Source organism: Enterococcus rivorum (assembly GCF_001742285.1).
GTDB classification, from domain to species: domain Bacteria; phylum Bacillota; class Bacilli; order Lactobacillales; family Enterococcaceae; genus Enterococcus_L; species Enterococcus_L rivorum.
The window spans coordinates 57,672-115,342 of record NZ_MIEK01000078.1 but is presented as its reverse complement, the minus strand read 5'-3'; the positions used below and the strand labels follow the sequence as shown (position 1 = coordinate 115,342).

56 protein-coding genes and 1 pseudogene (2 of these 57 cut by a window edge) are annotated in these 57,671 nt (G+C 34.3%); 17 read left to right on the top strand and 40 right to left on the bottom strand.

Features of this window, described 5'->3' with window-relative positions; all coding sequences use genetic code 11:
• The 5 genes from BCR26_RS17260 to BCR26_RS17240 all read left to right on the top strand — a co-directional run.
• Positions 1 to 371: the end of an ABC transporter permease gene (locus BCR26_RS17260; RefSeq protein ID WP_069700196.1), read on the top strand. The gene continues 376 nt to the left of window position 1, outside the view; only the last 371 of its 747 coding nucleotides appear in the window; the start codon falls outside the window, past its left edge; it ends in the stop codon at positions 369 to 371.
• Complete coding sequence (locus BCR26_RS17255) at positions 365 to 1,333, top strand: ABC transporter permease (RefSeq protein WP_069700195.1); 969 nt, start codon at positions 365 to 367, stop codon at positions 1,331 to 1,333. Before BCR26_RS17260 ends, BCR26_RS17255 begins: the two co-directional genes overlap by 7 nt.
• Positions 1,334 to 1,509: 176 nt before the next feature.
• Positions 1,510 to 2,751: a winged helix-turn-helix domain-containing protein gene (locus BCR26_RS17250; RefSeq protein WP_069700194.1), complete on the top strand. Its 1,242-nt coding sequence runs from the start codon at positions 1,510 to 1,512 to the stop codon at positions 2,749 to 2,751.
• A gap of 30 nt (positions 2,752 to 2,781) precedes the next feature.
• Positions 2,782 to 4,083, top strand: coding sequence for a helix-turn-helix transcriptional regulator (locus BCR26_RS19185; protein WP_069700193.1), 1,302 nt, complete (start codon positions 2,782 to 2,784; stop codon positions 4,081 to 4,083).
• Positions 4,084 to 4,156: 73 nt separating this feature from the next.
• Entirely contained in the window at positions 4,157 to 5,038 is an 882-nt protein-coding gene (locus BCR26_RS17240) for a hypothetical protein (protein ID WP_069700192.1), read from the top strand.
• A gap of 85 nt (positions 5,039 to 5,123) precedes the next feature.
• On the opposite strand, the gene BCR26_RS17235 is transcribed toward BCR26_RS17240, so the two are convergent.
• The 13 genes from BCR26_RS17235 to BCR26_RS17175 form a co-directional block, all read right to left on the bottom strand.
• A complete protein-coding gene (locus BCR26_RS17235) occupies positions 5,124 to 5,897 on the bottom strand; it encodes a carbonic anhydrase (RefSeq protein ID WP_069700191.1) in 774 nt (257 codons plus the stop codon).
• Between the two features lie 91 nt (positions 5,898 to 5,988).
• Positions 5,989 to 6,702 (bottom strand): hypothetical protein, encoded by a 714-nt coding sequence (locus BCR26_RS17230; protein WP_069700190.1) that lies wholly within the window; start codon positions 6,700 to 6,702, stop codon positions 5,989 to 5,991.
• 147 nt (positions 6,703 to 6,849) lie between these two features.
• A complete protein-coding gene (locus BCR26_RS17225; protein WP_069700189.1) occupies positions 6,850 to 8,232 on the bottom strand; it encodes a M24 family metallopeptidase in 1,383 nt (460 codons plus the stop codon).
• Between the two features lie 13 nt (positions 8,233 to 8,245).
• Entirely contained in the window at positions 8,246 to 9,004 is a 759-nt protein-coding gene (locus BCR26_RS17220) for a DeoR/GlpR family DNA-binding transcription regulator (protein WP_069700188.1), read from the bottom strand.
• A gap of 290 nt (positions 9,005 to 9,294) precedes the next feature.
• Positions 9,295 to 9,888, bottom strand: coding sequence for a signal peptidase I (gene lepB, locus BCR26_RS17215; protein ID WP_069700187.1), 594 nt, complete (start codon positions 9,886 to 9,888; stop codon positions 9,295 to 9,297).
• 242 nt (positions 9,889 to 10,130) lie between these two features.
• Positions 10,131 to 13,265 (bottom strand): MucBP domain-containing protein, encoded by a 3,135-nt coding sequence (locus tag BCR26_RS17210; RefSeq protein WP_069700186.1) that lies wholly within the window; start codon positions 13,263 to 13,265, stop codon positions 10,131 to 10,133.
• A 99-nt stretch (positions 13,266 to 13,364) separates the two neighbouring features.
• The gene (locus tag BCR26_RS17205) at positions 13,365 to 13,853 is read right to left on the bottom strand and encodes a hypothetical protein (protein WP_211272318.1); all 489 of its coding nucleotides are present in this window, start codon (positions 13,851 to 13,853) and stop codon (positions 13,365 to 13,367) included.
• A gap of 202 nt (positions 13,854 to 14,055) precedes the next feature.
• On the bottom strand, positions 14,056 to 15,144 hold the full coding sequence (locus tag BCR26_RS17200; protein ID WP_069700184.1) for a WxLIP family cell surface protein: 1,089 nt from the start codon (positions 15,142 to 15,144) through the stop codon (positions 14,056 to 14,058).
• A gap of 82 nt (positions 15,145 to 15,226) precedes the next feature.
• The gene (locus tag BCR26_RS17195; protein WP_069700183.1) at positions 15,227 to 16,006 is read right to left on the bottom strand and encodes a WxL domain-containing protein; all 780 of its coding nucleotides are present in this window, start codon (positions 16,004 to 16,006) and stop codon (positions 15,227 to 15,229) included.
• 32 nt (positions 16,007 to 16,038) lie between these two features.
• Positions 16,039 to 16,833 carry a WxL domain-containing protein gene (locus tag BCR26_RS17190; protein WP_245677021.1) on the bottom strand — a complete coding sequence of 265 codons (795 nt, stop codon included), beginning with the start codon at positions 16,831 to 16,833 and terminating at the stop codon, positions 16,039 to 16,041.
• 1 nt (position 16,834) lies between these two features.
• A complete protein-coding gene (locus BCR26_RS17185) occupies positions 16,835 to 17,179 on the bottom strand; it encodes an EF2685/EF0750 family sortase-dependent surface protein (RefSeq protein ID WP_069700182.1) in 345 nt (114 codons plus the stop codon).
• A gap of 82 nt (positions 17,180 to 17,261) precedes the next feature.
• Positions 17,262 to 17,951: a winged helix-turn-helix domain-containing protein gene (locus BCR26_RS17180; RefSeq protein WP_069700181.1), complete on the bottom strand. Its 690-nt coding sequence runs from the start codon at positions 17,949 to 17,951 to the stop codon at positions 17,262 to 17,264.
• Between the two features lie 97 nt (positions 17,952 to 18,048).
• Positions 18,049 to 19,551: a helix-turn-helix domain-containing protein gene (locus BCR26_RS17175; protein ID WP_069700180.1), complete on the bottom strand. Its 1,503-nt coding sequence runs from the start codon at positions 19,549 to 19,551 to the stop codon at positions 18,049 to 18,051.
• Positions 19,552 to 20,145: 594 nt separating this feature from the next.
• On the opposite strand from BCR26_RS17175, the gene BCR26_RS17170 reads away from it, so the two are divergent.
• Positions 20,146 to 21,603 carry a helix-turn-helix domain-containing protein gene (locus tag BCR26_RS17170; RefSeq protein ID WP_139124989.1) on the top strand — a complete coding sequence of 486 codons (1,458 nt, stop codon included), beginning with the start codon at positions 20,146 to 20,148 and terminating at the stop codon, positions 21,601 to 21,603.
• Positions 21,604 to 21,679: 76 nt separating this feature from the next.
• On the opposite strand, the gene BCR26_RS17165 is transcribed toward BCR26_RS17170, so the two are convergent.
• From BCR26_RS17165 to BCR26_RS19160, 9 genes are all read right to left on the bottom strand, one after another.
• Complete coding sequence (locus tag BCR26_RS17165) at positions 21,680 to 23,587, bottom strand: alkyl/aryl-sulfatase (protein WP_069700178.1); 1,908 nt, start codon at positions 23,585 to 23,587, stop codon at positions 21,680 to 21,682.
• Between the two features lie 216 nt (positions 23,588 to 23,803).
• Positions 23,804 to 25,120 carry a serine hydrolase domain-containing protein gene (locus tag BCR26_RS17160; protein ID WP_069700177.1) on the bottom strand — a complete coding sequence of 439 codons (1,317 nt, stop codon included), beginning with the start codon at positions 25,118 to 25,120 and terminating at the stop codon, positions 23,804 to 23,806.
• A 167-nt stretch (positions 25,121 to 25,287) separates the two neighbouring features.
• The gene (locus BCR26_RS17155) at positions 25,288 to 26,082 is read right to left on the bottom strand and encodes a TraX family protein (protein WP_069700176.1); all 795 of its coding nucleotides are present in this window, start codon (positions 26,080 to 26,082) and stop codon (positions 25,288 to 25,290) included.
• 246 nt (positions 26,083 to 26,328) lie between these two features.
• Positions 26,329 to 27,615, bottom strand: coding sequence for an NCS2 family permease (locus BCR26_RS17150; RefSeq protein WP_069700175.1), 1,287 nt, complete (start codon positions 27,613 to 27,615; stop codon positions 26,329 to 26,331).
• 14 nt (positions 27,616 to 27,629) lie between these two features.
• Positions 27,630 to 28,583: an ABC transporter permease gene (locus tag BCR26_RS17145; protein ID WP_069700174.1), complete on the bottom strand. Its 954-nt coding sequence runs from the start codon at positions 28,581 to 28,583 to the stop codon at positions 27,630 to 27,632.
• A 3-nt stretch (positions 28,584 to 28,586) separates the two neighbouring features.
• Positions 28,587 to 29,657 (bottom strand): ABC transporter permease, encoded by a 1,071-nt coding sequence (locus tag BCR26_RS17140; RefSeq protein WP_069700173.1) that lies wholly within the window; start codon positions 29,655 to 29,657, stop codon positions 28,587 to 28,589.
• Positions 29,658 to 31,178, bottom strand: a complete 1,521-nt coding sequence (locus BCR26_RS17135; protein ID WP_069700172.1) for an ABC transporter ATP-binding protein — start codon at positions 31,176 to 31,178, stop codon at positions 29,658 to 29,660. It abuts the gene before it with no gap.
• Positions 31,179 to 31,298: 120 nt separating this feature from the next.
• Positions 31,299 to 32,318 carry a BMP family lipoprotein gene (locus BCR26_RS17130; RefSeq protein WP_069700171.1) on the bottom strand — a complete coding sequence of 340 codons (1,020 nt, stop codon included), beginning with the start codon at positions 32,316 to 32,318 and terminating at the stop codon, positions 31,299 to 31,301.
• A gap of 31 nt (positions 32,319 to 32,349) precedes the next feature.
• Positions 32,350 to 32,481: a hypothetical protein gene (locus BCR26_RS19160; protein WP_281186569.1), complete on the bottom strand. Its 132-nt coding sequence runs from the start codon at positions 32,479 to 32,481 to the stop codon at positions 32,350 to 32,352.
• Positions 32,482 to 32,607: 126 nt separating this feature from the next.
• Between BCR26_RS19160 and BCR26_RS17120 the strand changes: the two genes are divergently transcribed.
• Positions 32,608 to 33,318 carry a Crp/Fnr family transcriptional regulator gene (locus BCR26_RS17120; RefSeq protein ID WP_069700169.1) on the top strand — a complete coding sequence of 237 codons (711 nt, stop codon included), beginning with the start codon at positions 32,608 to 32,610 and terminating at the stop codon, positions 33,316 to 33,318.
• 171 nt (positions 33,319 to 33,489) lie between these two features.
• On the top strand, positions 33,490 to 34,194 hold the full coding sequence (deoD, locus tag BCR26_RS17115; protein WP_069700168.1) for a purine-nucleoside phosphorylase: 705 nt from the start codon (positions 33,490 to 33,492) through the stop codon (positions 34,192 to 34,194).
• A gap of 192 nt (positions 34,195 to 34,386) precedes the next feature.
• Here deoD and BCR26_RS18190 read toward each other — a convergent pair whose 3' ends face one another.
• The 8 genes from BCR26_RS18190 to BCR26_RS17070 form a co-directional block, all read right to left on the bottom strand.
• Positions 34,387 to 35,364 carry a coiled-coil domain-containing protein gene (locus BCR26_RS18190; RefSeq protein ID WP_084387190.1) on the bottom strand — a complete coding sequence of 326 codons (978 nt, stop codon included), beginning with the start codon at positions 35,362 to 35,364 and terminating at the stop codon, positions 34,387 to 34,389.
• A 696-nt stretch (positions 35,365 to 36,060) separates the two neighbouring features.
• On the bottom strand, positions 36,061 to 37,251 hold the full coding sequence (locus BCR26_RS17100) for a DUF998 domain-containing protein (RefSeq protein WP_069700166.1): 1,191 nt from the start codon (positions 37,249 to 37,251) through the stop codon (positions 36,061 to 36,063).
• A 305-nt stretch (positions 37,252 to 37,556) separates the two neighbouring features.
• Positions 37,557 to 38,399: a PTS system mannose/fructose/sorbose family transporter subunit IID gene (locus tag BCR26_RS17095; protein WP_069700165.1), complete on the bottom strand. Its 843-nt coding sequence runs from the start codon at positions 38,397 to 38,399 to the stop codon at positions 37,557 to 37,559.
• Positions 38,383 to 39,153, bottom strand: coding sequence for a PTS mannose/fructose/sorbose/N-acetylgalactosamine transporter subunit IIC (locus BCR26_RS17090; RefSeq protein ID WP_069700164.1), 771 nt, complete (start codon positions 39,151 to 39,153; stop codon positions 38,383 to 38,385). The genes BCR26_RS17095 and BCR26_RS17090 overlap by 17 nt, the downstream gene beginning before the upstream one ends.
• Before the next feature lie 33 nt (positions 39,154 to 39,186).
• On the bottom strand, positions 39,187 to 39,660 hold the full coding sequence (locus BCR26_RS17085; RefSeq protein ID WP_069700163.1) for a PTS sugar transporter subunit IIB: 474 nt from the start codon (positions 39,658 to 39,660) through the stop codon (positions 39,187 to 39,189).
• Positions 39,653 to 40,405, bottom strand: coding sequence for a BtpA/SgcQ family protein (locus BCR26_RS17080; RefSeq protein ID WP_069700162.1), 753 nt, complete (start codon positions 40,403 to 40,405; stop codon positions 39,653 to 39,655). Before BCR26_RS17080 ends, BCR26_RS17085 begins: the two co-directional genes overlap by 8 nt.
• 12 nt (positions 40,406 to 40,417) lie before the next feature.
• On the bottom strand, positions 40,418 to 40,828 hold the full coding sequence (locus BCR26_RS17075; RefSeq protein WP_069700161.1) for a PTS sugar transporter subunit IIA: 411 nt from the start codon (positions 40,826 to 40,828) through the stop codon (positions 40,418 to 40,420).
• A gap of 16 nt (positions 40,829 to 40,844) precedes the next feature.
• Positions 40,845 to 41,576: a GntR family transcriptional regulator gene (locus BCR26_RS17070; protein ID WP_069700160.1), complete on the bottom strand. Its 732-nt coding sequence runs from the start codon at positions 41,574 to 41,576 to the stop codon at positions 40,845 to 40,847.
• A gap of 352 nt (positions 41,577 to 41,928) precedes the next feature.
• On the opposite strand from BCR26_RS17070, the gene BCR26_RS17065 reads away from it, so the two are divergent.
• The 4 genes from BCR26_RS17065 to BCR26_RS17050 all read left to right on the top strand — a co-directional run bounded on the left by BCR26_RS17065 (position 41,929) and on the right by BCR26_RS17050 (position 46,850).
• On the top strand, positions 41,929 to 42,756 hold the full coding sequence (locus BCR26_RS17065) for a PRD domain-containing protein (RefSeq protein ID WP_069700159.1): 828 nt from the start codon (positions 41,929 to 41,931) through the stop codon (positions 42,754 to 42,756).
• An 11-nt stretch (positions 42,757 to 42,767) separates the two neighbouring features.
• A complete protein-coding gene (locus BCR26_RS17060) occupies positions 42,768 to 44,183 on the top strand; it encodes a PTS transporter subunit EIIC (RefSeq protein ID WP_069700158.1) in 1,416 nt (471 codons plus the stop codon).
• A complete protein-coding gene (locus BCR26_RS17055) occupies positions 44,184 to 44,930 on the top strand; it encodes a ChbG/HpnK family deacetylase (protein WP_069700157.1) in 747 nt (248 codons plus the stop codon).
• Between the two features lie 501 nt (positions 44,931 to 45,431).
• Positions 45,432 to 46,850 (top strand): cryptochrome/photolyase family protein, encoded by a 1,419-nt coding sequence (locus BCR26_RS17050; RefSeq protein ID WP_069700156.1) that lies wholly within the window; start codon positions 45,432 to 45,434, stop codon positions 46,848 to 46,850.
• A 178-nt stretch (positions 46,851 to 47,028) separates the two neighbouring features.
• Here BCR26_RS17050 and BCR26_RS17045 read toward each other — a convergent pair whose 3' ends face one another.
• The 3 genes from BCR26_RS17045 to BCR26_RS17035 all read right to left on the bottom strand — a co-directional run bounded on the left by BCR26_RS17045 (position 47,029) and on the right by BCR26_RS17035 (position 48,571).
• Positions 47,029 to 47,520, bottom strand: coding sequence for an AraC family transcriptional regulator (locus BCR26_RS17045; protein ID WP_069700155.1), 492 nt, complete (start codon positions 47,518 to 47,520; stop codon positions 47,029 to 47,031).
• Positions 47,521 to 47,561: 41 nt separating this feature from the next.
• Positions 47,562 to 47,954 (bottom strand): helix-turn-helix transcriptional regulator, encoded by a 393-nt coding sequence (locus BCR26_RS17040; RefSeq protein WP_069700154.1) that lies wholly within the window; start codon positions 47,952 to 47,954, stop codon positions 47,562 to 47,564.
• Between the two features lie 314 nt (positions 47,955 to 48,268).
• Positions 48,269 to 48,571, bottom strand: coding sequence for a hypothetical protein (locus tag BCR26_RS17035; protein WP_069700153.1), 303 nt, complete (start codon positions 48,569 to 48,571; stop codon positions 48,269 to 48,271).
• Positions 48,572 to 48,871: 300 nt separating this feature from the next.
• On the opposite strand from BCR26_RS17035, the gene BCR26_RS17030 reads away from it, so the two are divergent.
• From BCR26_RS17030 to BCR26_RS17010, 5 genes are all read left to right on the top strand, one after another.
• On the top strand, positions 48,872 to 49,474 hold the full coding sequence (locus BCR26_RS17030) for a TetR/AcrR family transcriptional regulator (RefSeq protein WP_069700152.1): 603 nt from the start codon (positions 48,872 to 48,874) through the stop codon (positions 49,472 to 49,474).
• Positions 49,475 to 49,483: 9 nt separating this feature from the next.
• On the top strand, positions 49,484 to 49,870 hold the full coding sequence (locus BCR26_RS17025; RefSeq protein ID WP_069700151.1) for an HsmA family protein: 387 nt from the start codon (positions 49,484 to 49,486) through the stop codon (positions 49,868 to 49,870).
• Positions 49,871 to 49,961: 91 nt separating this feature from the next.
• Positions 49,962 to 50,363 (top strand): DUF2871 domain-containing protein, encoded by a 402-nt coding sequence (locus BCR26_RS17020; protein ID WP_069700150.1) that lies wholly within the window; start codon positions 49,962 to 49,964, stop codon positions 50,361 to 50,363.
• A 355-nt stretch (positions 50,364 to 50,718) separates the two neighbouring features.
• Positions 50,719 to 51,726 carry a DMT family transporter gene (locus BCR26_RS17015; protein WP_069700149.1) on the top strand — a complete coding sequence of 336 codons (1,008 nt, stop codon included), beginning with the start codon at positions 50,719 to 50,721 and terminating at the stop codon, positions 51,724 to 51,726.
• Positions 51,727 to 51,729: 3 nt separating this feature from the next.
• On the top strand, positions 51,730 to 52,017 hold the full coding sequence (locus tag BCR26_RS17010) for a hypothetical protein (RefSeq protein WP_209591802.1): 288 nt from the start codon (positions 51,730 to 51,732) through the stop codon (positions 52,015 to 52,017).
• 79 nt (positions 52,018 to 52,096) lie between these two features.
• Here BCR26_RS17010 and BCR26_RS17005 read toward each other — a convergent pair whose 3' ends face one another.
• The 7 genes and pseudogenes from BCR26_RS17005 to BCR26_RS16975 form a co-directional block, all read right to left on the bottom strand.
• A complete protein-coding gene (locus BCR26_RS17005) occupies positions 52,097 to 52,834 on the bottom strand; it encodes a response regulator transcription factor (protein ID WP_069700147.1) in 738 nt (245 codons plus the stop codon).
• Between the two features lie 6 nt (positions 52,835 to 52,840).
• A complete protein-coding gene (locus BCR26_RS17000) occupies positions 52,841 to 54,031 on the bottom strand; it encodes a histidine kinase (protein ID WP_069700146.1) in 1,191 nt (396 codons plus the stop codon).
• A gap of 174 nt (positions 54,032 to 54,205) precedes the next feature.
• A complete protein-coding gene (gene eutM, locus BCR26_RS16995; RefSeq protein ID WP_069700145.1) occupies positions 54,206 to 54,487 on the bottom strand; it encodes an ethanolamine utilization microcompartment protein EutM in 282 nt (93 codons plus the stop codon).
• 26 nt (positions 54,488 to 54,513) lie between these two features.
• On the bottom strand, positions 54,514 to 55,149 hold the full coding sequence (locus tag BCR26_RS16990) for a phosphate propanoyltransferase (protein WP_069700144.1): 636 nt from the start codon (positions 55,147 to 55,149) through the stop codon (positions 54,514 to 54,516).
• A 2-nt stretch (positions 55,150 to 55,151) separates the two neighbouring features.
• Complete coding sequence (locus BCR26_RS16985) at positions 55,152 to 56,597, bottom strand: acetaldehyde dehydrogenase (acetylating) (RefSeq protein ID WP_069700143.1); 1,446 nt, start codon at positions 56,595 to 56,597, stop codon at positions 55,152 to 55,154.
• Between the two features lie 281 nt (positions 56,598 to 56,878).
• Positions 56,879 to 57,142: pseudogene (locus BCR26_RS19055) on the bottom strand (BMC domain-containing protein); the annotation flags it as partial.
• Between the two features lie 78 nt (positions 57,143 to 57,220).
• Positions 57,221 to 57,671 carry the 3' portion of a cupin domain-containing protein gene (locus BCR26_RS16975; protein WP_069700141.1) on the bottom strand. Its footprint extends 155 nt past the window's final position, so 451 of the gene's 606 nt are visible here — the last part of the coding sequence; its start codon lies beyond the right edge, outside the window; it ends in the stop codon at positions 57,221 to 57,223.

The window sequence follows — 57,671 nt, the reverse complement described above, 5'->3', positions numbered from 1 at the left end:
ACTTCGGTACAAACAACTTATTACTAGTCTGGTTATTGTTTTTAGCAGTGGATTTTCTTTTTAGTTGTATTGGAGTTTTCATGTGCTGTCTCTTCAAAAGTGAAGGTGTTGCTAATCAAATACTTAGCATCGTTACCACCCTCTTCGCTATTTTATCGGGATTCTTTTTTCCCATTGCAAATTTAGGTACTACCATGGTAACAATCAGTAAACTATCACCTGTGACAACCGTAGTAGACACTATTTTTTCTATCATTTATGATCAAAACTCTCAAGGAGTCTTACCAGCCTTAGTGATAATGATTGTTTTATCAGCAATCACTATCTTGTTATGTCAAATCTTTTTTAAAGGAGAGGATTATTTATGTTAGTCATTATCAAAAATGATTGGTATCGAACTTGGAATAACAAAGGGCGTTTAGTCATGATGTTTCTCCTCATGATTGCTGCTATGGTCATTGCTTTGTATATGGGAAATCATGCCAAGGAAAGGATTAACATTGGGGTTGTCGGAGAACAAAATCAAGCACTTCAAGCTTCTGAAATAGTCCAGATAACCTATTTAACTCAATTACCGCCAACTTCTGAATTGGTAAAAGGCACCTATGATGCGATTATTCAGAAAAAGGATACTGGCTTTGAGGTTAAGACCATCAAAAATGATGATTATCGAAAAAAAGTAGCGCAGTTACTAGCTCATCCTAGTCAAAAAGAAACTATTTCAGGAAAAAAGCGTGGAACAGGCAGTCTGATTATTGGTTTTTTGCTGATGTTTATTTTAATGACCAGTCTGACAAATTCCTTCACTTTCAATGAGGATAAGGAAAAAAGAATGATTGAACGGGTGTTGACCACACCTATTAACCTTTTAAAACTCTTATTAGCCCATAGTTTATTCTCATTTCTGCTACTTTTTATCCCGACATTACTGATTGTTTACTCAGCTAAACTGATTTTTCAACTCTCGATTGGATTCAACTTGCTTGAATATTTCTTGCTATTAGGTCTCATCTGCCTATTCGCAACTGCCGTTTCTTTATTTTTCGCAGCCCTCTTTGATGATAGCGATCGCTCAAACATGATGGGCTCAGTCGTGGTGGTTATTTCAACGATCTTATCAGGAAGCTTCTTTTCATTTGCAAATGGCAATAGGTGGTTGAATACGTTGATTCAATTGTTACCACAGAAAAGATATTTAGATATCGTTACCTATTTAGAGCAAGGGGAGCTCGTTTCAAAGATGCTACCTAATATTCTCTATGTTTTTGTTTTTACACTACTCTTTTTCCTCTTCGCCTTATTGAAAACACAGAAAGATTATATTAGAAGTTAAAAAATCCTGTTATACTAAAGAGGTTGAAACAACAGTTGTTTTGGATTAAGAGCTTTCCAGTAAATGTTCAAAGAGCCAGACTTACGATTATTCAGATTTTAAGGGGCTCTGAAATAACTCAAATAGATAGATCACAATCTCATTCAAAATAAGAAACAGACAAAGGATGATTCACAATGAAAAAGCAAACTCTAAGCAGTCGAACAAAAGCGCCAGAACTTAGACATGATTTGGTTCAACGACCTGTTTTGTTGAATAAACTTAGCATGATTACAGCAAAAAAATTACTGGTTGTGGAAGCAGGGGCTGGTCGCGGCAAAACAACCGCTATAAATTCTCTTTTGTCAGATTATCCAGCGGAAACCGTCAAATGGATACGCTTAGCCCAAGACTGCAATCATCTTTTCGTTTTTTGGGGTTATTTAGTTGAAGCATTGGAGTCGCAATTAGGAAAATTTAAAAATGACTTCTTAGCCTTTTTCCAAGCAGGTGCTATTAATCAGTCTATTGAAGAAATTGTTACCTTTTTATGCAATTGCTTGTTTGAAAGCGAAGACATTTTTATCATTCTAGATGATTTTCACCTCCTAACAAATCCAGAAGTGCTAAAATCCTTTGAACTTTTCTTAGCTGAGTCACCAAACGCTATTCATATGGTTCTGTTGACTAGGTACGAACCCAATATTTATTTAGGCATGTTAGAAATGAACAATCAACTTCAGTATATTAATCAAACGGATTTTCTGCTAACAGATGTAGAAGCATTACAGTTTATAAAAAATACCACTGGCGCTAATTTATCAGATACAGAAAAGCAAGAACTCCTTTCCTTTGCTAATGGTTGGATTGGGGGGCTGCAATTATTGGTCGCAGCTAACTTGAGGACAGGACTCACTGAATTGGAAGATTTGAAAAAAAACGATCGAATTTTTTCAGACTATCTATCTAAAGAAATTTTTCAACAGTTATCGGAGACAGAACAAGAATTTTTAATAAAAACTGCGTATTTTAATAACGTCAACAAAGCGCTTTGCGAAGAATTATTTCCTGCTGTTGTCTTTCCTAAAATGATGCAAACTTTATTGAATAAGAATCTGTTAATTGACTGCATTGATACAACTCAGCAAGTCTATCAATACCACCCTATTTTCAAAGAATTTTTATTTAAAAAATTTCAACTACTCTCTCCAAAAGAAAGAAACAAGCTATGTCTCCTTGGTATAAATAGTTTTATTCAGCAAGGAGATACCGAGGAAGCTCTAAGACTCCTTTTAGAATTAAAAGAATATGAGCAACTTATGCAACTCATCGTTAGTGAGCCACATTCCGTTCGTTTTCTTTATTACCTTGGAGAAGTGCCTGTCGTGATAGCTAGTAAAAACATTGACTTTGCTTATCAAAAGATTTTTTATCACTAATCCAATTTGGAGCATACGCAGTGTACCCAGTTGATTGATTTGTTAGAAAAAGAATATCCTCATGCAAAGGAAATAAAAGCGGTCGAAGGGCTCAAAATTTTATTGGGTATTGATCCATCTTCAATGAAACAAACGACTATTACTCGTGCTGAAATTGATCGACTAAAATTGAATCAGACATCAAAAGCATTTATTTTACTAAAAAACGCAACTGTCCACTATTTTCAAGACCAATTTGGAGAAGCAATCCAATCAATCAATCTTAGTAACCAACTTAATGAAGAAGATCAAAATCCTTTTTTAACTTACTTTAATTTCACCTTATTGGCTCAACTATATGAAGAAATGGGTGAACTAAGTAAAGCCCTAGCGCTTTTAAGAAAAATAAAAGATTGGATTCGATTATTCCAGTTTAGTCCGTCAATGCAAAAAAACTATTTCATCAATTTCTATATTACTATTACCGGTATCTATTTGAAGCAGTTTAAAATGGAAAAAGCCGCTAACACACTAAAAAAAGCCAGTAACCAAGAAAGTGAACATTTGCAAGCGGCTTACCTTTACAATCAAGCAGAATTTTTATACTTAAGTAATCAACCAGAGAGTGCCTTTAAGATAGTTCAACAATTTGAACACGAGATGTCTAACTATGCGAACTCTTTAGTAAAATCCGGCTTAATTAAATATTGCTTGAAAAACAACCAGTTAAGTAAACAATACCAAGATTCATTTATTAATAGTTATCACGAGAACCCCTCTTTTCAAAACATGAATAATCAACTATTTTACAGCTTGATCTTGCTTAAACAACAAGACTATCGTGCAGCCCTTACTATGGTAGATCATCTACTAATCAATAGCCGAAGAAATAAATTGTTGCTTAAAACAGTTGAAGGAACTTTGTTAAAAATAACAATCCTACTTGAAATGAACTCCTCAGATGAGCGATTGATAAAAAATTTGTATGGTGAAAGCTTATATTACGCCTGCGAGAATACTATTAAAGCACCTTTTTATCTATATAAAGAAACATTAGTAACATTGCATCATTCATATGGAACCCATTTAATAGAGAAACTAGACCCAAAAGAGCAACAGTTTCATAAAGAAGTTCTGTTGATTTGTTGTGATGATAGCGGAACAATGCTAACAGCCAGAGAAAAAGAAGTCTTGATGGAAATTGCAAATGGTGCCACTAATAAAGAAATGGCGCAATCCTTATTTATCTCTGAAGCCACCGTTAAAACCCACATTTTAAATATCTACCGAAAACTGGAGGTTAACTCAAGAATAACCGTAGTTGAAAAAGCCAGGGAACTCAATTTATTATAATAAAAGGAGCACTCATGATAAAATAGAGAAAATTGCAACATTTATTTTAAGTTGACTCAAAGGAGCCGAACAAATGTCAAATGACCAAAAACTCAGCCATAATCGTAAAATCATGTACTGGGGCACGCTTGGATTTTTACTCATAGCATTGCTTCTTGCCTTTTTTCAAACAACGATTCTTAAGTGGCTTTTTAGTACACAACTTCCACTTTCTTTGCAAAATGCTCTTTTACTTTTTTCTAATGCCAACTGGTTAGAACTATTGATACAAAAGATAACGAATGGGACGATTCTAGTTGGTGTCGTGCTGATTTTAGAAATCCTTCTTTTTATAGGTTTCATTGTTTTTTTCCTAATTTATCTTTGGAGAATGCGAAAAAATGGACGCTGGGCGCTAAGTGACATTTTGCTATTTATTGGCTATTCCATGTTACTTGTTGGTAGTATCGTTTGCGGTGGCTTTGTGGTTTCAACCACAGTCGAAACTATGACTACCCTTCAAAGCAATTTCCAAAAAGTGAGCCCTACTGAACTACAACTTTTAGTAAATAATCTGACACACTTTTTAGAAAAATTTACTTTCTCGTTATCAACTATTTTTAAAGACATTTCTACTTTGATTCAAGGCGCACAAAAAATTATTGGTGATGTAAAACAAGTGGCAGCGACACCCTCCATTTTGCAAAACTGGTTAGATATTCTAAATCAATGGCGTTTGTATTTTATCGTTGCTTTTACTGGCAGTTTTCTAGTTCTCATTACAGGGATGTTACTTCGACTTCGCACTAGCTATCCACAATTGTTGCGTAAAAAGAAAAAACAACCATTAGAAGACAGCAGCACTACTGAAGAACGTTTAGTGAGAATATTAGAGCAACAACAAGAATTGCTAGAAAAGATAGAACGTCGTGAAACAGCTGAACCGACGGAACAAGATAGTACTGAAAAATCTTAGTTACTTATTTTAGAGAAAAACCACCTAAGATAAACAAAAAAACGTTTATCTTAGGTGGTTTTTCCAATCTGTTCAATCGCTTTTTTTACTCTCCATGTTCCAATACAACACGGTCATTTAACGGTTGAATCTCACGATTATTGTGAGCATATAATTTTTTAAAAGATGCTATTTGTTCTTTTGAAACTTCAATTGGATTTTTCATCACATACCATTCTACGTTTTCTATTAAAGGTGGCGTAGTTAACGAACCTAGATAATGATAATAGCTTTTATTGGCTGGAATCATTTCATCTAAGTCAGTGATTGGATCATTTTTCTCATCTGTTACGTCATCCAAAACTTCTTGAAAGCCTTTATTTTCTTTTCCTTCTTTGAAGAAGACACCAATTACCGCAATTCTTCCACTTTGAGCTTTATTCACAAAATGTGCTTCCATTGGAAAATGTTTTCCGTCAATTGTATGCTCACTTTCTGCATGAAAATGAAATTGTGCTAAGTTAAAATGTCTACCATTAATAACTGCACTTCCACCATCTGTTACTTCAATGCTATGACCGTTATTTTCGACACTTGTGATATCTGTCCCATATTCAAGTTGAATCGTTCCCGTATCTTCGGTCATTTTTTCTGTTTTATTTGTTGGAATATCAATGGGAGACTGCATTTTCCCAGCAGTGAATTCCCAATCTTTTTGATCACTATAATCGAGATGACCTTCATCCACTTTTTTCTCAGTGCTTTGTTCTGTTTGTTGTTTATCTTTTGTACCATCTGTTGCTTGCTTTTCTGTAGAGCAAGCTGTTGACATTAGTAATACACCACTTATTGCGATGCTTAACCATATTTTCTTTTTCATCTCTCAACCTCATTCTCGTTATTTTTACATTGCATACTATACTCTTTTTTTAGTTAAAAAACAATTGTTTTTGATTGGAATGAGTTGTTTTTTACTCGATTACAAAATAGAATAGAACCGTTTGAGGACTCTCTTTCAAAAATTTATTACTAAACAAATCCTTTTCGTTATTATAGATTTTTTGTCCAGTTGACCATGCTTGCATGACATATTTTTTCCCTTTAGTTACTTTGCCATCCTCAAAGGCATTTTCAGTAAACAATAAGCCATTCTCTGTGTTCAAATTGACTTCTTCAAAAGAGTAATTGCCTGTATATCTTGCCTTATTACTATTTATAGTCACTAACAAATCTTGAAAGTCGCCTAGCTCCTCAGTGGAAGTCAAACCACTATAAATAGTTCCTGCAAGAGGACCCTCATCCATCTGATCGACATTTAACACCAGATCATGTTTTTTTTGGACTTCTTTTTCATAATAATCCACATAAATACTGATTGTTTTACCACTTGTATTATAGTCATACTTAGCACTTGCAATAAACAATGGTGCCAAAGAATCATCCGACTGCTTAACTACTTTGATATAATCATCTGGTATACCTGCGACTTTTGCTTCATCAGTAAAGGGTTCTAAATTCATATACATCATATAACCGATAATTCCTATAACTATTCCCAAAAGCACTAAAGCTGCTGAGCGTACCCGCTTTTTATTTTTATTTCTCGGATGCTTTTGAATTTCTTTCGTTTCAACTTCTTCTTCATGATTACTCATTCCTTCACTCCCATTCGTCACTTTTTTCATTTTAACTTCCTTTTACCAATAGACATAAAGCTTGAAACAATTATACCAATTCGCTAACGATTAAACATACAAAAAAACGTATCCAGCCACGCTATTTTTAGCAATTGTCTGATACGTTTCTTATTTTCAAATTAGTTTTCTCGAAATTTATTCAACACTTAACGCTTTGTCTTTCGCCAAGAAAAATGGTCTTAAATATCCTACTGTATTAGACAACGGCAAGATTTGTGGATGAATATCAATAGTCAATTTTTCTTTTAGATACGCTCTTCTAGCTAATATTCGTTCCCAAAGTTCTGGATACTTTGCTTGAATTTCTTGTTGCAGTTCTAAGTCTGCTATTGCCACACATTCCTCTGCACTCGTTCCGTTATAGCCACTAACTGAAGGAATAATATCAATTTGAAAAATCATCCCGCTTTGAATTAATTCCTCAGAACCGTCGTATACAGGAGAAGACATCCACTCTTCGTCAGAAACTAAATGACCAGGATTTAAATGCCAGCCATATTTTTCTTTTGGAAAAACCGCTTCAATTTGCTGATAGAGAGCATCGCCAGTGACTCCAATCTTTTCTTCTGTAAGCCAAGTAACAACTGCATTAAAGTAAGGTTTTACTATTCGTTCCAAATAATCTTTTTGTTCCACTGGAAGCTGATTCTCATTTTCTACCACGAATCCAGAACGACTGGATAATCCTCCTTTATAACTAGTTGTTAGAGAAAGATTCTCTCCTAACTGCACTTGCTTGTGCGTTGGATAGAGATTTGCATAGCCAAAACGGGCTCCTGCTGTCGCTATCGTTACAACATTATTTGTTTGGCCTTCTGAATTTAAGCAGGCGCCTAATTCACTTTCTTTTATCCCAACCGTAACTTTGTTCATTGCATTCAACATACTTGTTGAAGCTAAATTCGCACCATATTCGTAATGAGCAATCTCGTTAGCGTTATTTCTTGTTCTCACGCCATAAGAACCATGAATAAACAAATCACACGCATTTTCAACGATGGCTTCTTTACTAACAACTGCTTTGATTGCCTCCATGATGAAGTAAGGTATATCAAAAAGCTGCTTCGCTTGTGCATTTTTCGTAAACATTTTCCACGCAACGATTCCTAATTTGGCACTTTTGTCTAAACCAATCTCCATAAAAATATCTTCTAATGGTGCCCCACCTTCCATCGGCTGATTAGGCAAAGAAAACAATGGAGAATGATGCAATTTTACAGGAACTCTTGCATAGTTGGCCATCTTCAAATTTTCATTTCCCAACACTAAATGGGTCTCACCTTTTTTATTGATGATTAGCAAACCTTCTTCAAATCGGGGAATAAATCCTGTTAAGTATTCAAAATTGGAGCCATGCTCTTTGTCTGCATAAACGACTAAACAATCATAATCAAAGCTTTTCATTACGTGAAGTAATTTTTGTTTTCTTTCTTCCATCGTTTGATCGGTTAAAAAAGTTGGGCTGACATCTGGATACGTTTTTGGTTCAATAATTTCTTTCAGTACTATATTTTTCATGGGAAATTCTCCTTTAGATTAGTATTAATTCAACATTGTTTTTTGCTAATGCTCTAGAAAATTCTTCGTCGGGCATTTCGTCTGTGATTAAGCTATCAATTTCATTTAAATGGCAAACTTTGAAAAAACCGGTAGTATTGATTTTACTGTGATCGGCTAATGCAATGATTTGCTTGCTTTGACGAATCATCTGTCTTTTTACAAGCCCTTCTTCTTCAGTATGAATAAATAATCCATCTTGATTAATTGCAAAAATACCTATTAAAACGTAATCTACATTGTAGTCACTAATTTTATTAACCGTTTCCGTTCCTGAAATAAATAGCTGTTTTTTATGAAGCTTACCTGGCAAAAGATTAATCTCACAATTCTCTAATTGAGCTAATAAAACCGCATGCGACAAAGAATTGGTAATCGCTAAAATCCCTTTATTGTTTAAATGAGGGATTACCGCTTCGACTGTTGTTGATGCATCAAATAAAATAGAGGAATCATTTCTAATCAACTGAACTGCTCGTTTGGCTAATTTTTCTTTAATTTCCTGAAACTGACTAGAGCGTTCTTCGTAATCGAAAATCAGCGCTTCTTTAGTTCTTGTCAACATCACACCACCATGAATTCGCTTAACCTGATTTTGCTTCTCAAGTTTAATTAAATCCCGTCGAATGGTGTCTTTGGAAACCTTAAGTAATTCAGCTAGTTCTTCAATAGAGGCACTTTTTTTCTCGTTCAAATATTCCTTCATTCGATTGATTCGTTCTTCAATTAGCATATTAGCACTCCTTATTGAAGATAGTTTACTATTTTTTGCAATCTTTTGCAAACTTTTGCATTCACCCGCAAATGAAATCTAAATAGTCCTTCACTTTAGCTTAGATTTATCAGTAGTTAGAATTTACAATATCTTTAACAAAAATAATCCCAACTATTCTGCTGGGATTTCAAAACTTATTAAGAAGAACAAATAGATAATGCCCATCTATTTTTCCAAGTACATACGGTCTGGTAGTTATTTAGAACATAAATCTAAATTACTGATTTCATTATAACTATAAAATAAAGCTATACTCGTTCTAATTGATTTAGTCCTACTATTTTTAACATGACAACTCCAATAATTTCTTTTTTGTCAACAAAACCATAATAACGACTATCAGAAGAATATGGGCGATTATCTCCCAAGACTAAATACTTCCCTTCCGGTACCACTGTAGGACTTCCATCTAGTTGACTCAAACTAAAATTTTCTGTAAATAACTGTATTTCTTCTTGGTTTTCTTGATCCATTTTTGTCTCTAAAAATCGTTCTACTTGTTCACGATCATTAATAAAAAGTTTATTATTTCTAAATTCTATTTTTTCTCCTGGAAAACCAATAACCCTACGAATGGAATAGCTATTTATTTTCCCTGGTACGTTAAAATAGACAAGTTTAAATCGTTTTATCTTATCATATTTATACACAATGACACGTTCATTATTTTCAAGCGTTCCACTCATACCGTACCCTTTAACTTGCGGAAATGAAAAGGTGAAAAATGAAATAGCTAAGAACACCAAGACTGTAAACGCAAAGCTAATAATTATTTCTTCCGCTATACCAGCACTTCTTTTTCGCTTCCTTTTTTTAGTATATTTATTGGTAAAATAATTCAAGTTTATCTGCACTCCTGATTAAAAAAATTTCATTTTACAACCACATTCATAACAACTTTTCTCCTCTGCCTTGATTAATATTTTAACTCGCATAAAGCAAAAGGAGAGTAGTACAAAACTAATCTGTTCTGTCCCCCCTCCTAAACACTTCTTAAATAGCTACTTTTTATAAATACAGTTAGCCAAACATTCTAATCTAGTAGTAAAATAAAATCCTTAATAGTAGAAATTGTAGTTTTACTTTATTTAGCATCACTAATCTTCCAAAGAATAGTTGCTTCATATTCCCCAAGTTTACGGACACTTCCTGCTGGAATATCTAATTGTAAACCAGTTTCTCCTTTATCCCACTGATCAGTTACAACATATTTCCCTTTTTCATCATGAGTATGAGTCAATATCGGCATTGCTGCATTTTCACTAAGAACGACTGTTTCTGAATCACTTTTTTTGTATCTTATCGCTTCAGGTAAAACCTTGTTAGGATCTAATTTACTTTGTAAAGGACTCTCCAAAGTTGCTGTTAATGTCCATGGTTTTCTGTTTTTAGTGGACCTATTATCCCAAATTACTAAAGGAACATCATAATGAATTTTTTCAACTTTAATTGGTAATATCCCCACATTTGTAGGTCCAAAATCAAACACTTGTGGTGCGGATTCTATAAAGAAGGTTCCTTCAAATTTATATTGAATAGTTTGAGGTTCCTTAGTAATTACAACAGCAGTTGCATTATCTGAAGACACTTTGTATCTCTCATTGATTAGTTTATTGACTTGTTCCGTTATTTTACTCTCTTTAGTTAAATCAATCTTAGTTCCAACTTGTCCAAAAAGTGTGATTGGATCAGCTAGCTCTTCACCCATGTCATTTAAAAATTTAACCGTTACTTCTGAAAAGCCTTTATTCACATTAATCTTTTTGAATTGTGAAGACATTCCTAGATTATCAACTGCAAATAGAGTAAATGAATTAGAACCAGTTACTAAATCATTGTAATCAATTGTATCATTAAATTCAACTTTTTCTGAAAATGGTATATCTTTATATTCAGCGACAACTTTCTCTATACCAGTTCTATCATTTTTTAAAATCACATCAAAGTCATGACTATCTGGATCGAAAACGTTTCCTGAGAAATTGAGATCCTCTTCTTTCCAATCAGAGGTTAATGTAATTGTGCTTGTAGGCTTAGTCAACTGAAGGGTTGGTACTCTTAACGTTCCATATTTCATTAACGTACTAAAGCTTTTCGTTGCACCGGGAGCAACGTTTTCCCCAATACTTTTCATAGTAAGCGCAGCGATTTGTTTTGCAAATAAAACTTCTTGTCCAACTATCAATTTTTCTTTTTTAGGCGTTTGAATGCCACTTTCCCATCCCTTACCTGTAATATGAACTTCAGAATAAATGCTTAATTCATTGTTCTTTCCACTTACGTCAGCTAATCCTCCTGCTGCCCAGTTATCAAATCCAATTGGAGATATTGCAAAAGTATTATTTTCTTTAGATAGTTTATAATTTAGTAAGATTCCTCTAAATCTATTTGTAGGAATAACTCTAGCTTCCGGTGATCCCCCAGGTTTAAGAGACTCCGTCTTTATTGCGACAGATTGCTGCATACCAATTTTTTTAGTAACAGCATTATTATTCTTAACAGTATACTCTAAAAACGTACTTCCATCATCATTTAACTCTTGACTCAATGTTATTTTATATTTATGACTTGCGTTTGGTTCATATAAAAAATCAACAATCAATTTTCTTTTTTCTATATCCTTCGTATAAACTACATTTTTCGCTCTACTAAAGATGTTTCTTATAGTTGTTGTATTAATTCCTGGTCGATCATATTGTACAGCCGGATTATCATCAACTATCAATGCTGCTCCAAAAGCTCGACCATAATCATTCATCCATGACTGGTCATTACTCATATAATTCGGTATAACATTCGGCTCATCAAATACCCCAGAGCTAGTCCAACCAATAGAATTTTTATTTCCCAAATCATCCGTAAGACTAATCGTATCTGTACTTGAACTTGATACGATAGCTTTCGAGGTAGCCGTTAAATAATTTATCGTTACATTCTCTTCTAATATATCTCCATTTTTATTTATAGCAGAAATCTTTAATATATTGTCGCCGTAAGACAGTTCATCCTTTGGAATGACAGTAGAAAATTCTACTTTTGGAGTTGTTGAACGTGAATAGATAGCTCTTTTTGTTTGTTCTATGACTCTTTCATTTCCGTTGGTTATATTTTTGATTGTAACAGAATAACTTTCATCATTACTGCCAATAATTTCTCCTGAAATCAACGCTTCCTTGTTGTCTTTTTCTAAAATTTTGGTCAAGGGAACATTCAGTTTTAATGTTGTTTTATTAACTAAGGAGTGGATGACTTGTTGGAAACTCACACTTTCTTCTGGTTTTACAATCTTCCCTGCAGTTTTTAACCCTAGTCCACCATTTTTAAAAGTTGTACTTTCCTCTGATTTAACAGGGAGATTTTTAGGCGTTTGAATCCCCGTTTCCCATCCGTTACCTTCTATTGTAGGTGGCTCATACAAATTAATTGTAGAATCTTTTATCATTTCAAGTTCACCTAATGCCCAATTATTAAAACTTTTTGTCTCAATCCAAAAATCATTTCCTTTTTTGTAATCCAATAGTATTGAATCCAAGGAATCTTGAGCCACAACAGACACTTCTTTACCAAAACTACTAATCTGGCTTAATCCAATCGTTTTTTCTTTTTGTGTACTATTTTGAATAGAATAATCTACCGTCACACTTTTATCTTCATTCAATGTTTGGTAAATTGAAATTGGATAGCCTTTATAAAGAAAAGATACTACTAATTTATTCTCATTAACTTTTTTTCCATAAACAATATTTTCAGCATTAAGAAAAATATTGTTTTTATCCGAAGACTGTTCTATAAATTCTCCATTAATAATTAATTGACTATTGAAATAGGGAGAATCGGAAAGAATTGCTTGGTTATTTACTTTGTAACTTGGAAACCCTGCTCCAACGTAAGTTCCTTTTGTACTTAAACTCTGCCAACTGATACTATGCTTTGTTCCTGAAACAGAATCAGTTAAGCTTATTTCATCTGATTCATTTCCAATTGCAAAATCTTGCATCAATAATTTTTCTTTTGAAAAGTTATTTAACAGCTCAAACTTTTCTTTACTGATTAGAGATGAATTGTTAGAATCTGAATCGTTTAAATAACTGGAATCATTTGTGTTCGATACATTTTCAGCCTTTATTTTAGTATTTGACTTCCCCGATATAAGAAATAAAGCGACGAGTATACTTAATAAAATAATAGGATATATATAATATTTAGATTTTTTGATCATAATTATTCTCCTTTCATACTTAGATAAGAAAACTAGCGACTCCCTTTCCTTTTACTGAAGGTACTAAAAATCATTTTTGTAAGCTGGACTTTATCAATTTTATTTACTTTTTTCAAATGAACTTTCATTCAATTTAAAATAGTCAAATACTTTTTTCTGGTTATTTCTCGTCTTTTTAATATCTTCTTTGTAGTTAGTATATAGTTCTTCACTTTCTAATACTGCACTAGAATGGTTCGATAAATTCAAGCCTAATTCTTTCATGTTTACATAAAATCTATTCAGTAGTATTTGTCCTTGCTTAGACAAAGCACCATCTGCTGTAGTTGTACCAAAACTGGAAAGTTTAGCAGATAGCTCATAAATATTTTTTTGAACTCTAGAAGTGTCTTCTTCATTTACATCAGCGTCAAGTTGTTCTTCGATTTTATTAATTAGATAATACCCTTGCGCAACGGCTTCAGAATCTCTAGCACCCAAATTGGTGGCTTGATAGTAGCGTAGATAAAAAGCCGTTCCAGTACTTACCGAACAACACAGTAAACAAATGAATACTTGTCGCAATTTCTTTTTTTTCTGCCAATTCAATTTTTTTATCGTTCGAAAAACTTTTTTTCTTTTCTTCTTGTTTTTTATTCTCTTCTTCTTTAGTAATTTAGCTTGCTTTCCAATTGCACAAAAAACATATAAATACAATAGTGAGAACAGGAAGGCTAATATGCCTAAAGATAACAACAGAACAAAAGACCAATCAAGGATCTTCAATACCTTATTCTCCTATTCTTATAAATTATCGTTCCTTCTTTTTTTTCCTGTTTTTCTTTTTTCTCAGTTTTTCTTTTTTCTTTTTATTTACTGAATGAACAATGAGGAAAACTACGCCAAAAATAACTAGCAATCCACCTACAAACATTCCAATTAATTTCCAATCGATTTTTCTATCTTGTACCAAACTCAAATCTTCTGAGTTAAATTTATCGGCTTCTTCTTTGGTTATTTTGAATGGTTCTTCCCAAGACCATTTTTCTCCTGCTGCTGTCGTTACAAGGATTTTTGCTTCATAATCTCCAGGAACCATCTTTTCACCATTCATAGAAATAGGAAAATTTATCATGGAATTAGGTGCCATACGCATATTAGACTTCTTCGTATTATATAAAACTTCTGCTGATCCTTTTTTCATTAATTGAACGTCAACAGTCATGTCTTCTGTATAAACTGGCATAATATTTGAAAAATTGACAAAGACAGCATTTCTATAGTTTTGTAGTTCAGGATGTACTTTGTTTAATTTCATATCTGGTTTAATTGCTGTAGTATCTTTTTCACTCAATAGCATTCCTACAAGATAAGCAAATTTATTAACAACCATGCCCGTTTCAGTTTCTTTTTTAACACCCTCTGCATTCAGTTGTTCTAATTGAATCCCACCAGAAATATATCCCTCAATTGTAGCTTCCGGCATTGAAATGTTAAATTCAGCCATGATACTACTTTTGGCTGGAATCTTCACCTCTTTAGGTCCTTTAACAATGTCTATAAAGTCATGTTTTAAAGAGGCATCATTTTCTAATTGGTTAGGACCATACTCAATCACTCCATTGCTATTCGTTTTAGCACCATTCATTTTCACACTAATTTGAATTTCTTCATCAGATGAATTATTCATCTTAATTTTAACCGTTTGCTTTTGTCCAGGATTCATCATTAAATCAAAATAAGTGACCTCATGATTATGTTGGTTTTCTGGTAGAATTACTTCAAAAGAAAAACCCTCTAAATTCATTTGACTATTTCCTTCTGCAAAAGTACTTAATGGAAAAAATAGTCCAACTATGTATATAAACATTAAAAGAAAACTTACTCTATTTTTCTTCATAAATTAAAAACCTCTCTTTTTATAGAATACTGAGATAAAACAAATCGCTCTTTTTATCTCAGTATTCAAAACTTTCACTCTATTACTTCACTTCAGCGATTGACCAAGTAATTTCTGCTTGATAGTCTCCTGTTTTAATAACATTATCTCCAGGAACAGTTAACACTATATTTTCATAATCAGAAGCATTTTCAATAGGCTTCTTAATATCACCAAACACTATTTCGAACACTCCAAATCCTTTACCGTCTTGTTTGTTTGTAAATACTGTTTCTGGTCCACCTTTTTCAGTTAGTGTAAATGTATTTACTAGTGCACCATCTTTAGTATCTGGCAATGTTGCGTTATTTGTTCCAGATACTAAACTAAGATTCTTATATTCAATTGATGCTCCAGTTAACGTTTTGTTACCATCAGAAAATTGTTTAGTCAATTTTGCCGATACTGTATAATGATTGTTTTCGCCATCTGAACGAATATCTTGGAATCTAACAAAGTGAGGTAAAATTACGTCTTTAGGATTTTCTCCTTTTGTCTTAGTTTTAAAAGCTGTTGCATTAAATTTCTTGTCAAGATCGTTAGCAACAATTTTGTGTGTATCAAAATCTAAATCTGTAACAGAAACGATTTTTAATGGTAATTTTGCTGGATTTTGAGTTGGCTCTTCGATTTCTTCTCCGCCTTCACCTGGTCCTACGTTAGGTGGATTTACAGTGTCGTCTTGGGTAAATTTGATTTTACCTTTACTAGTTACATCTGGTTTTCCTGTTTCTCCTTCTGCTTTCACGGCTGTCGGTAATAACATCCCGAAAGCTAATGTAGCCATAAAAGCTGCACTAACTAATTTTAATGATTTTTTCATTTGTGTTTCCTCCTATTGTGTTTGTTTTTTATTTATGGTAGCTCGGATAAAATCCAAGTTATCATCGTTTCGTAAGGTACCTGACTTTTTTTCGTTGCTCCTGGTACTGACAACGTTAATGCACTATTTTTAACCATTGGCTTATTTTCAAACTTACCGTCTAAAATTGGTTTGCCTCTACTATCTGTGATTGGGGATAACGTCTGCTTTCTCCCCTTATTGTTGTCAGAAGAAGAGCCAAAAATAATATGCCAAGTCCCTTGCCCAGTCCCCTGTTTTGCTTCTGCTAGATTATATGTTTCGCCAATATTATCCATATGAATAATATCTTTTGAGACAACGGGCGCTTCATTTTCAGAACGTGTAGAGTTCACCCAAGATTGGTCTATTGAAATCAGTGCTCCTTTTAATTCTTTGTTCTCAGCTTGGTCATTTTTAAACTGTGTTTCTTGCCTTACTTGAAGTTTCCAACCAGATCCAGTCCCTCTGTAATCTGAAACTTGAATAAAATTTCCTCTTGCTCCAGTATCTCCGAAAAAAAGTTGGGCATTCCCTTGATAAATTTCATCTTTAGACGACATTTTTTGCGCCAAAAAATTGAATTGGGGTACAAAATCAATTCTTAAATCACCTGTCGTTACAGGACTTACCCCTGGATTAGCTTTTACATCTGGATTTTCTGGATCTCTTACTTCCTGAGCATACTCCGCTTCAAATCGAACTGTTTCTTTCCCTATAACGCTACTTTCCGCAAAACCAACTATTGGATGAGTAAACATTACTAAAACAAGACTGGTTACACCTATTTTTATTTTCAAACTTTTCACTCTATTCGCCCTCCCCTCTTCTAATTTTCTTTTTGAAGAAAAAGGCAATGTACAGAAGTAATATAAAAATCCCACTTAAGAATAAACTTTTCCCAATTAACTCTCCTGTTGAAGGATATTTTTTGTCAGGTTTCCAAGTAACTGAGGAGCTATCCGTAGTAGATTCTTGACTCTCTAAGCTACTACTAGTAGTTGTTGATTGTGTACTCTCTTCTTCATGAAACTCTAATACCCCGTTAGTTTGAACTACCCCACCATCCATATCAGCATAAACATTTTTAGAACATCCAAAGAAAAAGAGTATAAACACCGTAAATCCTATTATAATTTTTTGTTGCTTTCTCAAAATGCTTCCTCCTTTTTTTTGGATCCCTATCAAACAAGCCTTAATTTCCAAACAAGCTCAATAGTTTATTTATTGACAGCTTCTATATTTTGAACATATATCCCTTAGACCGAATCGTCTTCAAAAAACGAGGGTTAGTTGAACTTCCTTCGACTTTCTTTCTCAAATTAAACATTAGATTACCAATCTTAAAACGTTGCTCATCAATATTCCCATTTTCTTCTTTCCATAAGTAGTCACTTATTTCTTCATAACAAATTGTTTGTCCTTTATTATCAAATAGAAGACCCAACAATTTAAATTCCATTTTTGTTAAACTTATTTCTTCTCCATTTTTTAGAACAGATAAATTTCTTGGATTCAATTCAATGCGATTTAGCTTTAAAAGGTTATTATTAATTTTACTAGATTGTCTTATAGATCGATTTAATGCATTATTTAATTGTAATGCAAATTCTTCATGGTCCTTTTGAAAATCGTAAACTCCATCCGCCCCTAAATGAAGATAAACTATGTTACTCGCTTTTGTTGGTGATTTTGAAATCACCCAAACCACTCCATTAAAAATTTTCTTAACTTTCATGAGTATTTCACAGATACGATTTAAATTAGATAGATCAAAATCTTCTATAATACATCCTTCCATATCACAAACCTCTTCTGATAAATCCTCAGCATTTATTCTATTAATTTCATGCCCTAATCTTTTCAATTCTATTAAATGTTCATATTCGTTACTTTCAGAAGTTGATACAACTCCGATTTTATACATATTTCCATCTCCTAAAAGTTATAAGTCGTTGTCCATTATTCACAGTCCAGTTTTATAAGATTGAAAAAGAAATTCAATTGTGCAATTAGATAGAAAATCATGAATCTATAGTAATCATTTTTCTATCATCAAATTTTTTGATAATCAAACTTGAAATTTCCCCAAATAGTGTTGACAAATCTGACAGATCAGAAAATGTAGTTACATATACACTTTGAATTTCTTCACTTAAGGAAGGAATGCTAATATCTGTGACAACAATATCAACTGGTTCATTAATATTCACTATTTTTATGCTTTCTCCGAAAAAAGAGGTTATTTTATTCTCCAAAATATCTTTTACAAAAACCTTGGAATTTTTTAGTACTATTTTTATTGGTTCCACTTTGGTTATGGAAAATTCAGCAACTAATGTGTAAATCATTAAATATAAATATTCCAATATTGCACTCTCTTTTATAGAAAAAAACAGTTTCCTATATAAATCATTACTTTTTAGTTCTTTAAAAATAATAGCTACTTTCCTTCTAATTTCTTCTTCAAATGGATCTAAATGAAATAAGTTTTTTTCATCATAAATATAATAGAATAGATGGGAATCTATAAAACATAATTCTAACTGTAAATGGAACAAATCCATTTCTTGCCTGATTCTCCAGTATAGATTTATGTCTTGAGCACCATCAAAAAAAAAATCGATGATTTTTTTCGTGAATTTTTCACTCATATATACAAATGAAAACTTTTCACTTGAAAAATAGTTGTTATAAGCTTCCATATCAAGTTCTTCCTTGATTAATCTTTCTTTATACAGAAAGAAAAGTGCAATGCTTAATTCATTCCATAATTGCTGTTTGTTCTTATTTTTATATATTGAGAAATAATCATATAATACTTTTGTATATATAGAATCAGTATGTAATTCAGCTATTTTCTGTAATCTCATAGGATAAAAGAGATTTCTTTGTCTGAAACGAACATTGCTAATGTGGATAATTAAAATAATTTTTTTCCTTTCTTGAAAAGTATATGAATTCCAATTTGATAATTTTCTTGATAAATACTTATTCAAGAATTCAAACTCTTGTATATCAAACTCCCATTGACTGCCACTACTTGAAAAAAAAAGTAGAAAAAAGTTTCTTATTTGCAGCTCATCTCCAATAATCTGATTAGTTCTTGATAAGCTTAATCCGCAACTACGAAGAATTCCTTGAAGCTTTTTTCTATATCTAGAAAAAGTTGAGGTGCTTATAAATTTTAAATCACAAAATTTGATGGCATCAATATTATCATATAAAAATAATTCCTTAATCATTTCGTATAATATGGATTGTTTTAAATAGTTACTACTAATTCCTTCTAAATCAAGGTTTTGAGCCTGAACATTTTTTATTTTTCCATTTATACAGACTGTTTCAAAATTCCCTTTGTGCTTATCATGTTCGTGTGCAAATTCTTTTACAACTTTTGACACTGTTTTCTTAGATAATCCTGTTTTCTCAGTAATTTCTTTTATAGTTACGGGATTTTTACTACTCTCTATAAAGTTAAGAATATACATTTTCCGATCAAACATACTATCTAAAAATAATCGCATTTAAGATTTTCTCCTTTCTATTTTTTATTCCATAAAATTTCAACTAGATACGATTATACATTCTATATATATATCAAGATTATCTTTTTTAGTTTTTTATTATCCCGAAAAAAGATAATTTCTATTTTTTTACCCAATATATATGTTCTTTCATAAATCATTTGACTTAAAGCTTATAGTCATGATAACGTAGATTAGCCACTCGTGATTTCCAAACTTTCCCCTTCGAAGAGCTTTTTTTGAAATGTCCAATTCAACTGATAAATATTTTTTTCTTAGAATCCCTCACAATCTAATCAATTTAGTTGAAATAGAAAGGTCTCTCTATAGAAATGTAAAGTACTCAAATTTTTTTCTACTATAAATAAGCAAAAGTATTCTCCCTTCATTTTCCTAATAAATATAATCGATATAAAAAATGTATTTTCAAGAGATTAAACATGAATAAAAAAAAGGAATTTATTCCCATTTTTTTTTACTCTTCTTAGTTTGTCTGCTATGATATAAACATAAATTTTTAACCAACTGATTCGGTAATTTAGATTTGGATGTAACATATAATCGAAAGAAGGAATTCTAGTGGATGATCTACTAATGAAAAAAAATGAGAAATTAAGATTTGCGATTTTAAAAAAAATAATTGGAAATAAACATGGGGTATCTATTTTTAAACTTTTGGAAGATTTCAACATTTCAAACACCACCATCTACCGGCATATTTCAGCTTTAAGATCAGATTTGTCTAATGTCTTTCCATCTAATGAGGTTCAACTATTTCAAATTGGCCAAAAGATGCTTGTCGATTATCCTACATTAGATTCAATTTACATTGTTGACTCAATGCATCTTTATTACATTAAGTCTTCACAAAGGACTACTATCATTGAAGCTGTGCTTAACAAAGTTTACCCTTCTATTGAAAGCCTGTCTCAAGACTTACATTTAAGTACTTCCTATACGTACAAATCTATTAATGTTTTTAATTCATTTCTTGAAAAGTTCCATTTGAAAATCAAATTTGATACTTCAAACTCTCGTTCAAATTTGGTCGGTGAGGAAATCAATTTGAGAGTATTTCTATTTTTTAGTCAATGGATGCTATTTAAGGGTATTGATATGCCCATTATCTATTCTCCTGTCCATGCTCAAACTATCAAGTCGCCTATTAGTCATAATATCTCAACATCAAATCAACTGACTCAGTTTACTCATTATCAAGCCATCACTTATTTTCGAATCATCGTGAAAAAGAAACACATTCAATTGCCTGATAATTTTTTTGACTACTTAAATATTTTTGAATCTGTTTCTCAAACAGTTTTTCCACCTGTCATAATAAAATCTATTGACAAATCCTTATTCTCTGATTCTGCTATTAAACAGGAGGAAGCTCTTTTTGGATTTACTGCTCGATATTTTATTACAAATATTGATTCGCCCCATACAAAAAAAGCTATTTCCAAAGAACTGTTAGCTTCTGGGTTACCTTTAACTGAGTTCATCAAAACCTTTTTAAACAATTTTTCTAAAATATTTAAAGTCGAGTTGACCACAGATGACTATTTAACCAATTATTATTTGTTAGCTGTCCAATTGATCTATTATCAATATATTGATATTGATGTTTCTTCCCTTGACCCTTCTAACAGTGCAAAGACAATGCTGAATCAATTAGAATTAAATCAAATAACTAGTTTTGTAAATGAAGAACTGCGCCGCTATATAATAGGAGAGCAAGCTAAAGAAAATCTTTTACCTCATCTTGCTGAGATTCTCTACATCATGCTTAAAAGAAATCAAAAAAAGAAATTGATTATCTTCATTCAATATTCAAAAAGCATTTACTTAGATGAATTTATAAAAAATAATTTGTATCTGACCTTTAATCCAAACATAATCAGTTTTACTTCTACTATTAAAAAGGCTGACATAATCATTTCAGATGTTTTTGAAGAGTTAAATGAGCAGCAACAAGTCTTCTATCTTGATAATCCTTATGATTTAAATTCTTGGAACGACTTAATTCTTTTTATTAGCAATCAGCTATTGTAAAAGTCCATAATCTTCCCATAAAAAATAGACGAAACCAATTTATTTGGCTTCGTCTATTTCTTTCTATTTATCATTTCTAAGGCGTCACTATATTGAATACTGGGTCAAAATTATCCAATAGAGAAATAAATTCAGTTAAAATAGACATGTCTCCAATACAAGTAATTTTTCCTGATTCTAAAAACTGTTTAAAGTTTCCTGATCCACTAAACAACTGATTACATATTTCTCTGGTCGTAGTTAAGGTTAAATCGACCTTTTTATCCGTTTTTCCTTTTCTATAAACCAGCACAGAATTTTCTACTTCAATAGAATATTCTTCTGATACATCTTCTAGCTTCCAAGTCATTGACAGCTTCTTTCCAGAAGCTCGTTCACTATTTAGACGAATTCCTAGAAAGTCTAATAATAAATCAAATGGCATTCCTGCTAAAACATCCTCGTTGACTCCTTTCGTAATGGTTTGCGGTTTCGCTCCTCTCAATTCAGCAGCTCCGGTTAAGAAAACATTTCTCCAGGGACCAGATTCTGATTGATACCCTAACTGTTCAAAAGTATCAGCTAACAACTCTTTCGCTTCTTGATTTGTTTCGTCAAAAAATACCGCATGTTTCAAAAGTTCGGCTCCCCAACGATAGTCTCCGTCATTAAAAGCTGTGGTTGCAATAGTCATAACACGTTCGATTCCTCCCATCGCTTCAACGTACTTTTTAGCTACGTCTTCTGGTGGCAATGGATACAAATCTGAGGGATGTCCAGAATACCAACCAATATAAAATTGGTAAACAGCTTTTATATTGTGATTGAGTGTTCCATAATGTCCACGTAAATACCATTTTTCTTCTAACCCTTGTGGGAGTTTTACTGATTCAGCAATTTCTGTTGCGGTGTATCCTTTGTTAATAAAATGAAGTGTTTGGTCATGAATGTATTTATATAGATCACGTTGATGTTTCAAAAAGTCGCTTATCTCAGCGTTGCCCCATGTAGGCCAGTGATGTTGTCCAATACAAATTTCATAACGATCTTCAAATGCTGCGATTACTTTATCAAGGTCTTTCCACCATTTATAAGAATCTCGGATTTGTGCTCCTCTTAACGTCAATATATTGTGCATCGTATGAACTGCTATCTCTGCAATATTCAGCATTTTAAAATCAGGGAAATAGATGACAAATTCGGTAGGTGCTTCTGTATGTGGAACCATTAAAAATTCCATCTTAACCCCATCAATTATTCGAGTTTCATGATCTTTTGTAATGATATCTGTTGGTTCTATTAAAGAAATTGTTCCTTTAGACGTATTTTTTCCAAGTCCAGCATCTACTTGTCCTTTTACTCCACGACTAAGTCCAGCCCCATACATATATTCAGAGCGTCGAATCATAGCATTTCCAGCAAAAACATTTTCAACTACGGCTTCAAATGTAAAATCTTCTGGTGCCACGACTTCAATTTTTCCACTTAGGATATCTGCTTTATCTACTAAACCTGCTGCTCCTCCGTAATGATCGACATGGGAATGAGTATACATAATACAAACAATTGGTTTTTTAGGACGATAGTCAAAATATAAGTCTAGTGCAGCGGCAGCCGTTTCTGTTGAAATCAGCGTATCTATAATAATTAATCCTGTCTCGCCTTCGATAATCGTCATATTCGACAAATCGAACCCTCTCACTTGATAAACACGATCGGTTACTTTGTATAATCCGTTATTCATATTCAGTTGCGCTTTTCTCCATAAGCTAGGATGAACTGATTCTGGTGCCTCGTCATTAGTCGAGATAAAATCGTACTCTTTTAAATTCCAATTAATATGCTTTTCCTCATCAGCAATGACTAATGGATCTTTGGTTCCCATAAAGCCTTTAATCGCATTCTCGAAATCGGCTACATTTTCAAAAGGAAGCTCTTTTTTTGCTTGTTCAAGTAATGCTTTGGTAAAGATTGTCGCATCTTTTGGCTGAATAGCTTTTGACATAAAAATTCCTCCTAGAATATTATTCAAAAAGTAATTGAGTAAAAAATAGGCGATGACAAAAAATTCTATCCCATAAAAAACTTTCAATTACCTATTTTTTAGTCTCTTACACTTCGGATTATACAAGCATTAGATAACTTTTCCCAATGATAGCCTTGGTAAAAATTAGCGTCTTTTACCAATTAATTACAACGTATTCTTGCAACCAGCAATGATTTACTTCAACTTCTGGCATTCAAATTTCTCCCCTGAATAATCTTTATAGATACAATTCCCCCTTAACAAATCTTGCTTACTCCAAAAAGTAATTCTTTCATCGACTCTATCTGTTTGCAGGTAAATTTCTCCTTCTTGTGTTTTTTCCAGATGCAATTGAAATTTATACATAATCTCGTATTTCTTAGCAATATACAAGTACAACCTCTCTCGTTCCATTTTTATTTCAAAGAAAATCTTTTTAGTGTTATTCACATATTCTCCAGTTATTCCTTCCATACTCTTTCTATCTAATTGAACGTCCAATTCTATCGGATGAGTAAACTCTTTACCTAATCTAATCTTAGCAATCTGTGCGGTAATCTCTGTCACAGGAATCACCTCTAAGTTACTTAAAAATATGACTGTAAAATTATCTTTTTCTAAATGCTTGACGGAACTAACAAAGCCATCAATATCTCCAAAATGTTGATAACAGGTAAACCCTAAAATTTCAGAAATATCCCAACCACAAGCATAGGTTTCCTGAAAAGGTTGGAGCATTTGTTTCTTAAAGTTCTCACTAATCAATTTATTTTCTTTTATTGCTTGAAGCCAAATCGCTAAATCTCTTGTCGTCGAAAAAATACCATATGCCCCTAATGGAAATGACCTATCTGTTTTAGCTGCTTGAATCTCTGTTCCCCAATAACTGTAACTATCTGCTAAGTTCTCAACAATATCCCTTTCGTTTAGACAGCCCGTGTCATTCATTCCTAGCGGTTCTAAAATATACTTTTTTAAGGCTTCTCCATAACTAATTTGCGTTACCGCTTCTATTATTTTAGTGAGGACTAAGTAGTCTGAAGAAGAGTAAGAAAATTGTGCCCCTGGTTCAAAAGCTCTTTCTTTATTTTTAAATGAGTCGATCATCTCTGTTAACGTCCAATTCATACGCATCGTTTCTTCCCAAAAATTATCAAACGAGGTGAAGTTTGGTATGCCAGAACTACAAGTTAGACAGTGATAGATTGTTATTCTCTTACTATTTGGAAAATCTTTTATATATTGATTGATGCTTTCATGGATGTCTACCTTCTTTTCTTGATACAAAATGAACATAAGCATAGCCGTAAAGGCTTTAGTCAAGGAACCTATTTGAAACCGTGTCTTTGAATTATTTTTAATCGTAAATTCTACAGACGACAACCCATGCCTTTTTTCAACCACTATTTTCCCTTCATCTATTACAATTAAATTCCCCCATAGATAGCCTTTTTCCTCATAATAGGAGAGATAATTCTTTAAGGTGCTTACATAATCTTCAATTTCTTTCACCAAAAACTTCTCCTTTTACCAACTATTCATAAACCTCAATATTACAAGTCTCTTTATTATATAACATCCAATCGTAATCGGTTTCATTTTTATAAAAAAAACGACCAGACAACTTTGCATAAAAGTCATCTGGTCGATTCATAGATTTTAGTTATTGTTACAAGCTATCAATAAAAATGCGTGAAGATATAGGCTGAAATTAAATATAAAATCCAAATATGGGCTGGATAAAAGATATAGAAAAAGTTTCTCATCCCTTTACCTTTTTCGCCATTAAATAATAACATTGGAATCACAGCAAAAATCATTATCCACTGGGTTGATCCTTGTGAAAAGAAAAATACCGCTGCTAAAACAATCATTAAACATTGTAACCAACGTTGATTTCTTGCTAGATACATTAGCGGAATTAGCAACACCATCAAACCATTTTCAGTAAACATTAATGCTGGAACAAAGTTAGCGATATTTGCTGCAATAATTGCGGTAGTAAGATTTGACATAAGCATTATTAACAATGCAGAAGAGACAATAGGGAGCAAAATGAATCCCAAGCCTAACAATCCTTTACCAATTTTTTTACTTTTATATCCTTCACTGATTTTATCAATTCCGTACATCATCATCGTACCCACTAATAAATCACGAAAAATATTATTCATTAATTGAACTTCTTCGTAGCCAACAATTCTTTGTAATGCAAAGCTCCCATAGGACATTAGTATCATCCCAATATATAATCGGAACATGTATTTTTCTTTACTTCTTGTATGACTAAACCCAACGACACTGACAAAAAAGAATAACGTAGCAACAGGTCTTCCAAACCAATCGATCCAGCTAGGTGCGCCCATTGGAACAAACATCTGGTGAATATGATCGATAAACATCAAGACAATACCAATTACTTTTAAGTCAAATGTTGTTAATCCTTTAAATCTATTTTTTGTTAATGAATTCATCTCCGACACTTCCCTCAACGTTTCTTATAGTCATTGTAAACTACAAAAAACAGGAAGTCTTCGGAATCATCTTTCAAACATCTATCAATTTTGTTAGATTAAAAATTTTTCATCATTAATTTTTATTAGATTGTTTAGAAATATTTATAGTTTGTATTAATTATATTGCATCCACGATATTTCTAACAGCTTTAATGAACCAAATCTATTCTATTTTACCTGACATGCGCTTCTATGATTTAGTTTTTACATCGGTCCTAAAATAAAATAAGTCAAAAATAACATCGCTAAACCATACATTAAAGGCGTCACTTCTTTGCGTTTTCCCATGACAAATTTTAATAAAGGATATGCAATAAAACCTAAAGCAATACCGTTTGCGACATTAAAAGTCAAAGGCATCATAACAATCATTAAATAGGCTGGAAAAGCTTCTGTAAAATCCTGCCACATAATATTTTGAACGGAGGTCATCATCAAACAACCAACAATAATCAATACTGGTGAGATGGCACTTTGTGGAATAATTTTAAAAACTGAAACAAATAAGATAGCCGGTAAAAACAAAGCACCTGCAACTAACGAGGTCAAACCAGTTTTCCCACCAACTGCTATCCCAGCAGCATTTTCAGCTGCTGAAGTGGTGGAACAAGTACCTAAACACGCGGCAACAACCACTGAGATTGCATTTGCTCGAAAAGACATTTTAAACTTGCGTTTATCAGGCAACATGCCCAGTTGCGCCCCCATATTTTGAAACACAATCAACATGGTTAAAGCAAAAACAGCAATCCAAAAATTAAACGTAGCCATTTTGGAAAAATCAAAGGCAAATAACTGATTATGGTAACCACTTAGTGAAAAACCACCCTCTGAAATACCTGAAAAGTTCACTAGTCCAAGAAAACCAGCTAAAATAGTTCCTCCGATAATGCCTATTAAAAAATTTCCTTTAATATTTTTCAAATACAGAATCAACATCAGCACTAGAGTAACCAATGTCACAAGAGGCACTGCTTCTCTTAAATTCCCCAAGCTAACAAAAGTATTAGGGTTACTGACAATGATTCCTCCATTTTTAAAACCTAAAAAAGCAATAAACAAACCAATTCCAGCCGTCATTGCGGCAATTAAGGTTTTGGGAATTGAGCGTTCCAAGTAATCTGCAATCTTCTCAGAAGAAATGATTAAGAATAAAATTCCAGCAATCAAGGTTGCTGCTATTGCTTGTTGCCAAGTTAGCCCGAAAGAAGTTACTAAAACAAAGACGAAAAACGCATTATCGCCCATTCCTGGAACTAAAACAAGTGGGGAATTGGCTCGAAAAGCCATTAGCATACAACCAATAAATGCCGTCAAACCTGTAGAAATCGTGACCCACTCATAAGACATCCCAGCTAAACTTAAAATCGTTCCATTGACCGCTATAATATATGAAATCGCGATAAACGTCGTAACTCCCGCTAAGATTTCCTTGCGAACGGTTGTCTCTTCTTCCGTCAAATGAAATCTAGTTTCTAAAAAAGTCTTCAATCAATCCGCTCCTTTTAACGTTTCCCAACATCGTAATGTTCGCCTAAAGCACTTGGGGCTTTGGTTTTACCACCTGCAATCAGTAATACGATTAAAGTCAGTAAATACGGCAACATATAAAAGAATTCGTTAGGAATCGCTGCTGCAAAATCAAAAATTTGAAATTGGTCTTTAATCGCTTGAGCTAAGCCAAAGAACAATGCCCCAGCCATTACGCCTACTGGATGCCAACGACCAAAAATTACCGCTGCCAAAGCAATATACCCTTGGCCTGAAATGGTATTGAAGGCAAAATTACTATTGGAGGTTAAAACAATTGTCGCTCCACCTAACGCAGCAATTGAACCACTTAATAATACTGAAATATATTTTATTTTCATAACATTGACCCCGGCTGTGGCTGCAGCACTAGGGTTTTCACCAATGACTCTTAGGCGAAGGCCAAGTGGGGTTCTGAAAAAAATAAAGAACAATAGTCCAACTAATAAGAACGCTAAATAAGTAGTTGGGTACGCATTAAATAGTACCTTACCCACAAACGGCAAATCACTCAAAATCGGAATTCGAATTTTTTTTAAGACATGAGTAATAATCGGTGTTTCGGCTGAACCAGCGAAAATCATTTTGACTAAAAAGAAGGTTGAACTGGTAGCTAGCATATTAATGACTACTCCACTTACAACTTGATCTGCATGATATTTCAGCGTTGCAATCGCATGAATTCCTGAAAAAATTAACGTAAAGATAAAAGCTCCCAGCAAGCCTAACCAAGGCGTTAACGCACCCATACCACTCTGTTCTGCATAATAAGCAGTTACCGCTGAAGCAAACGCACCTGATACCATAAATCCTTCAATACCGATATTTGTCACGCCAACTCTTTCAGAGAGCATACCGCCTAACGCAGCAAAAATTAAAGCTGTTGAGAAAACCAGCATACCATTTAATAAATTTGCTAAAATATCCATTGCTTATCCCTCCTTCGGTTGCTTATTTTTTCCAAATAGGTAAAGTATGCTACGAACAATTCCTGAAGCTGCGACAAAGAAAATAATAAAAGCAATAACCATATTAATAATCTCTCTAGGCACACCTGCACCAAAACTCATCCCTTGAGCACCGTACGTTAGCAAGCCAATCAATGTTCCTGAAAGCAAAATACCCAAGCCAGTTCCGCCTCCTAATAATGAAACGGCAATCCCGTCAAACCCGATACCAGAAGTTGTTGAATTGATAGCAATATATTTAAAGACACCTAAGACTTCAAAACTACCAATTAAGCCCCCAATCAAGCCTGAAATCATCATCGCTCGAATCATTACAGCAGGGACTTTCATTCCAGCATATTTTGAAGCAAAAGGATTCAGGCCTACCGCACGAATCTCATATCCTGATTTGCTACGATTCAAATAAATATGATAGGCTAAGACAGCGAACAGCATGATTATAAAGCCCCAGTGAACACGTGCACCACCCATTCGTTCAGATAACCAACCAATATTAATACTAGCTGAATCTTTAATTAACGTTGAACGCTGAGTCCCTGGTTGATCCATAAACAAACGAATCAGGTAATGACTGAGATAGAGTGCAATAAAGTTCAACATAATTGAACTGATTACTTCATTGATGCCTCTTTTAGCCTTCAAATAGCCCACTAAACCGCCCCATAAAGCACCAAATAATCCGCCGACAACCATCGCTAACAAGCCGTGCAAAAACGGTGGTAATTGAACTTGAGTTCCAACAATCAAAGCCCCTAAAGAACCCATAATGATTTGACCATCAACCCCAATATTAAACAACCCAGCATGACTAGCGACAGCAACAGCCAACCCACTCATAACTAATGGAACAACGGTCCGAAAAGCTTCTCCTAAATCATAACTAGTTCCAACAATCTTTTTAATCAGTGAGCCGTAAGCCAAAAGAGGATCGTACCCTCCGATTAACATCATGACTGCCCCTAATAACAACCCTAAAATAATAGCAATCAGAGGAATTAGAATAAAGTCATATTTTTTTAAAAAGCGTTGCTCCATCTAACTTACCCCCTTCTGATATTTCCCTGCCATCATTAATCCTAGTTCACGATCATTGGTTGTTTCTGGTGTTGTTTCCCCAATTATTTTACCGTCAAAAAGAACTAAGATCCGATCGGAAACATTTAAAATTTCTTCTAATTCAAATGAAACCAGCAAAACTGCAACTCCACTGTCACGTAATGCCACTAATTGTTGATGAACAAATTCAATAGCCCCCACATCTAGCCCTCTAGTCGGTTGAACCGCCACCATCATTTTAGGCTGCATATTCATTTCTCTAGCAATAATCAGTTTTTGTTGATTACCACCAGATAAAGAGCGAGCTTTCGTCTCAATTGAAGGGATTCGAATATCAAAATCTGTAACAAACTTTTGCGTTAATTGATTCATCGCTTCTCGATTAATTAGGCCTTTTCGATTCATTTCTGGACGATAATAAGTCTGCAAAACACTATTCTCGTTCACTGAAAAATCTAAAACCAAACCATATTTATGGCGATCTTCTGGAATATGTGCCATACCTTTTTCCGTAATTTCTCGCGGTGAATGGTCACCAATAGATTCTCCATTAATTAAAATCGTCCCCGAATCAATCCTTCTCATACCGGTAATAGCTTCCACTAACTCTGTTTGACCGTTGCCATCAACGCCAGCAATCCCTAAAATTTCTCCTCCACGAACATGAAAAGACAAATCGTCAATACTATTATTGCCATGGGGATTTTTCACGACCATCTCTTTCACTTCCAGACAAACGTCTTTTGGCTTAGCAGCTTTCTTTTCAGTTGAGAAGTGAACCGTTTTTCCTACCATCATTTCGGCTAGAGAATCTGTCGTTGCGGTTGCTACTGAAACGGTTTCAATTACTTTTCCACGACGAATAATTGTACAAGAATCAGCAGCTTCCATAATTTCTTTCAATTTATGTGTAATCAAAATAATCGATTTTCCTTCTGCAACTAACTTTTTAAGTATGTTTAAAAACTCTGTTATTTCTTGAGGCGTCAAAACAGCTGTTGGCTCATCGAAGATTAAAATATTTGCGCCTCTATATAATGTTTTAATAATTTCAACTCGTTGCTGCATCCCCACATTGATCTCTTCAATTTTGGCATCTGGATCTATGTCTAAACCATATTTTTCAGATAACGCCAGCACCTCTGCTTTGGCTTTTTTCAAATCAATCTTAACGCCTTTTTTCGGTTCTTTCCCAATAACAATATTTTCTGTAACAGTAAAAGGTTCCACTAATTTGAAATGCTGATGCACCATTCCAATCCCTAAATCAATCGCTTTATTAGGATTATCCATTATTTGTGGCTGACCATTGATAATTATTTCACCACTATCTGGTTGATAGAGACCAAAAACAATATTCATTAGTGTTGATTTACCCGCCCCATTTTCTCCAAGAAGCGCATGGATTTCCCCTTTTTTCAGCTTAAAGTTAATGTCTTCATTCGCTTTAAAAGACCCAAAAGTTTTCGTAATTTGTTTTAGTTCTAAAACTGTTTCCATTCAATCCACCTTCTTATATATCGCTATTATCGAGACTTTTTAAAAGAAAACAGGAGGAACAAAGCGTGAATTGTTCCTCCTAATAATCCGCTTTTTTTGATTTTTTCTAAAAATGAAAAGTTATTTTACAGGTACTTTAATATCCCCATTGATGATTTTTTCACGATACTCTTCAACTTTTTTCAAAACATCTGGCGCAACATTTTTATCAGAAGTTGGAGCAATATCAACGCCTTTTTCTTTTAAGCCCATTTCAGTTACTTTTCCACCTGGGAATTTGCCATCTGCTAAATCTTGGCTAATTGCATAAACAGCTTCGTCCACTTTTTTAATCATAGAAGTCAAGGTAACATCATCTCCAAATTCAAGTGATTGATCTTTATCAACACCAATTACCCAAATGTCTTGGCCATCTTTTTTACGTTCTGTTGCTTCATTGAACACACCATTTCCAGTCAAACCAGCCGCGTGAAAAATAATATCTGCCCCATCATTATAGATCGTTGAAGCTGCTGATTTTCCCATATCTACGCGATTAAATAAACCCGTATAATTAATAATTACTTTAGCTTCTGGGTTCACCGCTTTAACCCCTTCACGATAACCTGCCGCAAATTTTTGAATCACTGGGATTTCCATTCCTCCAACAAAACCAACTTTATTTGTTTTCGTTGTTAAACCAGCAATTACCCCCACTAAGAATGCTCCCTCATTCTCTTTAAAAGAGACGGATGCAACATTTGGTACCTCAATCGCTGAATCAATAATACCTAACTTAGCATCAGGATGATCGTTTGCAATTTCAGTCACCGCATCTTCTAATGTTGCTGCTGTTGCCCAAGTTAAATCATAGCCATTATTGACAAATTCTAACAAGTTCGGCAAAACATCCGCATCCGCTTTAGGTTCTAAGTATTTGACTTCATACCCTTTATCTTTCTCTAATTTTTGTAACCCTTCCCATGCACTTTGATTAAACGACTTGTCATTGACACTCCCTAAATCCGTTACCATCCCAATTTTTAGTGTTTTTTCGCCCGCATTGCCTTCAGATTTCTTTTCCCCTTTGCCACCACAACCAACTAAAACCAAAGACAATACCATTGCTGTGATTAACACTTTAAACGCTTTTTTCTTCATGTTCTTTTCCTCACCTTACAATTTTTATTTTTCACAAGTGACCGCTATTCCTGATAACTTTTACTTGATTCTCTCCGCTTTCCCCAACATTCGGACTTAATTCTCCCCCAATCATCATCAGATCTATCAAAAAACTACTAGAAAGAATCAGAATAAGTAGCACTATAAATGATTCCTCCCTTAGAATCACAGAAATATTTCTTTTCGATTCTCCTAAATTTTTCATTTTTCCAACATAAAAAAATGGTAAACTAAGGTCATCACAACGCAATGGGAAAGGACCTTTATCATGATTGAAAAACTAAAAAAAATTGATGTTTTTTCGGACTTATCGGAAACAGAGCTTTCTTCTTATCAAAATTTTTTTAGAGTACGTAACTACAAAAAAAACCAAATCCTAATGTTTGAAAATGATGACACGGAAGAGATTTATTTTATTCTATCTGGCCAATTAAAAATTTATCGCATGCACGATGGCAAGGAAATCATACTTGGCATTGCTACTCCCGGAGACATTATTGGCGAAACCGAGGCCCTTTCAGATGCTGAATACCGTCTTTCTAGCGTTGAAGCACTCACTGATGTATCTTTACTAACTATCTCAAAAAAGAATTTCCTTTTTTTAATTGACGAACACCCTTGTATTTTGAAACGAACCTATGCTGTCTTAGCTAGTCGAACTCGCTTGTTGAACCGCTTAATTCGTTATTTAACTTTTTATGATGTACGTCGCAAAGTCGCAAATTTGATTGTTGATTTCTATTATAATTTCGGTAACGATGAAGACAATCTCTTAAAAATAGACATGAAGATCAATCAATCGCTTTTCGCTAATATGCTAGGAGTTTCAAGAGAATCTGTTTCTAAAACCTTAAGTGAATTTCAAGACGAAAAAATCATTGACTTCCAAGGGAAATATCTTCACATTATGGATAAAGAGAAATTACTTTCTGTTTGTGATGAAGCCGAAGAATTTCAATTTTTAAGAAAATGGAAATAGCTTATTTCTGTTTTCATCCTAACACTTGAAATCGCTTACTTCAATTATTCCCTTAACAGTAAAAATGTGAGCTACGTCACACTTTTATGGTTGCCCCTTTAACGGTATTCATAAAGTTCTCCATGTTATAGTAAAAAAGAAAACGGATACAAACAAAATAGGAGGGATTTTATGAGTTTTCATATTGAAGCAGAAGCAGGGCAAATCGCCAAACACGTCTTATTACCGGGTGATCCTTTACGGGCAAAATATATTGCAGAAAATTTTCTAGAAGATGCTGTCTGTTATAACCAAGTCAGAGGAATGTTAGGCTATACTGGAACTTACAAAGGTGTACCAATTTCGGTACAAGGAACAGGCATGGGTATGCCTTCAGCAGTTATTTATATTCATGAATTAATTAATGACTATCACGTTGAAAAACTAGCTAGAATCGGAACCTGTGGTGCTATTCAAAAAGATATCGCAATTCGTGATGTTTTAATTGCTCAAGCAGCAGCAACGAATTCTTCAATGATTAAAAATGATTTTCCAACCTATGATTTCCCACAAATTGGTTCCTTTGAATTAATCGATAGAGCCTTCCATTTAGCTAAAGAAAAAGACATGACGATCCATGTTGGAAATGTCTTATCAGACGATTCTTTTTATAAAGACAACGAAGAGGAATTTTTACGTTTGGGTGAATATGGTGTCCTTGGAGTTGAGATGGAGACAGCAGGACTTTATTATATGGCAGCTAAGTTTGGCGTCGAAGCTCTTTCTTTACTGACTGTTAGTGACCATTTAATTACTGGTGAGCAAACGTCTCCTGAAGAAAGACAAACTACTTTCAATGACATGATTATTATCGCTTTAGAAACACTGACTGCTTAAATCGACAAAATCTAATTTTATTTCTAAAGATAGTCGTCTAAAAACTAATTTATAGTTAAAGCAAAAGAGGATGATGAAGTAGTCAAAAGACAAACTGACTGCTCCATCATCCTCTTAAATTAAAACATTGCTTTTTCTCTCTTATATTCCCATTCAATTTGATACTCAATCATAAAAATAAATATCTAAAATCTACTGGTATTTTCTGACTATTTCTTTCAACTTATTAATGGCATCTACATCTCCCGATTGTTGAAAAACAGGTAGGTAGCTATCATCAGAAAATTGTCCATCATCTGATGCTTCTGTAAATCCTGAACTGAAGGCAATCATACTTTTTCCAGTCGCACCATATTCATAGATATTACCAGTATCTGCTAATAGATACTTGGTAATTTTCTTTTCAGGATTCGCTTTTGTCGAATATCCACTGGCTATGCTTTCAAAATTTTCATTTAGTCCTGTACTGCCATCTAGGGAGGTATAGAAAACAACGCCCCCTAAACTGTGTAACTCAAAAGCATTGTATCCTGGGGTCATCAACTCCTGGACTTGTATTCGACCATCAACAGTCACTCCATACCAGTCTCCTCTTCCACCAGCTCCATGGGCAAAATATTGACTAGTCACTGTCATATTTCCAATTTGAGCGCGAGGAATCGCCCAATTCAAAAATTCTTGTGTGATGGCTTGTTTTTCTGCCTCTGAGTATGTTCTTACAACAATTGGTGTTGTTATCACTTCTGTCTTAATTTTCTTCTCTTCTTCCAAGGTTTGCTCTATTTGTTTTAAAAGCTCATCCGCGTATCTTGCAAGATTCTTGGAACCAGAAATCTCTTTTAAATTGTTGGCTAAATCAAAGGCCTGGCTGTAGATTTTACTGTTAAAATTTTTCAACGCTTCTTTGTAAATAGAAACTTGTTTTAAATAATTTTTAGCTTTTTCACTCTTACTATCGTACTCCAAAGCTAATTCAAAAGAAGCTTCTGCTTTATCAAATTCTTTATTTACAATCGCTTCATTCCCTTTTTCCATTGCTGAATTGTATGCTGATTTATTTTCAGTTTGGGTTGTAGATGATGGACTCTTTGTTGGCTGCACCTTTTCTGTTTTACAACCTGTCAACACAACTAAACATGCAATCATAACAAAAAATAGTTTCTTTTTCATTTTTTCTCCCCCTAAATATTTAAATAGAATTCGCTAGTTATTCATTTCTTTTTTATAACTCTTGTGTCTATTGACTGACCAAAAAAACAACTGATTGGTTTCTCTTATATTATTACATAATTCCTATAGAACGCCTACAGTAAAAACTTTTTGTATCCATCTCGTGGATAGTCAATTTCTAACACAGATGCTACAATGAACTTAAAATAAGAGCATTTCAATAAATCAATGAAAATAGGGTGTTTCAAAAAGGAGGAAAAGATATTGAGTAATAGCAATATGATTCTAGTTCTTTTACTATTAGGTCTATGTTGTCTTTTATTAAGTAGCAGGGGTTCAGGAGGTCTTGGCTATCGTGGGATTAGCACTTACGTTTTGGGCATGAGAGTCTGGAAATTCTCAAATAAAATTTTCGGTATTACACTCCTTTGTTCTTCTTCCATTTTGTTTCTTTTTTCGACGAACTATGCTTTTAACGAGGCTCGTTTCCGTGGGCTGATTTTAATATTTATTTTCTTTTCCGTGGGTATTACTGATTTAGTTACTCTAAAGAAATACCGAAAAAAGGGTAGGATGAATGGAAAATAGATACACTAAGATAGCATGAAAATACCTTAATAAAAAAGTTCTTATTCTGATCAACAAACTCAAAATAAGAACATTTTTTTAGTTTAGCAGACTATACATTAAAACTCGCTAATTGCTGGAATTCTCTTCATCTCTTTCAACAACAACTTGGAAAGTGTTGTTCACCTCCTGAGCTATTTTTTGAAGATTTTGTAATAACAACAAAATCCAACTAAATGCTAACATAAACGCTAATAGTTCAAAGACTGTCAGAGAAAAATAACCCACACTTTGAAATAGAACGGTAATTGCAACCAAAAATAGTCCAATCATATAAGAAATCGTTAGAAATTCTTTCGTTACATTTGGCAGCAACCACCTTATCCCAATAATTAAAATAATGATTAGATAGACTAGATAACCAGCCACTTGATTGTGAACGCCCTGAAAACGACCTGTTTCAGTATAATGAAATAAACCTACTGCTCCTAAATCCAACGCGGTTAAAGTTAACAAAATACGCAGAATGGACAATCGCTTATTATTAGGCAAAGCTCTTTTCAGTTCAACAAATAGACAATCTATTAACGCTACCATCAATAACGCTGAAAACATTAACGTCACGTTAAATTGCCAGCTATTTTTCGCTTCTGTCGTTCCTAAAAAACTAAAATTATGCTGCCACCACAAATAGTCTTTATTAGTAATCATTGAAATTAGGACACCACCAATAATTGCAAAAATTAGCATATTCGTCAGTTTAGAAGGGGTAATTGATAATGCTGAATAAATCATAAAATAGTTAACAATCCCTGTGAATAGCCCGAAGAGTATCGTGGCAGTGTAACGATCAAAACTCGCTCCCTCAAAAATAAGACCAATAATCTTGAAAAAAACCAATAAGGCAAACAATAACATGACAACAAAAGAAATCAAAATTGTTGGGAAATTCCGCCAATATATATCCTTGGATTGGGTCGTGATTTGATTGTTTTTCCCCCTAATAAAAAAAATAAAAAAGCTAACTGTTCCGCTAACAATCCCTAATTGTAGGACCATGTTAGCGATAGATTGTTGGCCTACTAAATTAATCTGAGTATCTCCAGTGAATAAAAGATAAACAAAATAGAACAGACTAACAATGACTGTTGGAATTAAAAACCATCTTAAAGAAATAGTTTGGTTTCCAACTTCCTTATTTGAAGGTTCCATTATAACCTTCTGATCTTTGATTCTTAACGTTATTTCCTCTCCATTTTCCAGACGAAACTCTTCGACTATTTTTTTTGGTATAGATAACTTAAAATCTTTTTCTCCCATATTAAGATTCCCCCATTTTCAACTCACTTCTTGGTTCAAATAACCAATAACGCTTTCAACCTCTTTCATTTTAGTCTATTCTCGTTGAAAAGTTTAGAATAAAGACTTATGAAATAATTGACTTAAACGAACCTTTCACAATACGACTTCATGTTTACTCTATTTGTTTAGAAAGAACTTATTTTTGAAAAATAAAAAGAACCTACACTGATTATTCCAGTGTAGATTCTCTAAAAATATAAGATGTTCATATAAGCAAGACTTTATACAATTTACTCAAAAGTAACTTCATATAAAATCCTCTCTTAAGCAACACCCAAGGCTGCAAAAAGTATAGAAATTACAATAACTCCGATTAACAGCGTTGTAGTCTTCACTTTTTTCCCTAACAACCAATAAATGATTAAGAAAAAGAGGGCTGGGAAAAAGCCCAACATTATTTGATCTACATACTCTTGCAATGGTGCCGCTATCTTTCCACTTCCAACTTTAGCTGTTAATTCAAAAACCACATTGGAAGCGGTCATCCCACCAATTACCATGAGTCCTAGAATCGACGCTGCATTGGTAACTTTTTCAATTACACCACTATCACCAACATCACTAAAGAATTTCGCTCCAAGCTTAAACCCTTTGTCTAAGCAAATATAGCGTAAAATAAAATGAGGGACATTAATAATCAGTAAGAAGGCTATCGGACCAAAAACGTTTCCTTGCTTCGCTAAAGATATAGCAACCCCTGAAGCAATAACTTTTAACGTGCCCCAGAAAAATGAATCGCCAATTCCAGCCATAGGTCCCATCAAACTGGATTTCACTGCATTAATACTGGCCGGATTAAACTCTCGGTTTTTAGTATTTTCTTCCTCCATTGCACCTGAAATCCCGAACAGAAGTGTAGAGATATGCGGCGTTACCGACATAAATTCAAGATGTCTTTCTAATGCTTCTTTTCGATCTTCTGGCGTTTGATATAAACGTCGAATAATCGGAGCCATTGCAAAAGCGTACGCCAAATTCTGCATCCGCTCATAGTTCCAAGAAGAATCTAACGTCATGGAACGGAAAAATACCGACCAGAAATCTTTTTTCGTAATTTTAGACTCTGGTGAAATCGTCGTTGACTTTTCTTTAGAATTCGTTGTCATCGGGGTAGGCCTCCTTTGGTTGATTCTCATTGAAATTCATGTAGAGTAAAATAACAACAATTCCAAATAATGCAATTCCAACAACGGTAATATTTAGATACGCCGCTAACAGAAAACCTAATAATAGAAATGGCACCATTTTTTTAGTCACCATCATTCGAGCGAGCATGGCAAACCCAATTGCTGGAATAATTCCTGCCGCGATATCTAAACCATGAGTCACAAACTCAGGGACATAGGAAAGAACGGTTTCAATGAAAGGAACTCCTAAGTAAAAGCCTAATGCAACAATTAATGCAAGTAAAATTTTGTTTCCAATTCCTGCAATAATCTGAATTCTTTCTACTCCTTTGATATTGCCTTTTTCAGCTTCTCTATCAGCTAAGTGGCTGGCTCCTGTAAGTAAGAAGGTCATTTGCAAATTATCAATTAATAGCACTAAGGTTGCTATTGGCACTGCTAAAATAACAGCACTGGAAATGGATTGCCCACTCATAATAACATAGGCGGTTGCAATAATCGTTCCTGAAACAAAGTCTGGCGGATTACTAGCCCCCACGGGAAAAGCTCCCATAAAAACTAATTCTAAAGTGGCTCCTAACTTGATTCCAGCTTCCAGGTCTCCTAGCGCTAACCCTACTAATGGTGCAACGACAATCGGCCGATTCCACATTGTTGAACCAAACCAGCTATGCATATAAGCAAAAAATGCAATTCCAAACATCAACAACACTCGAATAAACGTAACTTCCATACTTTCTCTTCCTCCTTCCAAACCGATCTGTTTTTATGGTAATAACTTTTCAACCGCTGTGGCTGAGTCATCAGGTACTAACTGAACCGTCAATTTTTTTCCATCCGCTAATAGTTCCCGGATTCTTTCGATATCTCTTTCTGATAAATGTACTGCTTTCGATACTTGGACTCGATCGCTCCCATTTTTCATCCCACCAAGATTAATTTCAGTCATTATCGGAACTCTTTTCACTAATTGATACATGTCCTCCACAGATTCACACAAAATAAATAGTTTATACTTATCTGTCACACCGGAATTTAATGCTTTTACTGAATCGTCAATGTTTTTCATTACCAATTTAACACCAGAAGGCTTTGCCATTTTCATTGCACTCATTTTTAACTCGTCTTTAATTAAATCGTCACTAGCAATTAGAATGCAATCTGCCTCTAAAAATTTTGTCCAAGTAAAACCCACTTGACCATGAATCAAGCGATGATCCACACGCAACATTTTAATCATTCAACTCACTCCTTAATTCTTTAATCATTGCCATAAATTCAGCTACATGTTCTGCACAAATATCTCCAGTATCTTTTCGAGTGTCTTTAAAATAACTGCCGACAATCGCTGCATCACAAATTCTTAACTGCGCTTTTGCATTTTCTTTCGTTACTCCTGCCGCAACAATCAGTGGAAATTCTGGTAATTCTTTACGGAACAACTCGATTTTAGCTAAAGAGGTTTCTTCCCCGGTAGCGTTTTCAGTTACAGCTATAGCATCACAGCGTGTCGTTGCAATCGCTAAATCTTCTGCTACTGTTTTTTCAGATAAAACAGGTTGATATTTAAAACGAACTCCTCCAATTAATTTTGCCTGACAGGTACTTCTGTACAAATCGAAAAATTCCTGAAGAGAGGCTTCATCCCGTGATTTTACATGTCCTACAACCGAATCGATTTGCATAAATTGCAGCCCATATTTTTTAGCTAGATGAAAACCTAAAGGATCAACATTTAAGACATTTACCCCAATAGGCAGTGACAGATTTAGAGACTTGATATATTGAATTGCTTTCTCCAAGTCATAGTAGTTCCCGTAATAATTTTCCATCAGAATGCCATCAATTCCATTTTCTACGTAAATTTGAATCTCTTTTTTGGCACGTTCTAATATCTCCTCATCACTATCTCCTTTCAAATGAATCACACCAATAATCGGCTTTTTCTCTTGAAATAAGGATAAAAATGTTGCTTTTTTATTCACGTTGCATCCTCCTTAAAACTCTTCATTTTCTAAATTTTCAATTGTGACGCGTCGGATTCCTTGTTGTGCTTGAAAAATAATTTCTTGGATTTCTTCCTCCGTTAGCCTTTCTGGACCAGCCAGTAAAAGTTCTAATGCTAAATTCAAATTGACACCTGAAATCAAAATCACGTTTTTAAAAGCAGTTGTTTCTAGCAAAGCATTGACGACACTGGCACCGAACAAATCTCCTAGCAAAATATAGTCATCTACTTTATTTTGAGCGAGCTCTTTCTTTAATTTCTCAGAAAAATCTGTGGCACTTTCCCAAGGATAAAGACTGAACGTTTGAATTTCTTTGGCCGCTTCTCCGACAATCATTTCTAGTGAATGCTTTAATCCTTTTGAAAAATCTCCATGAGTTGCAATATATATTTTTCTCATAATCCCCTCTCCCTTACTATTTGTTATAGGATCGAATCGCTACTTTATATATTTCACTACGAATATATTGCTCGTTAAAATAAAGAATTTGATTTTTTTCGTCAATCACCGTTTGATTAATTTTCACCAAAGGCTCTTCTTCTTCCACGCCAAGATATCGGGCAACTTTTTCATCTGCCAAAGAAATTTCTATGATATTGTCAAAATAAGATGCAATTAAACCACCATGTGTCCGCAAGGTGTCCAATAATGATTCATCTGCCAAATTCACCTCTAGCATAAAGTCAAAATCATTTCTAAAATAATCCACTTCAAAAATAGCTGCTGTTCCATCTAGCAAACGCACTCGTTCAATCGCAATGACATACTGCCCTTTTTCAATTCCTAAAGCTTGTGCCACATGTCCAGTTGCTTCTTTTTCTTCCACTGAGACAACTTTCGTCCCTGGTTTTTTCTGCATTTGAAGTCCTGATTCCGTAAAACTTCCCCCTGCTGTCATACTTTCAATGTACGCTGGCATTGAAACAAAAGTTCCTTTTCCATGACGTTTGACTAAAATATTTTCATCTACTAATTGCTTAATTGCATTTCGAACAGTGACTCGACTCACACCATAAATTCTAATTAACTGCTCTTCGGAAGGGATCTTGTCCCCAACTTGATATTCACCAGATTTCACCTTAGCTAGTAACGCTTCATACAATTGTTTATACAATGGTGCTACTGCGTTAGATTCTAATTTCTCCATGTTTTCACCTCTTAGAATAATTTGAATATAGTCATTTTTAATACGTGTTAATACGTCTTTAATATAAAGCGTTTTCTATGGAAAGTCAATAGAATAATTAATCTTTTCTATCCATTGATATTTTTATCGTTATTTTCCCCATCAATGATTAGGCTTCTCACGATTTTTTAGTTTTATATAAAAAAAGATAGATTGAAAACGCTATCTTTCCGTGCTATACTAAACGTAATAAAATATAAAGTGGATTGTAACTCTGTTTGGAGGCATTACCATAAGAATGAGGTGATTATTCTTAGGTTTAGTGTGCCCAGATAGAGTTTTTGCGTTAACTAAAGAGGAAGGAGGATGTGTAATGAAGGTTGTAAAAAAAATAAATAATAATGTGGCAGTCTGTCAGGATGCTAACGGAAATGAACTTGTTGCATTTGGCATCGGTATTGGTTTTCCTAAAATGCCTTATGAACTCAATGATTTAAGCAAAATTTCCATGACTTTTTATCAGTTAAATGCTCACTACTATCAACTATTAAGTGAAATTCCGCAAGCTATCTTTGACATCAGTGCTGAAATCGTAAAATTAGCTCAAATTAAACTGAGTAAAAACTTAAATCCCAATATGGTCTTTAGTTTAGCTGACCACTTACAATTTGCGATTACAAGAATGAAGAAATTCAAAGACATGAAACTAATCTTTTCTTATGACATCCAGCAACTCTATCCTCGTGAAACTGAATTGGGCCAATCTGCCATAGAGCTGGTTCAAAAAAAACTATTCATCACCTTACCAGATTCCGAAATCACCACAATTGCCATGCACTTTGTCAATGCCCAAGAAGAAATAGAAGTAAATGAGAACGAGCCAAATGTCGACGAGTTAATTGACCTATGCTCAGCATTAATTGAAGATAGCTTTCAAACTCAATTGAATAAAAATGACTTTCACTATAATCGATTTGTCATGCATTTACGCTATTACATTAAAAGAATCCAACAAGAAGAACAATTTATAGACAGTAATGAACCACTCTTTGAAACAATGAAAGAAAATAGCCCAAAAGCTTATGAATGCTCTATCGCAATCGCTGAACTGATTCAGCAAACTTTAAAGGTAAAAAGTACCGACGATGAGCTACTTTACTTAATGATTCATATAAATCGCATCATAAAAAATAACCAATGAGGAGAATCAACATGGATAAAAATAAACAATACGAACAATTGGCTAGCCAAATATTGGCAAGCATTGGTGGAAAAGACAACATCTCTTATGTGACTCATTGTATGACTAGATTACGTTTTAATATCAAAGACAATAGTTTGGTTCAAGAAAAAACTTTAACATCTATTCCAGGAGTACTTGGTGTTGCACGATCTGGTGGTCAGCTACAAATAATTATCGGCCAAACGGTAGAACAAGTTTATACTAGCTTATGTCAAATAGGAGGCTTTGAATATAGTACGCCCATACAGGAAAACCTTGATACGCCAAAAGAAAAACTCACCTTGAAAAAAGTCGGTAATAAGATTTTAGATGCATTGGCTGGCTGCTTAACTCCTTTAATTCCTCTTTTAGTAGCTGCTTCTATGTTCAAAATGCTTGTTGCAGTATTAGGTCCTGGAATGTTGAACCTCATTGCAGAAGGCTCTGATTTATTTACTTTACTTACCTTTGTTGGTGATGCTGGATTCTATTTCTTCCCCATTTTTATCGCCTATACTGCTTCTAAAAAATTCCACGTAACCACTGTTGTCGCTATGTTTTTAGGTGGAATTATGATTCATCCAACTTTTGTTCAACTAGTTACTGATGGGAAAAACTTCAGCGTCTATGGGATTCCTGCACAGCCTCAACTTTATGCCAGTACTGTGATTCCCATTATTTTTTCAGTCTGGATCATGTCTTATGTTGAAAAATTCTTTAAAAAACATTTACCTACTACATTAAAAACAATTTTTGCTCCAACACTTACGATTGCCGTAATGATTCCATTGACACTGATTATCATTGGACCTGCTGGAAACTTTGCTGGGAATTATCTGACAGAAGGAATCTTAGCTTTCGGAAACTTAGGCGGCATTGCTCATTTGTTAGCTATCGGACTGGTTGGCGCATTATGGCAATTTTTAGTCATGACTGGCATGCACTTATTAATGATTACCACTATGATTATGCTATTTTCTGCTAATGGATCAGATAATTTTGTTACGTTGGGAGCCGTTGCTGCAAGTATGGCAGTCACAGGAATGTGTTTAGGCGCCGCTTTAAGAATCAAAAATTCAGAAGAGCGGAACTTAGCTTGGAGTTATGTAATTGCTGGAATCATTGGCGGTGTCACTGAGCCAGGGATGTATGGCGTTGCCGTAAAATATAGACGTCCCTTTGTGGGCTTAATGGCGGGTGGATTTGCTGGGGCTGTTTATGCATCAATTACAGGTGTGACGGCTTACGCACTAGTCCCCGTTGCTAATTTTTTGGCATTAAGTGCTTATGCTGGTGGCTCTACAATAAATTTAATCAATGGGGTCATTAGTGGCTTGATTGCGATTTTAGTCTCAGCGATTGTTACCTATTTGATTGGAGTGGAACAGAAAGGACAGGTGAAATAAATGGCTATTTTAATTCGAGCAGATGACTTAGGTTACTCTGAAGCAATAAATTATGGGATTGCAAAATCTGTTTTAGAGGGGGTCGTAAATAATGTAGGCGTCATGGTAAATATGCCCGCAACAGAACATGGTTTAAACCTATTAAAAAATGTTGATGTTTGTTATGGCTGTCACACCAATATTTGTGTTGGAAAACCTTTAACTGATCCTCAATTCATTCCAAGCATTACGACAACCACAGGAACCTTTAAGTCTTCAAAAGAATACCGCCAAGCAAAAGAAGATTTTGTTGTTTTGGAAGAAGTTTTACTAGAAATTGAAGCCCAATACCATAAATTTGTTGAACTAACAGGCAGACAACCTCAATACTTTGAAGGTCATGCAGTAGAAAGTCCTAATTTGGTTAAAGGACTCCAAATGATTGCGGAAAAATATCAGTTAAAATATTCTGGTTTTTCTTTTGATGGAAAACCTATGCTTGTTAATCAAACAAAAGTTTACGTGTCGATGGATAGCATGAAACCAGACTATAACCCCTATCAAAGTTTGAAGAAATTAGTTGAAGCACCTCATAAAGATGGCGTAGATATGCTAATTTTACACCCTGGCTATTTGGATGACTTTATATTAAATACTTCTAGCCTGACGATTCCACGAACAAAAGAAGTCGCGATGGCCATCCATCCTGACACTAAAGCACTCTTGAAGCAAGCAAACATTCAGTTGTTAACTTATGCAGATTTGTAAAATAAGCTAAACTTGAGGCAAGAATGAACTCCCCCGAATATCATTTTTGCCTCAAAAAATAGTTTTCGATGTCTAGGATTTATCCGAAAGCGATGAAGAAACCTTAATTTTCCAGTGAATTTCAGAGAAATCCGGGAAGAAAACATAGCTTATGTGGTGCCGAAACGAGGCTTAGGACAATGAGTTACATCCAATTCATGAAAATAGTCGTCGCTGGAGTTTTTAAACACAGCCGAAATCTCTTGCCACATTTATTTCCTTCTAAGCAGAAGCATATTTATATGTTTTTTCTCCTCAACTATGGCATACTAAAATTATTACTAGGTAGGTTTGAAAACTATAGTGAGAGTCAAATTTTCCACTGAATTTTGTGAAAATCTGGGTAGAATAGGTATTTTATGTGATGCCATAAGAGAAGCTCTATTGCAATGGGTTACCTATGATTCACAAAAATAGTCATCGTAGTAGTTTTTAAACACATCCGAAACAGAGGTGAAATGAATGACATCAATCATGTGGTTCCGGCGAGATTTAAGACTTGAGGATAATCAAGCTCTTGCTCACGCCCTAAATAATTCAGAAAAGCTTATTTTACTTTTTCAAGTGAATCCGAAACAATTCTTGGAAAATAGCATTAACCAACAAGCTTTTTTTGCCAGTGTTGCTCATTTTCGAAAAAAAGTGAATCAAAAACTACACTTACAGATTTTATATGGCGAACCATTAGACTGTTTCAATCGAATAAAAAAAGAAATTCCTAACTGGAATCATATTTATTTTAACCGTGATGAATGTGGGTTTGGTTTTACTCGGGATGAAGCAGCAAAAATTTTTTTTAGGCAAAATGAGATAGCTGTTCACGATTTTTTAGACGCTCATTTGCACAGTGCTCAAGAAATCAAAACACTATCTAACGATTTCTACAAAGTCTTTACTCCTTACTATCGAAATTGGCTTCAAAGACCCAAACCCCAGCCAATTAAAGTGGCAATGGATCAAAAAAAAATGGTGTCGGCCACTCTTTTTCCTGAAGATGAAAAACGATTTTCAGATTACCTAACAACGCTAAAAATTAGCCCTTCAACTTCAGTTGGTCAGCAGGCTGCAAAAGAAAAACTGAATCAATTTATTGCTAAAAATCTTTCTGACTATACAGAAAACCGTGACATTCCAATAAAAAATGCGACGAGTCATTTATCTCGCTATCTTCGCACAGGAGAGATATCTATTCGGACCGTTTGGCAAGCCGTTCAAGAAGCAGAAGATTCTTTAGGGAAAGAAACCTTCCAAAAAGAATTATGTTGGCGGGATTTTTATACTATGATTTACGCTGCGAATCCCCAACAAAAAGAGCAACCCATCCAAAAAAATTTCTCTTTTATCCAGTGGGAAAACAATGAAGAACAGTTCAGGCAATGGAAAGACGGCTTAACAGGCTATCCGATTGTGGATGCTGCTATGCGCCAATTAAAAGAAACAGGTTGGATGCACAACCGTCTTCGGATGATTGTAGCTTCCTTTTTAACGAAGGATTTATTGATTGACTGGCGTTGGGGAGAGCAGTATTTCCAACAAATGTTAGTGGATTACGATCCTGCTAGTAATATTGGCGGGTGGCAATGGGCTGCTTCTACTGGAACAGATGCTGTGCCGTATTTCAGAATTTTCAACCCAACGACCCAATCCAAGAAATTTGATCCTTCTGGAGATTTTATTCGACACTATGTTCCGGAACTGGCAAACGTTCCAGATGACCTTATCCATCAACCAGAAAAAATGAGCGCTCCACAACAAAGAATGACTAATACCCTGATTGGAAAAAATTATCCCGCTCCTATCGTCAACCACCAACTCGCACGTAAAAGAGCAATTGCTGCTTACGAAATGAGCAAAGACTGGGCAAAAAGTAATTATGAATAAAAAATAAACAACAAAAAAAAATGTAACCTCCGCTCATTGTTGATAAGCTGAGGTCACATTTTTTTTGCTTACTTCTAATCTGGCTAATACAGAAAAAACATCTTTATAAATCTTCCATTACATCTTTATAAAACCATTTCTTCTCTCTACTATCGCACCTTCTAGCAGAATAAAAAATTTAAAGAATCGGAATATAAATATCAGTAAGACTTTTGTCTTTTAGATTTTTAGGTGGTTCTGTGATGTATATTTCAAAGGGAACAGCATCTCTTGGTTTTGCCTTGTCTTTAAAAAGCCATTCTTGATACATATATTGCCAGGCTTCTCCATACTGAGTAGCTGAAATCTCAAAGTGCCCCACACCAAATTTACCTGAAATACTAGATTCACAAATATTTCCACTTTCAATTACCTTTGCCTCTTTTGGAATAGTCATCGTCACACTGGTGCGAAGATTTTTCTCATCCGTAATAAACGGGTTGTCATCATAAATCGTCAGAACCTTGGTTTTCTCTGGAACAATCAAGTGATTCTTAGTGGCAAAATCAAACAGTTCTTTAAATAAATTTCTGCTATGCTTTCTAAATTCAACATAGCTTCCTCTAAAACGAATATAGATAATTCTTTGATCCTCTAGTTCCTCTGTACTGATATTGATAGGTTCAATCATCCGATAGTCCTCCTTGTTTTTGAGCTCTCTTACACTGACTATTATTCCATGAACCAATTAACTTTTCTTGACAATTCTTGCTGTTTTCTATAATTTATCGGACTAACGCCAAAGTGCTTTTTGAACGTTCGACTGAACGAACTAGAGTCATTGTAGCCATATTCCATCGCAATAGTGGTTATAGAAACCCTAGGATTCACACATAAAAAAATCGCTGCACGTTCTAATTTAAATCTAGTCACAAATTCATTGACCGTTTCCTCAGAATACCTCTTGAAAATTCTATGAAAATAAAATTCAGACAAATGGGCATTCTTAGCTAAAAGCTTCAGAGATAACGGTTCTTTTAAATGTTGCTCAATGTAATCCTCCGTTTTATTAATTAGACGAATGTATGATTGTCTTGAAATGGCATCTTTATTTGGTCTATTCATTTTACGGCACGCTTACCTACTAATCACTAGTTAATCCTTAATGATTAATTAGTAGTTAATTTCTCCTTATTTTATTCGTTCAAAGAGAGTATAACAGATTCTCGTAATTTATTAAATTTGCAAAAGCCTCTGCTAAAGTTAAAATAAGTGTGCAGGATAAACTTCATGAGTTTTGTCCTGCACACTTAAAAATAGAGCAAATAGTCTCTAATCATTTAGATTTATAGAACGTTATCTTGTTATCAAATTCACAATACTTTTGAAATTAAATTAGCTTCTGAACATCCATGTACAAAAGTATGAACCATAAATTTTTAAACGCTTTCATTCCGGATTGACTTGTAATCAGCACCTAAGCTAGCCAAATAAAAATCAATTGAATAGTAACGGTGATCACTTCGAGAATATTTTGACTTTTTGTCTTTCAACTTTTGGATCAACTCTAAGCGTTCTTCTTCTGTTACCGTTTCCCAATCATTCTCATGTGTACGAAAATAAAGTCTAAAAGGCAACTCTGCATCCATCTTTACTTCTAAAAAGTTTTCGGGTTTTCCTAACGCATGGTAATCGACATCACTAAGAACTTCTCCAACATAATTCATAAATTTTTGACTCATTTTTTTTGACCTCCCATTTTAATAAATTTACCTGTATCGTATACAAAAATTGTACTAAACATTTAGATAATTCACAACCTTTTTTATGTAGAAAGAAAATTTTTTAGGTAAATCTTTTTTTAAACAATTTTATTCCATTGAGAAAGCTTTCATCACTAGCGTTTCAACTAATTGGAAATCCTAATAAATAATTTTTTTCTATTTTATCCTATTTTCAGAAGCATCATTAGTGACATTTTGTCACTTTGGTGGTATATTATTCAAGAAAGTGACAAATCGTCACTGAAAGGAGGATAGTAAATGCCCAAGAGCACTTTCTTAAATCTTAATGATACGAAAAAAAGTCAAATCGATCATGTTTTAGTAGACGTTTTTTCTAGTCAACATATCAGCCAAGTGAAAGTTTCTGAAATCGTAGCAAAATTAGATATTTCACGAGGATCTTTTTATAAATATTTTACCGACTTAGAAGATTCCTACAACTATATTATCAAAAAGATTTCAATTGCCATTCATATGGATATCCTGGAACATATTTATCAAGAACAGGAAAACTTTTTTGAAGGCGTCAAGAAATACCTTGTTTGGTGTAGTCAATTAGACCCTGAAAGCAACGATTGGCATAAAATAGAACTGCTAACTCAAAGTCATGATTTGTCTTCTTACAAACGAGAAAATAGCTCTGTCAATTCTCCCATGATACAAGAATGGATTAAACTATTAAAGATTAATCATTTTCACATCCAAGAATCTCAAGAAGCGGTTAGTTTTTTATATTTTTTTATGACACTTGTAACGAACACGTTAGCAGAGCTATTGGTGAATCACTGGGATACCGATGAACTTATAGAAGAATTTGACCATAAAGTTCAATGGATAAAAAATGGAATTTATAGAAAGTAGGGGGAAATAGTGGATACGAAATTATTATTAGCAATTATTACGATTACATTAGCTCTCGTTTTTTATACAATTGGTGTTTTTTCTGAAAGAAAATCTGGAGAGTTGCATTTAAAACATTTAATTCTTTTTGGACTAGGTTTAGTTTTTGATACTACAGGAACCACCATCATGTCTACCATTGCAAAATCGGAAAATGTTGGCACCTCTCTTTCTCTACACCAAGTAACAGGCGTATTAGCCATTGCATTAATGGCTTTTCATTTAATTTGGGCCATTTACGTTTATGTAAAAGGAACAACGAAAGCAAAGCATACCTTTCACAAATTTAGTTTAGTTGTTTGGCTATTTTGGCTCATTCCATATATCGCTGGATTAATTGTAGGAATGAGTCAGTAGCACAAGCTCATAGCAATAACTATAGGCGTTATTCGTTCAATGCCTACTATACAAGTATTTTCTACTCAAATAATTATTAGGAGCGTGTTTTATGAAAAAAATGGTTAGAACAAGTATGTCTTATATGATTTTAGGATTAATTTTTGGTGTTTATTTCCGAGAGTTTACGAAGATTAATGACTTCACAGGGGTTACACAGTTGAGTGTTTTACACACCCATACTTTAATTTTAGGCATGTTTTTCTTCCTGATTGTTTTACTTTTAGAGAAAAATTTCAACATTACTCAACATAAAAACTATAAAAAATTCTACATGTTTTATAATATGGGACTTGGCATTACTCTATTAATGATGTTGATTCACGGAACCATGACCGTTTTAGGAATTGATTCTTCTGCCGCTATTTCTGGAATCGCAGGATTAGGACATATTATATTAACAGTTGGCTTAGGATTTTTGTTTAATGTTTTATTAGGTTCAGTCAAAGAATAGTTATCTACTTACAAGAGGTTGTGACAGAAGCAGTTCTCTTGGAATAGGAATACCGTTTATTCAGTTTTAGGGGGTTGTGGCATACGAATGTCACAGCTCTTTTTTTCTTTCAGTTGCATTTTCTATTCTACTTCAACACGTTGTCCTGTTTAAATAATCCATAAAAGTAGAAATAGTCCAAACTAATTTACTAAATCTAACTATAAGTACAATAAAAATCTTGCAATTGTGAAATATTTTCTGCTTGTTTTCTTTTATAATTGAGATATAGAAATCATAAAGAAAGCGCTATCCTTTTTTATCGCTTTCAATAAAATGATGGGAGAAAAAATAATCAAGTAGAGGGTGTCTTTTTATGGAAGAAAAGGTTAACGTTCCAAGTAATCTTGCATTAGAAAAAAAGAAAAAAATGGCTTCATCTTTTGTAAGACAAGGAATCACGGCTGGTTTTGTTTCCGCAATAACATTTGGTCTTTACAGTACTGTTTCAGCTTATGCAATGGGATTGGAGCCTATGGTTGGTGTCGCTAGCGTTTTTGCGGTTCCTTTTGTTGCTTCAGCTATCAATGATTCTATTGCAGCTATTTGGCTGGTCATTTTTAATACTATGAAAGGTCGTTTCAAAGAGATTGGTCGAAGCCTTTGTGTTTTCCCTGGTTTGATGGTTATCCTCGGTGCGTTGTTTGGTGGTCCAATTGCCAATGGAGCGTATCTTATTGGAATCGCTTCAGCAGGAGCCGCAGCTATCCCAATCTCTGCACTGTTTCCAATGTTCGGTGCTATTTTTGCAAGAATGTTCTTAAAACAGCAAATTTCTAGACGTGTTGCTATCGGTATGGGAATTTGTATTGTGGGAGCGATCATGATTTCACTTGATGGCGGAGGCGATGTTGGTAACAACTTTACCTTAGGAATTATCTGTGCATTAATTGCTGCAATTGGTTGGGGCTTAGAAGGCGTTTTTTCAGCTTTCGGTATGTCTATGATTGATTCAAATATTGCTATTACCATTCGTCAAGGGGTTTCTGGTATTGTCTTTATTACCGTTGTTCTTCCTATTTTCAATGCATTAGGTTTATTCGGAGAAGTCTTACAATCACCTAAAATAATGATTGTCATTGCTATTGGCGCTCTATTCGCTGCGGTATCCTTCTTATCTTGGTATATCGCAAATAGTAAGGTTGGTGTTGCAACAGGTATGTCTTTAAACAGTACTTATGTTTTATGGGGCGTTATTTTTTCAGCAATCTTTTTAAATACTACTTTAAGTCCAATGATGATTCTCGGTGCAATTATTATTACCGCTGGAGCAATTATCGTTTCAGTAAATCCCTTTGAGTTTTTTAAAAAGAAGGAGGCATAAATAATGTTATTACCTATTAGATCAAGAGTTTTACACTTTATTGCAACAGAAAAAAGTGCTCATATTACTGAAGTTATGGCTGGATTGGAAGCAGATTACGGATCAGAACGTCAATTTACTCGAGCAAACTTTGTTGAGCATCTACTCTCTTTGAAAGAAAATGGCTTAATTGATGAAGAGTCTCACTTAATGACTGAAGAAGGCGACTTGCAAATTGTTTATGCAATTAATGATGAAGGAATCAATACAATCAACAAATATTTGCCCAAAAAATGGCGTCTAAACGGATAAAAAAATAGAGATGGTTATCCTATTAATAGCCTTCTCTATTCTGTACCATTCTATTGAAACTCATTTAACCATTTTTTTATTAGCTTGTTTTTATTTTCTTTCGATACTTAATCGGTGTAATATTCATTTGCTTGTAAAATACTCGATTAAAATAAGAAGGATCATTAAAGCCGCATTCACTAGAAATACGATAAGAAGGGTAGTCAGTATCTTTTAGCAAATGACAAGCATATTTAATTCGCAGATTATTGACATAATCGGTGTAGGAAATTCCTACCTCCTTCTTGAATACACGGCTAAAATATTGCGGCGTCATAAAAACATGTGCCGATGCCATCTCTAGAGTAAGTGGTTCAGTATATCTATGTTCAATAAACTGAATAGCTCCTCTGATAAAGCTTTGGTATTGTAGGTTGTCTGAATCCTGAATTTCCTCTTCAACTGATTCAGACGACTCTATTAATTCTTTTAATACAGTTATAATTTCTGAAGGATTTGCTGGTTTCAGTAAATACTTATTTACATTCAACTCGATTGCTTTTTGGGCATATGAAAAATCAGAAAATGCAGACAAAATAACTACTTTTACATCTGGCAAAAATTTTTTTATTATTTTTAATGCTGTCAATCCATCTTTTTCAGGGATTAAGATGTCCATAAATATAATACTTGGTCGATGTTCCCTTGCCAACTCAATAGCTTGATTACCTGTTACACAAGTCCAAATATCATAGGAGTTTCTGACTTCTTTTTCGACAATTAGTTTCAAAAAATCTCTTTCTATATCTTCATCTTCAACGATTAAGATTCCACTCATTGACAATCACCTCAAATTATTTTTAGGGATTTTTATGGTAATGATACTGCCACTATAATCAGATTTTGCAATAAACAATCCATAATCACTACCAAAATATTGCTTTAGTCGTCGATCTGTACTGCGAAAACCCAGGCTCATTTTATTCTCTTGTTTTGCTTTTATTTCATTCAAAACAGTGATTGGAAATCCATTTCCGTCATCCTCTACACAAATAGTAATAGCATCCCCTACCTCTTCAGCGTATATTTTAATTATCCCACCATCTCTTTTCGGAGTTATTCCGTGAATCAGAGCATTTTCAACAATAGGCTGTAGTGTCATATTTAAAATGTAATGAGAACGTATGTTATCTGGAATATTCAATTCATAGTTAAGCCGATCTTTAAAGCGAACCTTTTGAATGTATAAATACTTTTTAATATAATCCAACTCAGATTCAATGGTATGAATTTGACTTTCTTGTTTCAAGGTATAACGTAGGATATCTGATAAACAATAAATTAATTTTTCTGTTGTATGAGATTCTTCAAAATAAGCTGTTCTAGCAATGGAATTTAATGTATTAAATAAGAAGTGGGGGTTTATAACAAGTGAATCATTTTTCGTTTCTAACTCTACAATTTTTTTCTCCAAAATTTCTTTTTCGATGGATAGTCGTTCTAGATCTTGATAACCATTAATAATTTTTTCTTGTACATCTAAAGCGATATTATTTGCTACGTGGCCACAAATTTGTTCATAAATCCTAATTTCTTTGTCATCAACTGTTTTTAAAGCAGCCAATGCTTTCGCAATCTTCTCAACCTCAACACCAGTTTCTTCATTGATTTGCGGCAAATCTAATAAAAACTTTTTGTATTCCGTTTCAGTTGAAAACGCTTGAATCCCAATAATATAACCCAAGATTTCACCGTCGACAACAACTGGCATATAGATATTTTCCAAGCCATAATCACAAACATAGCGATGATCTGCATTTCCATTTAAAGATTTTAAACATTGGTCACAAACCGTTGTACTACTTTTTTGACAAACAATTTTACAAAAGTCTGGAACTGGGTTGAACTCCATAAGAATTTCTCCTTGGTTATCAATTAATATCAATGAAACACTGGAGATAGGAATTAAGCTACTGTATCGACTGTATAATTTATTGTCTACTAGTTTATGTAACGGATTCGCTACACTGTCCACTGGAGACACCACCTTAAATAGTTTTATAAACGTTCGTTCATTTGGTCAAAAAATCATTTATGAAGCGTTTTCCTACTTAAACATACTATATTCGAAAGACAATTTCAATGTTAAACTGATATAGACTTAAGTAGCTGGCCACTTAAGTCTATCAGTCTTTTTGCGTTTAAATTTTTATGCTTTTGAATGAGGTAAGATATTTTCCACTTCTCCATGAGGACGTGGAATAACATGAACAGAAACCAATTCCCCAATTCTTTGTGCAGCAGCAGCACCAGCGTCTGTGGCTGCCTTAACTGCACCTACATCTCCACGAACCATTACTGTAACTAAACCACCACCGACAAATTCTTTACCGATCAATACAACGTTTGCTGCTTTTACCATTGCATCCGCTGCTTCAATTGAACCTACTAATCCTTTTGTTTCGATCATTCCTAATGCTTCTGATTTCATGTTTATTTCCTCCTAAGATTTTTTTTTTAATTAATATATACTTTGGACTGTGAAGATAATCCCATAGCATTCGCTTCTTCTGTGTCTAAATGACACTCTAAACTAAATGAGTTATTGACACGTACAATTGTATTTTCAAGCACGCCGCCACGAATTCCTAATAAACATAAACTGACAATTTGCTTGTCTTTTACCCCAAATTTTTCTGCATCTTCGGGGGTCATATGAATATGTCGCTGAGCAACAATAACTCCTTTTTCTAAAATAACTGTTCCTTGACTGCCAATAATTGTCACGCCAGGTGTTTGTTCAATCTCACCAGATTGATGAATTGGCGCTTTTACTCCCAATTTAAAGCAGTCTGCACTCAAAATTTCAACCTGTGTCTCTGATCTTGCTGGGCCTAAAACTCGAACTTTTTCAATCGCTCCTTTAGGGCCACAAATCATCACGGTTTCCTTACAAGCATATTGACCTGGCTGTGATAATTCTTTTAACATGGTCAATTGATAGCCTCGACCAAATAATTGATCAATATCCTTTTGCGAAAGATGAATATGACGATTAGAAATCCCCAATGGAATACTTTTCTCTACACATTCCGATTGTTTCTCTGCCAGTACTTCACCAAAAAGTTTGGCAAATTCTTTATACTGATCCATAACTAATTACCGCCATTTTTCTGTAATAAGTCCATTAACTCTGTTACTAATTCATTGAGATAACCTGTATCGGTGTCACCTGTAGGAAGCTCTGCACACTCTTTTATGCCATAAGCAACCCGCTTAATATTGATTAAATGAAGAGGCGTTACATTATCAGATGTTGCACTTCCCCCCCATGTACCACAACCTAGTGTAAAGGCTGGAGATAAGCCGGTACTAACCCCAACACCACCTTGTGTTGAGCCAGTATTAACTAAAATTCGGAAAACAGGTTTTTCAGAAAACTTCATCACAATTTCTGGGTTCTCTGTGTGAATGGAAAAACTATGGCCAACGCCTCCATTGTTTAATAAGGCTAATGTTACGTCACATGCCTCGCGCCAATCTTCTACTGTATAGAACCCTAACACCGTTGTTAGTTTCTCGTAAGAAAGGGGCGCTTTTTCTCCCACACTATCTTGTCGTCCAATTAAAATTTTGGTTCCTTCAGGAATCGTGATTCCGGCTGCTTCTGCAATTACTTTTGGCGAGCGTCCTACCAATTTTGCATTCATAGCATGTCCTTTTACAAACAATTTTGAAGCAACTTTCGTTGTCTCTTCCGCAGTCATAAAATAGCAGCCTTGTCGTTCAAATTCTCTAACAACTTCCGCTTCGATGACTTTTTCAACAATCACGGTTTGTTCGGAAGCACAAATGGTTCCATAATCAAATGTTTTACTAGCAATAATATTACTTACCGCTTTTGGTATATTAGCGCTTCTCTCAATATATGCCGGTACATTTCCTGGGCCAACTCCTAGTGCTGGTTTTCCAACACTATAAGCTGCTTTTACCATAGCTGCCCCACCTGTTGCAATAATTAACGCAATTTCTTCTCGACGCATTAGTTCATTCGTTGCTGCCATAGAAGGTTTTGCTATACAAGTTACAATGTTATCTGGTGCACCTGCTGCTACAGCCGCATCATTCATTAGTTTTGCTGCATACATCGTACTTTTTAACGCTGAAGGATGGGGAGAAATAACAATTCCATTTCTGGATTTGACCGCAATAATCGCTTTATAAATGACAGTTGAGGTTGGATTTGTTGATGGTACAATCCCCATCAAAAGTCCCATCGGCTCAGCAATCTCAATTAACTTATTTTGCTCATCATTTTTGATGATCCCAACAGTTTTCATGTTTTTAATAAAACGATATAATTCGGTTGAAGCGTGTCGATTCTTAAACGTTTTGTCTGTTGCTTTCCCAAAGCCCGTTTCTGCTACAGCCATTTCCGCAAGCTCTTCCGCGTGGGCTTCTGCCACGTTCACCATGCTACAAATAATTTTTTCAATTTGCTCTTCATTAAAATGAGCAAGAACTTCCTGTGCTTTTTTCCCTTCACGAGCTAATGTTCTAGCCCCTTGAATGGATTGTAAATCTTTATCGTATACGTCCAAGTTGTGCTGACCTCCTTTCTCTAATGCTCTGTTTTGTTATTTCTTTCACGAATTTTTTTGAGCAATGTCGCTTTATTGGCGATTGCTAAAGCTTTATCGGATAAACCTAAGTTCTCATAATTCGCGGCAAGTTCTCGCAATTCCTGGATAGATAACCGACCTAGTTCTGCTTCTGTCATATCTTCAAGAGCAGTTATCGCTTGGACTTCTTCTTGGAAAATATCAAGAACTGTCTCTTCAGCCAATTCCTCAATAACTTCAAGCATTTCTTCCTGAGATAAAATGATAGACTCCACCTCACTATGCGGTCGTGGAATGACATGCTGAGTGTTCAGCTTCTCTTGTCCAAATTGTAGAACTGCACTGGCGCCTGCATCTACAGCAGATTTTACTGCCCCAACATCCCCAGTGACTATGATGGTCACTATGCCACCACCCACTAAAGAACGTTCTATTAATTCTACTTGGGCTGTTTTTAACATGACATCGGCCGCTTCTATCGCTGGAATCAATCCTTTGGTTTCAATTAATCCAATGGCGTTCACACTCTTCCTCCTCCATAAAAACTGTATTTTTACAATTTATGACTAAAAAAACAATTTAGTACTAGCCTCTTTAAACGATTATAGGCAACGCTCTTTTTCTATTTTAATGACTAATAAATGTGTATTTTCTTTTACATTCCTCGTTACTCTGCTGTTACAAGGATAATAGTGAACATCTCCTTTTTGACTATCGAAGCTTTTCTGATTAATCGTAGTCGTTAGATTGCCTTCTATTGTAAAATGAATTTCTTCGCTAGTGAAAACTGTTGTAACGGTTCCTTTAGGTAATTTCACTAATTCCATTTTAGTGCCATTAAATGAATCAAAAAGCACTTGCTTTTCTTCAGCAGAATTAGGATTTACTTTATCATATCGAATAGTATTACCACGAATTAATTTGAAACCTGAGTCTTCACTTTCAACGACATACGGTTGATTCTCTAATACAGCCATTAATTCTTGAAGCAAGCGAGGCTCAGCATAAAGTTTTTTGATTAACAGTGCAAATTCTCCTGTTCCGACTGACGGA

What these genes read in the sequence shown, in the direction of transcription:
- BCR26_RS17210 (WP_069700186.1), bottom strand. Translation starts at nt 13,265, where the DNA reads ATGATCAAAAAATCTAAATATTATATATATCCTATTATTTTATTAAGT.
- BCR26_RS17220 (WP_069700188.1), bottom strand. Translation starts at nt 9,004, where the DNA reads ATGCTAATTGAAGAACGAATCAATCGAATGAAGGAATATTTGAACGAG.
- BCR26_RS17230 (WP_069700190.1), bottom strand. Translation starts at nt 6,702, where the DNA reads ATGAAAAAAGTGACGAATGGGAGTGAAGGAATGAGTAATCATGAAGAA.
- BCR26_RS17070 (WP_069700160.1), bottom strand. Translation starts at nt 41,576, where the DNA reads ATGGAGAAATTAGAATCTAACGCAGTAGCACCATTGTATAAACAATTG.
- BCR26_RS17250 (WP_069700194.1), top strand. Translation starts at nt 1,510, where the DNA reads ATGAAAAAGCAAACTCTAAGCAGTCGAACAAAAGCGCCAGAACTTAGA.
- BCR26_RS17240 (WP_069700192.1), top strand. Translation starts at nt 4,157, where the DNA reads ATGTCAAATGACCAAAAACTCAGCCATAATCGTAAAATCATGTACTGG.
- BCR26_RS17065 (WP_069700159.1), top strand. Translation starts at nt 41,929, where the DNA reads ATGAAGGTTGTAAAAAAAATAAATAATAATGTGGCAGTCTGTCAGGAT.
- BCR26_RS17155 (WP_069700176.1), bottom strand. Translation starts at nt 26,082, where the DNA reads ATGAATTCATTAACAAAAAATAGATTTAAAGGATTAACAACATTTGAC.
- BCR26_RS17095 (WP_069700165.1), bottom strand. Translation starts at nt 38,399, where the DNA reads ATGACAACGAATTCTAAAGAAAAGTCAACGACGATTTCACCAGAGTCT.
- BCR26_RS17035 (WP_069700153.1), bottom strand. Translation starts at nt 48,571, where the DNA reads ATGAGTCAAAAATTTATGAATTATGTTGGAGAAGTTCTTAGTGATGTC.
- BCR26_RS17145 (WP_069700174.1), bottom strand. Translation starts at nt 28,583, where the DNA reads ATGGATATTTTAGCAAATTTATTAAATGGTATGCTGGTTTTCTCAACA.
- BCR26_RS17100 (WP_069700166.1), bottom strand. Translation starts at nt 37,251, where the DNA reads ATGGGAGAAAAAGATTTTAAGTTATCTATACCAAAAAAAATAGTCGAA.
- BCR26_RS17135 (WP_069700172.1), bottom strand. Translation starts at nt 31,178, where the DNA reads ATGGAAACAGTTTTAGAACTAAAACAAATTACGAAAACTTTTGGGTCT.
- eutM (WP_069700145.1), bottom strand. Translation starts at nt 54,487, where the DNA reads ATGAAATCAGAAGCATTAGGAATGATCGAAACAAAAGGATTAGTAGGT.
- BCR26_RS17195 (WP_069700183.1), bottom strand. Translation starts at nt 16,006, where the DNA reads ATGAAAAAATCATTAAAATTAGTTAGTGCAGCTTTTATGGCTACATTA.
- BCR26_RS17040 (WP_069700154.1), bottom strand. Translation starts at nt 47,954, where the DNA reads ATGAATAGACCAAATAAAGATGCCATTTCAAGACAATCATACATTCGT.
- BCR26_RS17130 (WP_069700171.1), bottom strand. Translation starts at nt 32,318, where the DNA reads ATGAAGAAAAAAGCGTTTAAAGTGTTAATCACAGCAATGGTATTGTCT.
- BCR26_RS17090 (WP_069700164.1), bottom strand. Translation starts at nt 39,153, where the DNA reads ATGGAAGTTACGTTTATTCGAGTGTTGTTGATGTTTGGAATTGCATTT.
- BCR26_RS17050 (WP_069700156.1), top strand. Translation starts at nt 45,432, where the DNA reads ATGACATCAATCATGTGGTTCCGGCGAGATTTAAGACTTGAGGATAAT.
- BCR26_RS18190 (WP_084387190.1), bottom strand. Translation starts at nt 35,364, where the DNA reads ATGAAAAAGAAACTATTTTTTGTTATGATTGCATGTTTAGTTGTGTTG.
- BCR26_RS17170 (WP_139124989.1), top strand. Translation starts at nt 20,146, where the DNA reads ATGAAAAAAAATGAGAAATTAAGATTTGCGATTTTAAAAAAAATAATT.
- BCR26_RS17225 (WP_069700189.1), bottom strand. Translation starts at nt 8,232, where the DNA reads ATGAAAAATATAGTACTGAAAGAAATTATTGAACCAAAAACGTATCCA.
- BCR26_RS17140 (WP_069700173.1), bottom strand. Translation starts at nt 29,657, where the DNA reads ATGGAGCAACGCTTTTTAAAAAAATATGACTTTATTCTAATTCCTCTG.
- BCR26_RS17180 (WP_069700181.1), bottom strand. Translation starts at nt 17,951, where the DNA reads ATGTATAAAATCGGAGTTGTATCAACTTCTGAAAGTAACGAATATGAA.
- BCR26_RS17120 (WP_069700169.1), top strand. Translation starts at nt 32,608, where the DNA reads ATGATTGAAAAACTAAAAAAAATTGATGTTTTTTCGGACTTATCGGAA.
- BCR26_RS16990 (WP_069700144.1), bottom strand. Translation starts at nt 55,149, where the DNA reads ATGGATCAGTATAAAGAATTTGCCAAACTTTTTGGTGAAGTACTGGCA.
- BCR26_RS17005 (WP_069700147.1), bottom strand. Translation starts at nt 52,834, where the DNA reads ATGAGTGGAATCTTAATCGTTGAAGATGAAGATATAGAAAGAGATTTT.
- deoD (WP_069700168.1), top strand. Translation starts at nt 33,490, where the DNA reads ATGAGTTTTCATATTGAAGCAGAAGCAGGGCAAATCGCCAAACACGTC.
- BCR26_RS17085 (WP_069700163.1), bottom strand. Translation starts at nt 39,660, where the DNA reads ATGATTAAAATGTTGCGTGTGGATCATCGCTTGATTCATGGTCAAGTG.
- BCR26_RS17020 (WP_069700150.1), top strand. Translation starts at nt 49,962, where the DNA reads ATGAAAAAAATGGTTAGAACAAGTATGTCTTATATGATTTTAGGATTA.
- BCR26_RS17255 (WP_069700195.1), top strand. Translation starts at nt 365, where the DNA reads ATGTTAGTCATTATCAAAAATGATTGGTATCGAACTTGGAATAACAAA.
- BCR26_RS17015 (WP_069700149.1), top strand. Translation starts at nt 50,719, where the DNA reads ATGGAAGAAAAGGTTAACGTTCCAAGTAATCTTGCATTAGAAAAAAAG.
- BCR26_RS17175 (WP_069700180.1), bottom strand. Translation starts at nt 19,551, where the DNA reads ATGCGATTATTTTTAGATAGTATGTTTGATCGGAAAATGTATATTCTT.
- BCR26_RS17075 (WP_069700161.1), bottom strand. Translation starts at nt 40,828, where the DNA reads ATGAGAAAAATATATATTGCAACTCATGGAGATTTTTCAAAAGGATTA.
- BCR26_RS17060 (WP_069700158.1), top strand. Translation starts at nt 42,768, where the DNA reads ATGGATAAAAATAAACAATACGAACAATTGGCTAGCCAAATATTGGCA.
- BCR26_RS17165 (WP_069700178.1), bottom strand. Translation starts at nt 23,587, where the DNA reads ATGTCAAAAGCTATTCAGCCAAAAGATGCGACAATCTTTACCAAAGCA.
- BCR26_RS17200 (WP_069700184.1), bottom strand. Translation starts at nt 15,144, where the DNA reads ATGAAGAAAAATAGAGTAAGTTTTCTTTTAATGTTTATATACATAGTT.
- BCR26_RS17055 (WP_069700157.1), top strand. Translation starts at nt 44,184, where the DNA reads ATGGCTATTTTAATTCGAGCAGATGACTTAGGTTACTCTGAAGCAATA.
- BCR26_RS17030 (WP_069700152.1), top strand. Translation starts at nt 48,872, where the DNA reads ATGCCCAAGAGCACTTTCTTAAATCTTAATGATACGAAAAAAAGTCAA.
- BCR26_RS17235 (WP_069700191.1), bottom strand. Translation starts at nt 5,897, where the DNA reads ATGAAAAAGAAAATATGGTTAAGCATCGCAATAAGTGGTGTATTACTA.
- BCR26_RS17010 (WP_209591802.1), top strand. Translation starts at nt 51,730, where the DNA reads ATGTTATTACCTATTAGATCAAGAGTTTTACACTTTATTGCAACAGAA.
- BCR26_RS17045 (WP_069700155.1), bottom strand. Translation starts at nt 47,520, where the DNA reads ATGATTGAACCTATCAATATCAGTACAGAGGAACTAGAGGATCAAAGA.